Origin of the sequence: Streptomyces sp. UG1, from assembly GCF_049974585.1 — a bacterium.
Taxonomy (GTDB): domain Bacteria; phylum Actinomycetota; class Actinomycetes; order Streptomycetales; family Streptomycetaceae; genus Streptomyces.
Genome location: NZ_JBNGGG010000001.1, coordinates 393,423 through 451,093 on the forward strand (window position 1 = coordinate 393,423; position 57,671 = coordinate 451,093).

Genomic DNA, 57,671 nt, shown 5'->3' on the forward strand with positions numbered 1-57,671 from the left:
GGACGGCGTGGCCGGGGTCACCCAGGACGCGGTACGGCCGGGCGGACGCCATGTGTACCGCTTCCGGCCGGACCGTGCGGGCACCTTCTGGTACCACTCGCACCAGCAGTCCAGTACGGCGGTGGCGCGCGGCCTGTTCGGCGCGCTGATCGTGGAGGAGCCGGACGCGCGGCCACCGGGCCTGGACCGGACCGTCGTCGCGCACGCCTGGGCCGTCGACGGCGTGAAAGGGCAGGCCGGACCGCCCCGGGGCGCCGGCGGCGGCGCACTCAGCGGCCGCAACGGGCAGCTCGGCGGCCCGCTGCGCACCGCGTTCGGCGACGACACCCGGGCGCAGCGCGAGAAGGTGCCCGTCGGCACCCCGGTCCGGCTGCGTCTGGTCAACGCCGACAACTGCCCCCGTACCTACTCGCTCGCCGGAACCGCCTTCAAGGTCGTCGCGATCGACGGCAACGACGTCTTGGGCCCCACGGACGTCAGGGACCGGCGGCTGCGCGTCGCGGGCGGCGGCCGCTACGACGTCACCTTCCGCCAGCCGGCCGGGCCCGTACAGCTGACCGTGGTCGGTGACGCCAACGCCGTGGGCGCCTCGGGCGGCTTCGAGGGCTGCGGCGAGGACGGGGCGTACGGGGAGGGAAGGACGGAAACGGCGTCCCTGCTGCTCGATCCCACCGGCGCCGCGGAGCCCCCGCCCGCCGTCACCGGCCCGCTCTTCGACCCGCTCCACTACGGCGCCCGCGCGGGCACTCCGTTCGGCCCCGGGACGGCGTACGACCGGGACTTCCACCTGGTGCTCGGCAACAGCTTCGGGTTCTTCGACGGCAGCCCGATGGTGCTGTGGACGGTCAACAACGCCGTCTACCCCGACATCCCCGCCCTGCTGGTACGGGAGGGGGACCGGGTGCGCACCACGTTCGTCAACCGGAGCCTCGACGACCATCCCATGCATCTGCACGGTCACCGCATGCTCGTCCTCTCCCGCGACGGCGAGCGCGCGACCGGCAGCCCGTGGTGGACCGACACGCTGAACGTGGCGCCCGGCGAGCGGTACGAGGTCGCGTTCACGGCCGGCAACCCCGGTCTGTGGATGGATCACTGCCACAACCTCGACCACGCCCGCGACGGAATGGTGCTGCACCTGGCCTACGACGGCGTGCGCACCCCCTACGAGGCGGGCAGATCCACCGGCAACCTTCCGGAGTGACCGTCCCGGAGGTCCCGGGGCCGTCCGGTCTCCCGGGGGGCCGCTCCCACCTCCGCCAGCAGCCGCTCCCGCGCCGCGCGCACGCTCCGCCGGTCCGCCTCGGGCCCCCGGGCGCGGGGCGGCAGCGAGGTGACGACCGCGCTGCGGCCCGAACGCACGGCCTCATGCCCCCGGGCCAGCACGGCCAGGGTCTGCGCGGGGCCCGCCTCGACCAGCAGCCGGTCGTCGTCCCGCACCACCCGCTCCAGCGTCGGCCAGAACATCACCGCGGCCGTCGGCTGCACCGCCCAGAACGCGGGGCTGACCGCTTCCTCAGGGCTGAGCGGCCGCGCGGTGTAGGCGGAGTAGACGGGTACCCGCGGCGGGCACAGGCGCATTCGGCGGATCAGCGCCTCGGTCTTCGCCACGACCGGCGCCAGCGCGGGACTGTGGTACGGACTGCGCGTGGCGAGCCGCCGGCACGTCCTGCCGTCCGCCGCCAGGCGGCGCGCCACCGCGCGCAGCGGCTCCTCCGGGCCGGAGAGCACCGTGTGCCGCGGGGCGTTCACCGCGCCCACCACCACACCGTCCCGCAGGTATCCGGTCAGTTCCTCCGGTGCCGCCGCCACCGCGAGCATCCCGCCCACCGGGGTCTCACGCTGCATCAGGACGCGTTCCCACAGCAGCCGGACCGCGTCCTCCAGCCCGAACACCCCGGCGAGCACGGCGGCCGTGAACTCGCCCATGCTGTGCCCGAGATAGGCGTCCGGGCGGACGCCCCAGCTCTCGACCAGGCGTCCCAAGGCGTAGTTCACGGCGAACAGCAGGGGAGCGGAGCGCGTGTCGGCGTCCATCGGCACGGCAGGCTCGTCGGCCAGCCAGTCGGACCGTACGGCGTCGCCCTCCGCGCCCAGCAGGGCCAGGACCGTATCGACACCGTCGGTGAAGACCGGTTCGTGACCGTAGAGTCCGGCTGCCATGCGCGCGTGCTGCGCACCCGTTCCCGGGAACATGAGGACGATCGAGCGCCGGTGAAGGTCTGTCATGGCTCAAGGCTGGACGGCCCGGGTCGAGCCGGACTCCACCCGGGTGTACAGAGGCCGTTGAGGCTGCCTTGAGCGGGCGCGCGCACGCTGGGAGCCATGAGCGTTGTCGAGAAAGAGCCGACTACAGCCGCGGCTGTCGAGGACGGGCACCTGCGTGACCGTGCCGCCGAGCTCGCCGAGCTGCACGAGAGCGTGCGCCGGGGCCCGAGCGACCGGGCGACCGAGGCGCAGCACGCCAAGGGGAAGCTGACCGCGCGCGAGCGCATCGCGCTGCTCTTCGACGACGGTACGTTCACCGAGGTCGAAGAGCTGCGGCGGCACCGGGCCACCGGCTTCGGCCTGGAGGACCGCCGTCCGCACACGGACGGCGTCGTCACCGGCTGGGGACGGGTCCTGGGCCGTACCGTGTTCGCGTACGCCCACGATTTCCGGATCTTCGGCGGTGCCCTGGGGGAGGCTCACGCGGAGAAGATCCACAAGCTGATGGACCTGGCGGAGGCCGCCGGTTGTCCGGTCGTCGGCCTGTGCGACGGAGCCGGCGCCAGGATCCAGGAAGGCGTCACCGCGCTCGCCGGCTACGGCGGCATCTTCTCCCGCAACGTCCGCAACTCCGGGGTCATCCCGCAGATCAGCGTGATCCTCGGGCCGTGTGCCGGCGGCGCCGCCTACTCCCCGGCACTGACCGACTTCGTCTTCATGGTGCGGGGCATCGCGCAGATGTTCATCACCGGACCCGACGTGGTGCAGGCGGTGACCGGCGAGGTCATCTCGCACGACGCGCTCGGCGGCGCCGACACCCACGCGACGCTCTCCGGCGTGGCCCACTTCGCGTACGACGACGAGGAGTCCTGCCTCGAGGACGTCCGCCACCTGCTGTCCCTGCTGCCGTCCAACAACCGCGAGCTCGCCCCGGCCGAGCCCGCCACCGACCCGGCGGACCGCCGCACCGAGGCGCTGCTCGACCTGGTCCCGGCCGACCCCGGCCGGGCGTACGACATGCGGCCGGTGATCGCGGAGATCGTCGACGACGGCGACTTCCTCGAGATCCAGGAGGCCTGGGCGACCAACGTCGTCTGCGCCCTGGCCCGCCTGGACGGCCAGGTGGTCGGAATCGTCGCCAACCAGCCCGCCTCGTACGCGGGCGTGCTGAACATCCACGCGTCGGAGAAGGCCGCCCGCTTCGTCCAGACCTGCGACTCCTTCAACATCCCGCTCGTCACCCTTGTGGACGTCCCCGGCTTCCTGCCCGGCATCGACCAGGAGCACGGCGGCATCATCCGCCACGGCGCCAAGCTGCTCTACGCCTACTGCAACGCCACGGTGCCGCGCGTCCAGCTGATCCTGCGCAAGGCGTACGGCGGTGCCTACATCGTCATGGACTCCCGCTCCATCGGCGCCGACATCTCCCTGGCCTGGCCCAGCAACGAGATCGCCGTGATGGGGGCCGAGGGAGCCGCGAACGTCGTCTTCCGGCGGGAGATCGTGAACGCACCCGACCCGGAGGCGACCCGCGCGCGCCTGGTCAAGGAGTACCGCACGGAGCTGATGCACCCGTACTACGCGGCCGAGCGCGGTCTCGTGGACAGCGTGATCGACCCGGCCGAGACCCGGATCCGGCTCATCGGGGCCCTGGAGATGCTCCGCACCAAGCATGCCCCCCTCCCCAGCCGCAAGCACGGAAACCAACCACAGTGAGCGACACGACCGACACCACCGGCCTCCTGCGGATCACCCGCGGGACACCGGAACCCGAGGAACTGGCGGCCCTCCTGCTGGCCCTGCACGCCCTGTCCGCGGCCGCCCGGCACGACAGCACCGGACCCCAGGAGGCCCCGTCCCCGGCCCCGGGCTGGTCCGCCCGCCGTACCCCGATACGGCGGGAGCCATGGACCGACCGCCACCAGCAGTGGCCACCGCCCGCCGCATGGGATCGCGGCCGTGACATGGTGCGCCAAGCGACAGTTCGGTGAGAAGGTTCCTCGACCACGTCCTGCCGCGCCTCAGGTCCGGCAGGTGATCGCCGAAGCGATCCGGAACCCCGCAAGACCTGGCCGTGGCCACATACGCCGGCGTGCGGATTCGTTCCATGGCTGAGGACTTCGACGCTGCGTTCCGAGCCCTTCAGCGTGCCTGAACACCGTGTCGTCCGTCAGTCGGCCGAGCGGGTGCCCGACGGGTCGGCGTGTGCCGCCGACGAGGTCTCCTGCGGTTTGACCGCCTCCGGATGTGACTCGACCTCGGGCAGACACAACGCGGCCACCAGCGCGACCGCGGCCAGCGCGGTGACGCGGGCCAGATGACTGCTCAGACGTGGACCGAGGGCCTGCCCACCGGGACGGTTCGCCGCCGAACTCTTCGTCTGCCGTGCCATGTTCGACACCTCCATGTGCGGGTGGTCCTGCCGGGCCTGCCGGGCTGGAAGCCGTTCCCCCACTCTTACGTCCGCAGATGCCCGTCCACCTCAGCCGAACGGCCACGGTCGGCCACCTGAGGCCTGGCCGTTCGGTCGAGGGGTGGGAGGATGCGGGGACGCGGTGAGAGGGGCCAGAGGGGGGCGCGATGGGCCGGAGCGAGCGGGAGGCGGTGGCCAGAGGGAGGCGGCTGTACGAGGCGGCGCAGGCGGTGGTCGACGATCATGCGCGCGCCGTCGAGGCCGTACGCGCGGCCCTGGAGCCGATCCACGACGAGCTGGCCCGCCACGAACTGGACGCCATCCCGGTGGCCCGGCTGAGGGACCTCACCGAGGGCAGGCTGCGCCTGGGGGAGGTGGAGAAGGGCGGGTTCCGCACGGTCGGGCAGGTCCTGGACGCCGGGCCGTACCGACTGCGCCAACTGCCGGGAGTGGGCCGGCAGACGGCCGACCAGACCGTGGCCGCCGCCCGGCGCATCGCCGACGCCGTACGCGACACCATCGCCGTACACATCGACGTGGACCGGCCGGAGCCGCGCACCACCGCACTGGTCGCCGCGCTCAACGTCCTGGTGGAGGCGGGCCCCGAGGCGCGCCGGACCGTCGACGCGGCCGGCACCCTCACCAGGCGCCTCGGCCCGCCGCTCGACGACGCCGCACCGACGGCCGGACGGCTGCGCATGCTGCTCGCGGGCCGGGACAAGAGGGAACGGGCGCTGGCGGCCCTGGCCGAGGTCCGCACCCTGACCGACCAGGCGGACCAGGACGAACTGCCGCAGTCGCTCGCCCAGGCCTCCGTCGACCTGCTGCGCCGCCCGGAGTCCGACGTGGCCGCCCTGGTCGACTTCGAGCTCCGCTCCGCCGAGTACTACGGCCTGATCGCCGAGCTCTCGGGCCGCGCCCCCGACCCGGCGGCGGCCGAGGGGTTTCTGCCGGACGAGGTGGCCGAACGGGTCAGGACCCAGACCCTCGACGACACCCACCGCCGGGTCTCGCTGCGCGGCTACCAGGCCTTCGGCACCCGCTTCGCCCTCGCCCAGCGCCGGGTGATCCTCGGCGACGAGATGGGGCTCGGCAAGACGATCCAGGCCATCGCCGCGCTGGCGCACCTCGCCGGCGAGGGACAGAGCCACTTCCTGGTGGTCTGCCCGGCCAGCGTCCTCATCAACTGGACCCGGGAGATCGACAGACGCAGCGCGCTGCGCGTGACCCCGCTGCACGGCCCCGACCGGCAGGAGGCGTTCGCCGACTGGAAGGGGCGCGGCGGCGTCGGGGTCACCACCTTCGACGCGCTGCGCGGCTTCCCGGCGCCCGGTGGCGGCGAGCTGGGCATGCTCGTCGTCGACGAGGCGCACTTCGTGAAGAACCCGCAGACCCGCCGCTCGATGGTCGTCTCCGAGTGGGCGGAGCACTGCGAGCGCGTGCTGTTCCTGACCGGTACGCCGATGGAGAACCGGGTCGAGGAGTTCCGCAGCCTGGTGCGCATCCTCCGGCCCGACCTCGCCGACACCGTCGACGACCACGACGGCGTGGCGGGCTCCAAGGCGTTCCGCAAGGCGGTCGCACCGGTCTATCTGCGCCGCAACCAGCAGGACGTCCTCACCGAACTCCCCGCGCTCCAGCACACCGACGAGTGGGAGGAGCCCAGCGCCGCGGACGAGGAGGCCTACCGGGAGGCCGTGGCCGCCGGCAACTTCATGGCCATGCGCCGGGCCGCCTACGCCCGCCCCGAGCGGTCGGCGAAGCTGGACCGGCTGCGCGAGATCGCCGCGGAGGCCGCGGAGAACGGCCTCAAGGTCGTGGTGTTCTCGGCCTTCCGCGACGTTCTGCGGGCGGTGGGCGAGGCGCTGGCGGACGTCCCGGCCCGCAAGGCGACCACCGCGTCGGACGAGCCCCAGGACCGGGTCTTCGGCCCGATCTCCGGCAGCGTGCCGCCGGCCCGCCGACAGCAGCTCGTCGACGACTTCGCCGCCGCGCCCGGCCACGCGGTGCTGCTCGCGCAGATCGAGGCGGGCGGGGTGGGCCTCAACATGCAGGCCGCCTCCGTCGTCATCCTCTGCGAGCCCCAGCTCAAGCCGACCGTAGAACACCAGGCGGTCGCCCGCGCCCACCGCATGGGCCAGGTCCGCTCGGTCCGTGTGCACCGCCTGCTGTGCACGGGCGGCGTCGACGAACGGCTGGTGCGGCTGCTGGAGAACAAGTCCCGCCTGTTCGACGCGTACGCCCGCCGCAGCTCGGTCGCCGAGTCGACCCCGGACGCCGTCGACATCTCGGACCTCGGCCTGGCCCGCCTCATCGTCGAGGAGGAACAGGCCCGCCTCGGCATGACGCCGACCGAGCCCGCGACGGAACGGGAACGGGCGTGAGCGAGGCCGTCGCGAGCGACGACAACGCCGTGGGGGAGGGCACGCCAGGCCCCGCGACGACACCGGCACGGTCCGGTCCACCCACCCGACCGTCCCTGTTCACCCCCGTTCACCCCCGCCCCGTCGCCCGGCGACACGCCTCCGCATACGCCCGTACGAGAGGCCGCCGCCCGTCCTCGCGCCGCCACGCCAGCGCGTAACGGCTCGGCGATAGCCCGCCCACCGGCCGGGTCACCACACCCCCCAGGCTGATCAGCGGAGCGTTGCCGCCGGCCACCAGACACACCCCCAGCCCCGCGACCAGAGCCTCGTACGTCTCCTCGGTGCCGGCGATCTCCGCCCCGATCCGCGGCGGCCGCCCACCCCGCTCCTCCAGGGCCAGCCAGTAGTCACGCAACGGCCCCGCACTCGCGGGCAGCGCGAGGAAGGGCTCGTCCAGCAGCTCGGCGAAGTCGACCTCCGGCCGGGACGCGAGAGGGTGCCCCTCCGGAAGGGCGACCAGCCGCGCCTCCTCCGCGACCACCGTCCAGCCGTAACGGTCGGCCTCCGGCAGCGGCAGCCACACGAAGGCCACGTCGGCCGCACCGTCCGCGAGGCCAGCCGTGGGATCCTCCCAGCTCACCTGGCGCAGCCGCAGGACGGAGTCCGGATGGGCGGCCGTGAAGCGGGAGCGGATCGCCGGGAGCAGCCCACCACGCCCCGGACTGGTGCTCATGCCCACCACCAACGTCCCGCGCACCGCCGCCAGCGCTCCCACCCCCTCCGACCAGGCGTCCAGCACCCGCCGGGCATGCGGCAGCAGCGCCGCGCCCGCCTCGGTCAGCACCACGCCCCGCGCTTCGCGCCGGAACAGCTCCGCGCCCACCTGCCGCTCCAGCGCGCGCACCTGCTTGCTGAGCGCGGGCTGGGAGACGTACAGCCGTTCGGCCGCGCGGGTGAAGTGCAGTTCCTCGGCCACGGTCACGAAGTAGCGCAGGTCCCGTACATGAACGTCGATCGCCATAACCATCGGTTATCAGCATGGGTCTTGGACGGGCAACCGGCCCCGGCGGCAGGCTTGAGTCATGACAAAGGTGTGGCTGATCACAGGTGCGAGCAGCGGTTTCGGGCGGGCCATCGCGGAGGCGGCGCTGGCCGAAGGTGACGTGGTGGTGGGTGCGGTACGGCGACCCGAGGGGCTGGACGATCTCGTGGCCGCCCATCCCGACCAGATGGAGGCGCTGCGCCTGGACGTGTCCGAGACGGGCGCCGCCGAGGCCGCCGTACGGGATGTGATCGCCCGGCACGGACGTATCGACGTCCTGGTCAACAACGCGGGCCGCACCCATGTGGGGGCGTTCGAGGAGACCACCGAGCAGGAGCTGCGCGAGCTGTTCGAGGTGCATGTCTTCGGACCGGCCGCCCTCACCCGCGCCGTGCTGCCGCACCTGCGCGAGCGCCGCTCCGGGGCGATCGTGCAGATGAGCAGCATGGGCGGGCAGATGTCCTTCGCGGGCTTCTCGGCGTACAGCGGAACGAAGTTCGCGCTGGAGGGCCTGTCCGAGGGGCTCGCGGACGAGGTCGCCGAGTTCGGCATCAAGGTGCTGATCGTGGAGCCGGGCTCCTTCCGCACCTCACTGTTCGAGACCGGGCGCGCCGGAGCCAGCACGGACAGCGGCCTGTACCCCAAGGTGAGCCAGACCCGCGACTTCGTCTCCGGCGGCGACGGCACGCAACCGGGGGACCCGGCGAAGGCGGCGGCGCTGATCCTGGCAGCGCTGGAGGCCGACCGCACCCCGCTGCGGCTGCCGCTGGGCGACGACGGGGTTACGGCAGTGCTCGGTCACCTGGACCAGGTGCGCGAGGACGTCGCCGCGTGGGAGAAGAGCGCGCGGGCGACTGCTTTCGGCGACTGACGGTTACCTGGTGGCCGTGAACGCCGTCCAGGCGGTGGGGCTGATCTGGAGGGTGGGGCCGTCTTCCGCGTCGTTCTTGGAGTCGCGGATGTGGATGGCGTGGGGGCAGAGGGCGACCTCGACGCACTGGCCGCCCTCGCTGCCGCTGTAGCTCGACTTGAACCACTCAAGTGCGGTGCTCATTTATCTCCTAGCAGACGGTCGAGCAGGCTCTTTGCCTCGTGAGGAGACAGGGCCTGTGACCGCAGCATCGCATACTTGCGCGCCAGGATGGACACCTCATCCGGGTCAGAAACCCACTGGCTGCCGCGCTGGCCCTCGGTGTAGGCCAGATGCTGGTGGTCGGGCGTCTCCAGGAGGGTGAAGGAACCATCCACGCCAGCGTGCGAGGACGTACGCATCGGCAGGAACTGCAAGGACAGCCCCGGTAGTTCGGCGCACTCGCGCAGTCGGCGAAGCTGATCGCGGCGCACCTTGTCGCCGCCGATGCCGAGGTACAGCACCGGCTCCCACACGATGAAGCTCATCGTCGGCGGGCACTTGCGCTGCAAGATCTCCTGCCGCTCGATGCGAGCCGTGACCTTGGTCGCGATCTCGTCCTCGTCATACGCCGGTACGCGCTCCCGCATCACCGCGCGAGCGTACGGCTCGGTCTGGAGCAGGCCGGGGACGACCAGCGCGTCGTACCAGCACAGCGAGATCGCCTCCCGCTCATGCACCATGTACTGCTCCGCGTACAACGGGAACTGGTCGATCTCCGGCATGTTCTCGACCCCGGCTTCCAACATCCCCTTCGTGTCGCAGAGTTTGTCCACCGTCCTGGCGAGGTCGATCAGCAGCGGCCTCCTCCCTTGCTCGATCGACGCGATGGTCTCCTCGTCGGCGAGAACCGCCTTGGCGAGGGAAGCCTGGGTGTAGCCCGCCCCCTTGCGGGCGGCCTGCATCTGCTTGCCCAGCATCCGCATGGTCGACAGGTTCTTCTTCTGCGGCAGCTTCTTGGAGTTCATGCTGGCCTAACTCCCCACACGCACCCATAAGGACCCTGTGCCAGCCCGTACAAAATCCGAGTACGGGTGCACGCACTGACAAAAGCTAGTCACGCTGCGCGACATTCGTCCCGTGAATGACGCAACCGAACTCCCCTACCAGCGCGACCAGTTCTACGCCCGCGACCGCCGATCCATCCCGGCCGCCCGCAACTTGACCTCCTGGTCCCTCAAGTACTGGGGCCTGACCGACTGGGACCGTGCCGACGACGTACTCCTCTGCGTAAGCGAGTTGACCACCAACGCCCTCCTCCACGGCGTCCCACCCGGCCGCGGTTTCCTCCTTCGCGTCCGCTACGACGGCGACGTCCTCCGCGTCGAGGTCCACGACAGCGGAACCGGCGTACCCCGAACCCCCGACGACCCCGACGAAGGCGGCCGCGGTCTGGTCCTGGTCGGCGCGCTGGCCGACAAGTGGGGCGTGGGTGAGCGAACGCCCGGCAAAGTCGTCTGGGCCGAGTTCGCCGTGCGGGGCTCTTGTGCAATTCCTGTGGAGGCCTCAATCTTTCGGCTGACACACAGGAGCGGCAGAGTGAATTGACATGTGCCTGTCGACTCCGGGTGTCACCCCCACAAGCGCACCACCGATTGAGGAGGACCCCTCAGATGGCAGTGATGCGTCACACCCGACGAAGACTGGCGGTACTCAGCGCGGCGGCCACCGCGGCCCTCACCGCGAGCCTCGTCTCCGCACTCCCCGCCGCGGCCGCACCCGAGGGCCGTATCCAGTACGAGGGCGCGGCCAACGCCGTCGCCGACAGCTACATCGTGACCCTCAAGGCGGACCGGGCCCGCTCGGGCTCCAACGCGGCGCGGGCCGTCGTCGAGCGGCACGGCGCCGACATCGAGCGGACGTACCAGAAGGCCCTGAACGGCTACGCGGTCGAGGCGTCCGCGACCGAGGCGAAGCGGCTCGCCGCGGACCCGGCGGTCGCCTCCGTCGTGCAGAACCGCACCTTCAGTATCAACACGACCCAGACCAACCCGCCCTCCTGGGGCCTGGACCGCATCGACCAGCGCAACCTCCCGCGCGACAGCTCCTACACCTACCCGGACTCGGGCGGGCAGGGCGTGACCACGTACGTCATCGACACCGGCGTACGCATCACCCACAGCGACTTCGGCGGCCGCGCCTCCTACGGCTACGACGCCATCGACAACGACAACACCGCCCAGGACGGCCACGGCCACGGCACTCACGTGGCCGGCACGGTGGCCGGAAGCGCCTACGGCGTGGCCAAGAAGGCCAAGATCGTCGGCGTCCGCGTCCTCAACAACTCCGGCTCCGGTACGACCGCCCAGGTCGTCGCCGGCATCGACTGGGTCGCCCGGAACGCGGTCAAGCCGGCCGTCGCCAACATGTCCCTGGGCGGCGGCGCCGACTCCGCCCTCGACACGGCCGTACGCAACGCCATAGCCTCCGGCGTCACCTTCGCCGTCGCGGCCGGCAACGAGTCGACCAACGCCTCCACCAAGTCCCCCGCCCGCGTCACCGAGGCCATCACGGTGGGCGCGACGACATCGTCCGACGCCAAGGCCAGCTACTCCAACTACGGCTCGGTCCTCGACCTCTTCGCGCCGGGCTCGTCCATCACCTCGACCTGGAACTCCAGCGACTCGGCGACCAACACCATCTCCGGTACGTCGATGGCGAGCCCGCACGTCGCGGGCGCGGCCGCGCTGTATCTGGCCGACAACCCCACGTCGACCCCGGCCCAGGTCGCCTCGGCCCTGACGTCCGCCGCCACGACCGGCGTCGTCGGCAGCCCCGGCTCCGGTTCACCCAACCGCCTGCTGTACGTCGGCGGCGGCACGACGACCCCGCCCGGCCCCCGCTTCGAGAACACCGGTGACTACGCCATCGCCGACAACTCCACGGTCGAGTCCCCGGTGACGGTCTCCGGCGTCTCCGGCAACGCGCCCTCGGCCCTCGCCGTCGAGGTCCACATCGTCCACACGTACATCGGCGACCTCCAGGTCCAGCTGATCGCACCCGACGGCACGGCGTACACCCTCAAGTCGTACGGAACGGGCGGCAGTTCGGACAACATCGACACCACGTACTCCGTGAACGCCTCCTCGGAGGCCGCCAACGGCACGTGGAAACTACGCGTGAGCGACAACGCGAACCTGGACACCGGCCGAATCGACGCCTGGGCGCTCCAGTTCTAGTCCCACCCCGGTAACTCCCCTCGCCCTCGCGGCAGCTCGGCTCGCCGCGAGGGCGAGCTGCGTGGGGCTGGGCGGAGGGGGGTGGGCGCGCAGCCCGGCGCGACGGGGTGCCGCCTCTCTGTGGGACGGGTGCCGCCCATCAGCGCGACCCCACCCACCGGAGGCAAACAACGCATACCATTCGCCCAGTCGCACACCCGTTCCCCCGCCCGAACCAGGAGCCCGGCCCTCGTGTCCATACCTCCGCCACCCGGACCCACGCCGGGCCAGTACGCTCCCCCACCGCCGTACCCGTACCCGCCGTACACCCACCCCGCCCCCGTCAACGGCGTAGCCATCGCCGCCCTGGTCCTCGGCATCCTCTGCTTCGTGCCCGCCATCGGCCTGGCCCTGGGCCTGATCGCCCTGGCGCAGATCAAGAAGAGAGGCGAACGCGGCAAGGGCATGGCGATCGCCGGCTCCGTCCTGTCCTCCGTCGGCCTGGCCCTGTGGACACTCGCGCTGAGCACGGGCACCGCCTCCGACGCCTGGAACGGCTTCAAGGACGCCGCGAACGGCGAGGGCACCGCCTACGCGCTCGCCAAGGGCGACTGCTTCGACTCGCCGACCGGCAACCTGGAGGGCGAGGCGTACGACATCGACAAGGTGACCTGCGCCCGCCCGCACGACGGCGAGGTCTTCGCCGTCGTCACCCTGCCCGGCGGCGCCTTCCCGGGCGACGACGAGGTCACCAGAGCCGCCGACGAAAAGTGTTACGCGCTCAGGGGCGGCTACGCCATGGACGCCTGGGCCATCCCGGACGACGCCGACGTGTACTACTTCATCCCGTCCCGGCGGAGCTGGCGCTTCGGCGACCGCGAGATCACCTGCCTGTTCGGCAGCGCGAAGGAGAACGGCAAGCTCACCGGCTCGCTGCGCAAGGACCCGACGACCCTCGACCCCGACCAGACCGCGTTCCTCTCCGCGTCCAACGCCGTCGACGCGGCCCTCTACCAGGAGCCCGAGGAATACCCCGAGGAGGACCTCGCGGCCAACAAGGCCTGGGCGAAGGACGTCCACGCCGTGCTGGGCAAGCAGATACAACAACTGCGCGCGCACAACTGGGGACCGGAAACCAGGCAGCCGGTCGCCGACCTGATCAAGGAGATGAAGGCGGCCCACAAGGAGTGGTCACGCGCGTCCACCGCGAAGGACGTGGACACGTACTACGCGCACTACGACAACGGCTACGACTATGTGGACGGCCCCACGACCGTCACCGCCCGCAAGGCTCTGGGCCTGGACACCACCGCACCGACATACGGCGAAGAGCCCGAGAGCGGCGGCGAGAGCGGTGACACAGGTGAACTCGATGTGTGAGCGCGGCTATAGCGGGGAGAAAGTGCCTGCGTAAAGCCCTCCGCAGGCACAAGTCATCACATCGAGTGATTCTCTGGCCTTTGCTTGCAAGGCACAACTCATGGTTGCCACGCTGTTGCTGTCTGTACAACCTGATGGGAGCGGCCAGTGACTTTCGGTGAGCAGCCGGCGTATCTGCGCGTCGCGGGCGATCTCCGCAAGAAGATCGTCGACGGCTCGCTCCCCCCGCACACCCGCCTCCCGTCCCAGGCGAGGATCCGCGAGGAGTACGGCGTCTCGGACACCGTCGCGCTGGAGGCCCGCAAGGTGCTGATGGCGGAGGGCCTGGTCGAGGGCCGCTCCGGCTCCGGGACCTACGTCCGTGAGCGCCCCGTACCCCGCAGGATCTCCCGCTCCGGCTTCCGCCCGCCGAGCGGCGCCACGCCCTTCCGCCAGGAGCAGGCCAACGGCGAGACACGCGGCACCTGGGAGTCCAGCAGCGAGCAGGCCGAGGCCGGCGGCGCCATCGCCGAGCGGCTCGGCATCCGGCCCGGCGAGCGCGTGATGTGCACGCGGTACCTCTTCCGGGAGGCCGGCGAGGCGATGATGCTGTCCACCTCCTGGGAACCCCTGGCCCTCACCGGCCGCACCCCCGTGATGCTGCCCGAGGAGGGCCCGCTGGGCGGCATGGGGGTCGTCGAGCGCATGGCGGCCATCGACGTCGTCGTGGACAACGTCACGGAGGAGGTGGGCGCCCGCCCCGGCCTGGCGGAGGAACTGCTGGCGCTCGGCGGCGTGCCCGGCCATGTGGTCCTGGTCATCCAGCGCACGTACTACGCGTCGGGCCGCCCGGTGGAAACGGCGGACGTGGTGATCCCCGCGGACCGCTACCGCGTCGCTTACCACCTCCCGGTGAAGTAGCGCACTCGTAGGTGAGGTAGCGCACACCTCACGGCAGTTGCCCCCGGCAGAATCACAACTCCCGCCTCTTTCAGCGCCGTTGGAATCTGGCCGTTTTCGCAGGTCGACGCGGGCGTGCGCAGTATGCCTGTGACCGGATGCATCGACCTCTGCGCACGGCGCACTTGATGCCGTGCGCCCCCTGGGACTTGGCTGGTTGCGTACCTCTTTGTGAAAAGCCGTATTCGCTGCGTAAAGGTTAGGCGTAGGCTCGGGCATATGCGGAGTGCGGTTTCCTTAGCCAGCAGCCGGTCGTGGGCGGGAAGGAGCGGTGGGGGGCGATGAACGACAGCACGATCACTCTGCCCTGGCTCGTCGTGCGGCAGGACGACAACGGCAATCGCTACCGGGTGGGGCGCTATGCGACACGGGCCGAGGCCCAGAAGATCGCGGACAGCCTCGACGACCGGGGGCACCAGCAGCTGTACTGGGTCGAACGGATCGCGCAGAACGGGAGCGGCGCGGACAACTGACCCTCCCTGCGCTCCCGTAGGCTCCGGCGCATGACGGAACGGATCGTGGTCGGCGCCGCGTTGCTGGACTCAGGGCGCCTGCTCGCCGCGCGCCGCAGCGCGCCGGTGGAGCTGGCCGGGCGCTGGGAGCTGCCCGGGGGCAAGGTCGAGCCCGGCGAGACGCCCGACGCGGCGCTCGTGCGTGAGCTGCGGGAGGAACTCGGCGTGGACGCCGAGGTGGTCGAGCGCGTGCCGGGGGCGTGGCCGCTGAGAGCCCCGTACGTCCTGCATGTGTGGACCGCGCGGCTCGTCCCCGGAACGGGCGGGCCCAAGCCCCTCCAGGACCATGACGCGCTGCGCTGGCTGGGCCCCGGCGAGCTGTGGGACGTGGACTGGCTGGACCAGGACGTGCCGGCGGTCCGAGAGGTGGCGGCGCGGCTGCGACCGCGGGACTGATGCGAAGCGCGCCGGCGCGCACCGGCCCGCGCCTCCCCGGCGGACTCCCACCCCATACCTGCCGCACGCCGACCCCCCACCCTTCCCACACCTTCCACGCGGTACCGCCCCCCGAATATCGGGTATGTGCTCATTAACCCCGCGAAACCGGACATGGGCGAACCTGCTGGCCTGGGAAGTGATCGGCGTGATCGACACCGAAGACGACCGCGCCGACTGGAGCTTTCCCGCGGAGCCGGGTGCCGTGCGCGCGGCCCGTGCCGCCGTTCGGGGCAGGCTGTGCGACTGGGGGCTGGCCAGCCTCGCCGATATCGCGGCCCTGCTGGTCAGCGAACTGGTGACCAACTCCCTGCGGCATGCCACCGGCCCCATCGGCGTATGCCTGGTACGCCCCGCGCGCATCGGTGACGTCCTCCTCGTCGAGGTCTCCGACCCGCTCCCGGACCCGCCCCGCGAACGCGTCCCCCACCTGGAGGACGAGAGCGGCCGCGGACTCCAGCTCGTGGCGCACTCCTCGCGCCGCTGGGGGACCAGGCCGGGCCGCGACACCGGCAAGACGGTGTGGTTCGAACTCGCGGTGCCGGACTGACTCCTGTACGGCGACCCCCGCCCTGTCGAACGGATGGTTCAGGCCAGTGGCGGTTGTGCAACCGCGTGATTCGACTGCGTGTCCGCTGGTTAGAAGTCTGGGAGTGTTTCCGCAGCCGGGACCGAAAACCATCGGGAACGTGCTGTGATCGTGAACACCGTGTTGTGCGGAGCCGTAGTGCTGGATACTGCGGGCAGCCGCCGCCGGTGACCGGTGCCGGGCGCGGTGAGCTGGAGGGGACGGTTCGCGTGAGCGAGATACCAGCGAAGGCCACGGAGTCCGAGGACCCGTCGGACGGCGCGAGGACGAGGACCGCGGGGGAGCGGGCCGACGACACACAGGCCGCGCAAGTCTCACAGACCTCTCAGGACACAGGAGCCTCAGCCTCTCAGGGCGCAGAAACCCCTCAGGGCGCACAAGGCCCCATCCCGTTCGACGAGCCCCGCCCCGGCGACCCCGTCTGGCAGAGCAGCCCGCCCGGCTCCATCTACGACTACATCAAGGTCGCGTCCTTCTCCATCGGCCCCGACGGCCTGGTCGACCAGTGGAGCCTGCGCGCCGAGCAGCTCTTCGGCATCCCGGCCGAGCGCGCCGTCGGCATGGACCCCATCGAGGCGTTCGTCGACCCGGACCTGCGCGAGCACGGCCAGCGCAAGATGGCGGAGATCCTCGACGGGCGGGAGTGGACCGGCGTGGTCCCCTTCCGGACGCCGCAGGATGCCGCGGGGCGGCCCGGTCCGGAGGGGCTCGCCGAGGTGTACGTCATGCCGACGCGCACCGAGGACGGCGAGAAGGCCGCCGTGTGCATCGTCGTGGACGTGCGCACGCTGCGCCGGATGGAGACCGACCTCGCCGCCTCGCAGTCCATTTTCGGTCAATCTCCCTTCGGCTTCCTGCTGATCGACCCCGATCTGCGGGTGCGGCGCGCCAACCAGCGGTTCGCCTCGCTGTTCGGCGGCACCCCCGACGACCATCGCGGCAAGAACGTCCACGACTATCTGGCGCGACCCGAGGCCGAACGGGTCGCCGCCACCCTGCGGCGCGTCCTGGAGAGCGGCGACTCCATCACGGACATGCATGTGACCGGTTTTCTGCCGGGCTCCGACGAGCGCCGCCACTGGTCCGTCAACCTCTACCGGGTGCACAGCGGCAGCGGCCGCGTCATCGGCATCGCCTGGCTCGGAATCGACATCACCGCCCGCCGCGCGGCCGCCCGCGAGGCCGCCGCCGCCCGGCGCAATCTCGCCCTGCTGAACGAGGCCGGTGCCCGGATCGGCAACTCCCTGGACCTGGAGACCACGGCCCGCGAACTCCTCGACGTCGTCGTCCCCGGCTTCTGCGACCTGGCCACGGTCGACCTCTACCAGGGCCTGCTGGCCGGCGACGAGACCCCGCCCGGCCTCGCCGACGGCAGCGCGGAGCTGCGCCGGGTCGCCTTCGCCAGCGCGGTCTCCGACGCACCCTTCATCGGCTCCGGTCCCCCCGTCGCGGTCGGCGCCGTCCACCACTACCCCTTCAACTCGCCCGGCGCGGACGCCCTGCGCACCGCCCGGCCGCAGCATGTGCCCGGCGAGGAGGGCGGCCTCGTGCAGTCCACGCTCGCCGTGCCGATGGTCGCCCACGACACGGTCGTAGGACTGGCGCAGTTCGCCCGGACCAAGGGCAGCGAGCCGTTCGGGGAACGGGACCGGGACCTGGCGGTCGAACTCGCCGCGCGGGCGGCGGTCTGCATCGACAACGCCCGCCTCTACCGCCGCGAGCACGAGCGGGCGCTGATACTGCAACGGTCCCTGCTGCCGCCGGGGGACCCGGTCGCGTCCGGCCTCGACATCGCCTGCCGCTATCTGCCGGGCAACGCCTCGTCGGACCGGCCGAGCGAGGTGGGCGGTGACTGGTTCGACGTCATCGAACTGCCCGGTCACCGCACCGCGTTGGTCGTCGGGGACGTCATGGGCCGCGGGCTGCGCGCGGCGGTGGCGATGGGCGAACTGCGCTCCGCCGTACGCACGCTGGCGCTGCTGGACCTCGAACCGGCCGAGGTCCTCTCGGCGCTGGACGAGATCGCGCGCGGCCTCGGCGCCCCCGGCGGCGTCCAGCAGGCCACCCGCGCGGCCCGCCGGCCCCGCGAGGCGGACCTGTCCGAGGTGTACCTGGCGACGTGCGTGTACGCGGTCTACGACTCCGTCACCCGCCGCTGCACCTTCGCCAACGCCGGCCACCTCCCGCCGGTCCTGGTCGAACCCGGCGAGTCGGCGCTGATGCTCGACGTGCCGCCCGGGATGCCGCTGGGCGTCGGCGGCGAACCCTTCGAGGAGGTGGAGGTCGAACTGCCGGAGGGCGCGCTGCTGGCGCTCTACACGGATGGACTGGTCGAGTCCCGCGACCACCCCCTGGACGAGGGCCTGCAGGCCTTCGTGGGCACGCTCACGGACCCCACGCGTCCGCTGGAGGACGTCTGCGACCACGTCCTCCACACCCTCGACAGCCACCACGGCGAGGACGACATCGCGTTGCTGATGGCACGTGTCCAGGGACTGCCCGCCGAGTCGGTCGGCGACTGGACCCTGCCGCGCGAGCCGCGCAGCGTGGGCCGTGCCCGTGAGTACGCGCGCGGGCAACTGCTGTCCTGGGACCTCGAACCCCTCGTCGACACCACGGAACTCCTGGTCAGCGAACTGGTCACCAACGCACTGCGCTACGGCGAGGGCGAGATCAGACTCCGCCTGCTGCTGGACCGCACCCTGGTCTGCGAGGTCTGGGACTCCGGCCTGGTCCAGCCCCGCCGCCGCCGCGCCCGCGACACCGACGAGGGCGGCCGGGGCCTGCAACTGGTCGGCCTGCTCAGCGCGGCGTGGGGTTCGCGGCGTACGCCACGAGGGAAGACGGTGTGGTTCGAACTGCCGTTGCCCGACGGGGAGCACGGGGTGGCGGATCCGGCGGAGGCGCTGCTGAGCCTGTTCTGAAACCGGCTCAGTCGCCCGCCACCGGGTCTCCGTCTGCGCGCCGTCCCCGTGTGCGGGGCCCACCGAAGCAGGCAGGTGGGCCGCCGCCCTTCAGCCCGCCGCCCAGCAGGATGCCGCCAAGGACCGCGCCGGTGAGGCCGCTGACGTCGGGGGCGGGGGCCTCGATGGGGTGGCCGTGCACGCGGATGTCCTGCTCGGCCAGGTCGCGGGCCTCTCGGGCCAGGGTGTCGGCGGTGACGAGATCGGCGAGCCCCTGACGCGGTCCGGGCGCCGGTGACGCGAGCAGGCGCCGCGCCTCCGCCAGCCGGGTGCGGGCCTCGCCGCCCACCGCCGCCCGGTGCGTTGCGACGACGTCGTCCGCACCGGCGACGGCACCCCGCGCGCAGACCACCGCGGCGACCGGAATCACCCCGCCCCGCCCCGCGACGACCGGAGCGAGGGCCCGCACGATCCGCCGCAGCAACTCGAGGGGGTCATACGGCCGCCCCGAGACCAGCTCTTCGCGCACACCGGCCAGCACGATGTCGGCACGGACGACGCGGGCGCGCAGCTCGCCGGGTGGGATGTCGGCGTACGGCGATCCTGGCTCTTCGCGTATGTCGGCCGGGGGCGTGTCGGCGCGGTCGGATCGGGCGCGTGGCTCGCCGGGTGGGATGTTGGGGTACGGCGATTCTGGTTCTTCGCGTACGTCGGCCGGGGGCGTGTCGGCGCGGACCGGCCGTGCCCGTACCTTGCCGGGTGGGATGTCGGGGTACGGCGATCCCGGCTCTTCGCGTACGTCGGCCGGGGGCATGTCGGCGCGGACGGCCCGGGCCCGCAGCTCGCCAGGCAGGGCGTCCGCGTACGGCGATCCCGGCTTCACCAGGGATTCCCGTGCCCCGGCGATCTCCACCTCGCCGCCCGTCAGCGCGGCCGGAACCATCGCCGTGGCCCTCGCGAGGTCACCGGCGAGGCGTTCGATGCCGTCGATGAAGGTGGCGGCCTGGGCGATGGCGCCCTCGGCGGCGCGCAGCCGGGCGGCGGCCCGGTCGTTCTCGCCCAGGTCGGCCGACTGGCGGGCGTGGTTGAGGCGGGTCGTGGCGAACACCAGGCGGTCCTTGGCCTGCTCGGCGTGACCCGTGACGGCGGCGGTCGCGGAGGTGCCGTACCGCCGGCCGAGATCGGCGAGGGTCGTACCGGCGGCCCCGGCCCGCCCGGTCAGCTCCCGGAAGCGGCCCTCGGCGACGACCAGGGCCTGCCCCAGCCCGTCGCCCAGCCCCGCCTCCAGGCCCCGTACCTGATCGAACGCGGCGGCCTGTCCGTCCAGCAGCCGCCCCACCTCCTCGCACCGGCCGACGATCCCCGCCAGCGCATGCCGCCGGGCCGCGGCCTCCCGCGGAACCCCGCCCTCGTACTGCCACCGCATCCGGAACGCGACCGCCAACTCGGCCCGGGCGCTCCGCAGAGCCCGAGCGAAGGGCTCGACCCGCTCGACGTCCCCCGCCCCGAACCGCTCCGCGACGAACCCCAGCTCCTCCGCACTGACCCGCACCCAGTCGTCGGCGTCCACGAGCGCCGCCCGCGCCCGCTCGTCCAGCTCCCCGAGGGGCGGCTCGGCGACCGGCCCCGGCGCCCCACCGGGAGTCGTACGCCCCCGGGCCCGCCGTCTGCGCCGCAGGAACCCGAATCCCGCGAGCGCCACCGCCGTGACCAGAGCCGCCACCGGCATGACGAAGTCGACGACGGAGCTTGTGCCGTTCGCCGCGACCGTCATCCCGGGCAGCACCAGCCACGCCACCCCGACCAGCCCGCCCACCGGCGCCTGCACCACCCGCACCGATATCTGCGGGCGCGCGGGCCGCGCCCGGACCCGGCTCAAGGACGACGTCACATTTCGGAGCGTATGAGCATCAAAGCCGCCACGCGACCGGGATGCGCCCGGCCCGGCCGCTCGGGCCGACGCAAACCACATGCGAGCGCCCCGCCGCCGCACAGCACACGCGGGCGACCACCCCGGCCTGCGACGGCGCGCCTCCCCCGCGACATCGTCGAGGAGATCGCCGTACGGGAACCCCGGGCGGCGGCCGTCCTGAGCACAACCTCGAGCGGGCTCTCAGCTTCCCGCGGACCGCCTCCTGATCTTCGAGCCCAGCCACACCAACGGGTCGTACTTGCGATCCACGGCCCGTTCCTTCAAGGGGATCAGGGCGTTGTCCGTGATCTTGATGCCCTCGGGGCAGACCTCCGTGCAGCACTTGGTGATGTTGCAGTAGCCGAGGCCGTGTTCGTCCTGGGCGGTGCTCTTGCGGTCCAGGCCCGTGTCGGCGGCGGCGTCCAGCGGGTGCATGTCGAGTTCCGCGACCCGCATCAGGAAGCGCGGGCCCGCGAACGCCGGCTTGTTCTCCTCGTGGTCACGGACCACATGGCAGGTGTCCTGGCACAGGAAGCACTCGATGCACTTGCGGAACTCCTGCGAGCGGTCCACGTCCTCCTGCATCATGCGGTACTCGCCGAGGCCCAGGCCGGAAGGCGGTACGAAGGAGGGGACCTCACGGGCCTTCGTGTAGTTGAAGCCGACGTCCGTGACCAGGTCCCGGACGACCGGGAACGCCCGCAGCGGGGTGACGGTGATCGTCTCCTCCCGGGTGAACACCGACATCCGGGTCATGCACATCAGCCGCGGCCGCCCGTTGATCTCGGCGGAACACGAACCGCACTTGCCCGCCTTGCAGTTCCAGCGGACGGCCAGGTCAGGGGCCTGCGTGGCCTGGAGGCGGTGGATGATGTCCAGGACCACCTCGCCCTCGTTCACCTCGACCTTGAAGTCCTCCAGGCCCCCGCCCTGGACATCGCCCCGCCACACCTTGAAGCGGGCCTCGTAGCTGCTCACTGGTAGAGCTCCTCCTCGGCGAGGTACTTGACCAGCTCCTCCTTGTCGAACAGAGCCAGCAGGTCCTGGCGGACGGGTTCGGTGGTCTCCCGTACGAGATTGATCTGGCCGCGCTCCGGGTCGGTGGCCGCGAGGCCGCCCGTCGGGTCGGCGAGATGGCACAGCAGATTGATGTTGCGCCACTTGCGGTCCATCGTCGGATGGTCCTCGCGGGTGTGGCCGCCGCGCGACTCGGTGCGCTCCAGCGCCGCCCGCGCCACGCACTCGCTGACCAGCAGCATGTTGCGCAGGTCGAGCGCGAGGTGCCAGCCCGGGTTGAACTGGCGGTGGCCCTCGACGCCGGCCCTTCGCGCCCGTACCCGCAGGTCCGCGAGTTTCTCCAGCGCCCGCTCCATCTCGGCCTCCCGGCGGATGATGCCGACCAGGTCGTTCATGGCCTGCTGGAGCTCCTGGTGGAGGGTGTACGGGTTCTCCGGCGGGCGCCCGTCGTCCGCGCCCCCGGACGGTCCCTCCGCCGAGAACGGCCGCAGCGCCTCCGCGGCCGCCGTGTCGACCTGCACATCGCTGACCTCGGGGCGCTCGAAGGCCTGCGCCGCCGCGTACTCGGCGGCGTGCCAGCCCGCGCGGCGGCCGAACACCAGCAGGTCGGAGAGCGAGTTTCCGCCGAGCCGGTTGGAGCCGTGCATGCCGCCGGCCACCTCACCGGCCGCGTACAGGCCCGGCACGCCCCGCGCCGCCGCCGTGTCCGACTCGACCGCGATGCCGCCCATGACGTAGTGGCAGGTCGGGCCGACCTCCATCGCCTCCGCGGTGATGTCCACGTCCGCCAGCTCCTTGAACTGGTGGTACATGGAGGGCAGGCGACGGCGGATGACCTCCGCCGGCATCCGGGTGGACACGTCCAGGAAGACCCCGCCGTGCGGGGAGCCCCGGCCCGCCTTCACCTCGGCGTTGATCGCGCGCGCCACCTCGTCGCGCGGGAGCAGCTCAGGGGGCCGCCGGTTGTTGTCCGGGTCGTCGTACCAGCGGTCGCCCTCCTCCTCCGACTGGGCGTACTTCTCCTTGAAGACGTCGGGGATGTAGTCGAACATGAACCGCTTGCCCTCGGAGTTGCGCAGCACCCCGCCGTCGCCGCGCACCGACTCCGTGACCAGGATCCCCTTCACCGACGGCGGCCAGACCATGCCCGTCGGGTGGAACTGCACGAACTCCATGTTGAGCAGGGGCGCCCCGGCGAGCAGGGCCAGCGCGTGGCCGTCGCCCGTGTACTCCCACGAGTTCGAGGTCACCTTGAACGACTTGCCGATACCGCCCGTCGCGATGACGACGGCGGGAGCCTCCAGGACGAAGAAGCGGCCGGTCTCACGGTCGTACGCGAAGACCCCGGAGACCCGATTGCCGTCTTTGAGGACCCTGGTGACCGTGCACTCCTGGTAGACCTTCAGCCGGGACTCGTAGTCCCCGGTCTCCTTTTTGTCCTGCTGCTGCAGCGAGACGATCTTCTGCTGAAGGGTGCGGATCAGCTCCAGGCCGGTGCGGTCGCCGACGTGCGCCAGGCGCGGGTACTCGTGGCCGCCGAAGTTGCGCTGGGAGATCTTGCCGTCCTTCGTGCGGTCGAAGAGCGCGCCCCAGGTCTCCAGCTCCCACACCCGGTCCGGTGCCTCGCGCGCGTGCAGCTCGGACATCCGCCACTGGTTGAGGAACTTGCCGCCGCGCATGGTGTCGCGGAAGTGGACCTGCCAGTTGTCGTTCTCGTTGACGTTGGCCATGGCGGCCGCGATGCCGCCCTCGGCCATCACCGTGTGCGCCTTGCCGAACAGCGACTTGCAGATCACCGCCGTACGGGCGCCTCGCTCGCGCGCCTCGATCGCCGCACGGAGGCCCGCGCCCCCGGCGCCGACCACGACGACGTCCCACTCCTGCCGTTCGACCACGGACATTGTTTTCAGTCCCCACCCAATCTAGAAGAAGCGCGGATCGTCGAAGACCCCGGACGCGACGAGATAGACGTAGAAGTCGGCGAGCGCCACGCTCACCAGCGACGTCCAGGCGAGCAGCATGTGGCGGGCGTTGAGCTTCCCGACCCACTGCCACATGCGGTAGCGCACGGGGTGTTTGGAGAAGTGCTTGAGCTGGCCGCCGACGATGTGCCGGCAGGAGTGACAGGAGATGGTGTACGCCCAGATCAGCACGATGTTGACGAGGAAGACGAGGGTGCCGAGGCCCATGTGGCCCCACTCGTAGTTCTCGTCGCGGAAGGCGAGCACCGTGTCGTAGGTCAGGATCCCGGCGACCAGGAGAGCGGCGTAGAAGAAGTACCGGTGGATGTTCTGCAGGATCAGCGGGAAACGGGTCTCACCGGTGTACTTCTTGTGCGGCTCGGCCACCGCGCAGGCCGGGGGCGACATCCAGAAGCCGCGGTAGTAGGCCTTGCGGTAGTAGTAGCAGGTCAGCCGGAAGCCGAGCGGGAAGATCAGGATGATGATCGCGGGGGAGAGGCCCCACCAGCTTCCGAACAGATCCCAGTTCGGCCCGGCGCGCATGGGCTCGCAGTTCTCGGCAAGGCAGGGCGAGTAGAACGGGGAGACGTACGGCGCCGCGTAGTAGTCCGCGCCTGCGAAGGCCCGCCAGGTCGAGTACACGATGAAGGCGAGCAGACCGGCCGCGGTGGCGGCGGGGGCCAGCCACCAGCGGTCGGTCCGCAGGTGCGGGGCGGCGATCGCGGCGCGCGTACCCGTTCGTACGCCGTCGCTGTTCAGATGGGGTTCCGTACCAGTGGCCAATGGATGACTCCGGTCGGGTCAGGGGCTGGGTTCAGGGAGCGTGGCGGTCCCGGGCGCCGAGACCCTCGTCATCCGTGTCGATCCACAGAGAGTCGTCGTACGGCGTGTCGGGGATGGTGACGAGCTCCGGTTTGCGCTGCGGGGTGGGGCTCGTGGCTGTCTCGCGCAGCAGCGCGACGCTTTCGCGCAGGTGGTTGGCGTCGGTACGGACGCGGCGCATCTCGATTCCGCCGGTACCGAGCTGCTTCTCCAGGCGGCCCACGGACCGGGCCAGGTCGTCGAGGCAGCGCTGGACAGCTGTCAGGTCGTCTTGCACGGACATGACGTGACCTCACTTCCGTGGGCCCTTCGGCCCTTGGTGGCAACGTTCATGCGCCTGCGAGTGTTGCGCGTCACACCTGTCGCTGTGAAGGCATGTGCAGCGATTGGCGGATTGCACGCCTGAGACGCGCGCTCGCACGCGCTCTGTGTACGCCGGGGGAGCGAAACGAACGCGAGGGAGTGCAAGGGAAGTGCGTTACTCCGGACGGGTGGCCTTGCCCACCCCCGCCGCCGTGTCTGCTCCGCCTGGCGAACCCTTTCCTCTTCAGTGGGGGCCCGTGGATCTGATCAACTCCAAAATACCGCCAAATGTGATCAGAACGCACTAATCGTCTGCGGCGCGAGTCGCCCCCGGAGGTACCTGAGATGTCCCACATCGCCGTCGGACCCAGGCCCGGCCCTAGGGGGTGTTGTGAAGGCCCCGCACAGCACCCGCGGCGCCCGGCACGCACCCTCGCCGCACCGGCCAAAGGCCCAAGTAGCTCCGCTACGAGGGCCTTCGTCCGGCACGCCGAGGGCACGCACCGAACACCGCGGGCACCGCACGGGGCTTTCACAACACCCCCTAGCGCGGTCACGCGCTCGGTCGCCTTCCTGACCGCGGGTGTGCTCGCGGTGCCCCTGCTCGCCGGTTGCAGCGACCCCGACCCGGCCGGCAAGCCGCTCGCCGGGCAGGACATCGCCCCGGCGGGGCGGGCCGAGATCGCCGACGGCGGCACGCTGCGGTGGGCCGTGGACTCCGTACCCGAGACGCTCAACACCTTCCAGTCGGACGCCGACGCCACCACGACCCGGATCGCGCAGGCCACGCTGCCCTCGATGTTCCGGCTCGACGCCGGCGGGCGGCCGGAGCGCAACCCGGCCTACCTCGAGTCCGCCAAGATCGTCGAGACCGAGCCCAAGCAGGTCGTCCTCTACAAGCTCGACCAGCAGGCCGTCTGGAGCGACGGCCGCGAGATCGGCGCCGCCGACTTCTCCGCCCAGTGGCGGGCCCTGTCCGGAAAGGACAGCGCCTACTGGACCGCCCGCAACGCCGGCTACGACCGCATCGAGAAGATCGAGCGCGGCGACAACGACCTGGAGGTGCGGGTCACCTTCGGGCGGCCGTACGCGGACTGGCGCTCCCTCTTCACGCCGCTGTACCCGAAGGAGGTCATGGGCACGCCGGACTCGTTCAACGACGGGGCGCGGCGGGGGCTCAAGGTCAGCGCGGGGCCGTTCACCGTGAAGAAGATCGACCGCAAGGGCGATCAGGTCCTGCTGACCCGCAACCCGCGCTGGTGGGGGGAGCGGGCCAAGCTGAACGAGATCGTGCTGCGGGCCGTGCCGCGCGCCGAGCGGGCCGCCGAGCTGGCCGCCGGGAAGCTGGACCTGGCCGAGGTCGACGCCACCGCGGCCAAGCGCATCGCGCTCGCCGCCCCGCCACGTCCGAGGACGCCGTCGGCCGGCGCCTCCAGCAGCGCCTCCGGCACACCCCTGATGGGCCCGCAGCGGCGCACCCTGACCCCCGCGCAGAAGCGGGACCGGGCGCGGTTCCGGGGCTTCGAGGTACGCAAGTCGCTGGAGCCGTCGTACACACAGCTCGCCCTCAACGGCGGGGGCGGTCCGCTCGCCGACGAGCGGGTACGGCGGGCGGTGGCGCGCGCACTCGACCGCGAGGAACTGGCGAAGCTGGTGCTCTCCCCGCTGGGGCTGCCCGCCGAGCCGGTCGGCAGCCACCTCGCGCTGGCCGGGCAGGCCGCGTACGCCGACAACAGCGGCGCGATCGGCGGCCAGGACCGGAAGGAGGCACAGGCGCTGCTCGCGGATGCCGGGTGGGTGCCGGGCGGGCCGATCGAGGAGAAGAAGAAAAAGGGGGAGAAGGCGGCGGGGAGCGAGGCCGAGAAGGGCGAGAAAGAGAAGGAGAAGGGGGAGAAGGGGGAGAAGGAGGCCAAGGAGACCGAGAAGGGCAAGAAGTCCGAGGGCGGGGACGACGGGACGTACATCGTCGGAGAGGACGACAAGGGCAACGGCGACGAGGGGCGTGAGGGGCGCACGGGGGAGCAGCTCGCCCAGGAGAGCAAGCAGCAGGGCGGGGCGCCCGGCGCCTACGCTCCGCGGGGCACGGCGGCTCCGGCGGGCGGCGCGGCGATGCGGCCGCTGGCCAAGGACGGCAAGCCGCTGACGCTGCGCTTCGTGGTGCCGTCGGGTGAGGGTTCGCAGACGCTGCGCACGGTCGCGGACCGGATCGGGATCATGCTGGAGCGGGTCGGGATCCGTACCGTGATCACCAAGGTCTCGGACGAGAGCTACTTCAAGGACCACATCGCCTCCGGCCAGTACGACCTCGCGCTGTACTCCTGGCCGGCCTCGGCCTACCCCGCGACCGACGCCCGGCCCATCTACGCCAAGCCGGTCCCGGCGGCGGACGGCTCGCTGAACGTCGAGCAGAACTACACGCGGGTCGGCACCGACCAGGTCGACCAGCTCTTCGACCAGGCCGTCGCCACGCTGGACGAGTCCGAGTCCCGGTCACTGATCCGCAAGGCCGACTCCCGCATCTGGGCGGCGGCCGGCTCGCTCCCGCTGTTCCAGCGCCCCCAGCTCATCGCGGCGAGGTCGAGCGTGGCCAACGCGGGCGCCTTCGGCTTCGGCACGCCGGTGTACGAGGACATGGGCTTCCTGAAGAAGGGCCTGAAGCCGGCACCGGCCGCATCAACGAACTGAATCCCTCCCCTGACCTGCACCGACCTATCCCGCCCAGCCCCATCAGCAGCGGCCCCGTACCATGGGGTGAGGCCGTGGCGTGTCCAGCCCGGCAGGGCCCGCGTAACACAGACGTACGCGAGAGCCGTCCTCACCACTCCGGGAGTACGCCACACCATGACTGCGTTTTCGACGCGTCACGACATCCGTAACGTCGCCATCGTCGCCCACGTCGACCACGGCAAGACCACCATCGTGGACGGCATGCTGAAGCAGGCCGGTGCCTTCGCCGCCCACCAGCTCGACTCCGTCGACGACCGCATGATGGACTCGAACGACCTGGAGCGTGAGAAGGGCATCACGATCCTCGCCAAGAACACGGCGGTGAAGTACCACCCCAAGGACGGCGGGGACCCGATCACGATCAACATCATCGACACCCCCGGCCACGCCGACTTCGGCGGCGAGGTCGAGCGCGGTCTGTCGATGGTCGACGGCGTGGTGCTGCTCGTCGACGCCTCCGAGGGGCCGCTGCCGCAGACCCGGTTCGTGCTGCGCAAGGCGCTCCAGGCCCGGCTGCCGATCATCCTGTGCATCAACAAGACCGACCGGCCCGACGCCCGTATCGACGAGGTCGTCAACGAGACCTACGACCTCTTCCTCGACCTCGACGCCGATGAGGAGCAGATCGAGTTCCCGATCGTCTACGCCTGCGGCCGTGACGGCATCGCGTCGCTGACCAAGCCGGACGACGGGACGGTTCCGACCGACTCGACCAGCCTGGAGCCGTTCTTCTCGACCATCCTCGAGCACATCCCGGCCCCGACCTACGACGAGGGCGCCCCGCTCCAGGCCCATGTCACCAACCTGGACGCCGACAACTTCCTCGGCCGTATCGCACTGCTGCGCGTCCACCAGGGCGAGCTCCAGAAGGGGCAGACCGTCGCCTGGATGAAGCGCGACGGCTCGGTCACGAACGTGCGCATCTCCGAGCTGATGATGACCGAGGCGCTGACCCGCAAGCCCGCCGACAAGGCCGGCCCCGGTGACATCTGCGCCGTCGCCGGTATCCCGGACATCATGATCGGCGAGACCCTGGCCGACACCGAGAACCCCGTCCCGCTGCCCCTGATCACGGTCGACGAGCCCGCGATCTCCATGGTCATCGGCACCAACACCTCCCCGCTGGTGGGCCGCGGCGGCACCGGCAAGGGCGCCGACAACAAGGCGGCTGTCAAGGACCGCAAGGTCACCGCCCGCCAGGTGAAGGACCGCCTCGACCGCGAGCTGATCGGTAACGTCAGCCTCCGGGTGCTGGACACCGAACGCCCGGACGCCTGGGAGGTGCAGGGCCGCGGTGAGCTGGCGCTGGCCATCCTGGTCGAGCAGATGCGCCGTGAGGGCTTCGAGCTGACCATCGGCAAGCCCCAGGTCGTCACCAAGGACGTCGACGGCAAGGTCTACGAGCCCGTCGAGCGCATGACGATCGACGTCCCCGAGGAACACATGGGCGCCGTCACGCAGTTGATGGGGGTGCGCAAGGGCCGTATGGACAACATGTCCAACCACGGCTCGGGTTGGGTCCGCATGGAGTTCGTGGTCCCCTCCCGTGGTCTCATCGGGTTCCGGACCGAGTTCCTGACCCAGACCCGCGGCACCGGCATCGGGCACTCCATCCACGAGGGCCACGAGCCCTGGTTCGGTGCGCTGCAGACCCGTAACAACGGCTCGCTGGTCGCCGACCGCTCCGGTGCCGTCACCGCCTTCGCGATGACGAACCTTCAGGAGCGCGGCGTGCTGTTCGTCGAGCCGGGCACCGAGGTGTACGAGGGCATGATCGTCGGCGAGAACTCGCGCTCCGACGACATGGACGTCAACATCACCAAGGAGAAGAAGCTCACCAACATGCGGTCGTCCACGGCCGATGTGGCCGAGTCGATCGTCCCGCCGCGCAAGCTGTCGCTGGAGCAGTCCCTGGAGTTCTGCCGCGACGACGAGTGCGTCGAGGTGACCCCGGAGGCGGTCCGCATCCGCAAGGTGAGCCTGGACGCCCGCGAGCGGGCCCGCGCCGCGAGCCGCGCCAAGCACGGCTGAGCATCGGACGGTTGAGCCCGGGCTCCCCCTGCGAGGGGGAGCCCGGGCTTTTTGCAGGCCGGAGGACAAAACTAGGACTTGGCCTCTGTCACAGTGATGATCTCGGGGCACGTGGGGGTGAGCGGGGCTCGGTCCCAGTCGCCGTACTGCTCGACGACCGTGAGGCCGACTTCGCGCAGGACGGCGGACAGGGCGTCGGGGCCGAGGAAGCGGAGGGTGGTGCGGCTGACGCGGGGGCGTTGCCAGGTGTCGCTGTCGTAGGTCTCCGTGAACGTCACGCGATCCCCGCGCAGGGGCCGCTCCAGCTCGTGCCACACCCGTACGGCGCCCCCGTCCGGGCCGGTCACCTCCCGCACCCGCCCGGGAGTCCAGGTCTCCCACGCCCGCGCCCCGGGATTGCGCGTCTCGAACACGAACCGCCCAGCGGGACGCAGAGCCCGGCGCACGGCCCGCAGCGCGGCGCGCAGCTCCTCGTCGCCCACGAGCACCTGGAAGGCGTGCCCGGTCATCACCACCAGCTCGAACTCCGCGCGCCACTCCCGCGTCCGCAGATCACCGAGCACCCACTCGACACCGCTGCCGAGCCGCCGGGCCTGCACGAGCATCGCGGCGGCCGGGTCGAGGCCCACGAGCCGCCCCCGATGCCCATCGGCATGCGCACGCCGCAGCAGATGCCCCGTACCGCAGCCGACATCGAGCACGGCATCGGCATCCATCACGAACCCGAGGTAGAAGTCGTCACCCGCCCCCCAGGGGTTCAGGGTGTCGTACAACGCGGCGAGCGAGAGATCCGCGAACGAACGATCGACCACTCGCGGAAGTGTGCCACAACGCAGTCCAACGCGAGGGTGAGGCGGGTGAGTTGCTGCGGTATGGCGGGTATCACGCCTGCCGAGAAGGTGCCCCACGGGGCGATGTAGGGAAAACCCTAGAATTCGTTGTGAGAAGCCCTTGAGCGGGTCGGGTTCCATTACCCTGCCCCGGAAGCGATGGGCCCGCGCGACCGGCGATTCCGAGCCGGGGTGATGAGCGCAACACGGCCTGTGTGGACCTTGCATGGTCAGTGTGCAACCCGCAACCGCTTTTCCAAGACAGGGCGTCCGGTATACGGACGCTACCTCCCGGTAGATGTGTAACAAGTCCGTTTCGCAGCGATCTCTCACCAAACCCTTTGTCCGGATTTTGGAAGGCCTGGCCTCTATCTGTGATCGAACCGAGACCTCGAGAGTGTGGTTCGCTCCCTGGCCGATGGCAGATAGTTAGGCGCGTAGAGCTCGTATGAACGGGTTGTGCGCTGACGGGGCGCCGGCTCGCGAGCGTGGGGGCACCTGGCGGACTCGGGCACCGGCGACGGGGCCGGATGTGTCGTGTGCTCCCCTTTGCGGTGAAACCAGCGGATTTATGAGGAGGAACCCATGCGAGGTGCCATAAGCGCCATATGGGTCGCGTCGTCCTGGATGACAGATTCAGGCCTCGCGGGTGCGTTGAGTTCTGTCTCGGCGGTTGCGGGTGCAAGGTCCCGCGAACTTCCCTGACGGTCCGTTCCGTCGGCCTCGGCTCCGGTCGCGAGCCAGGGTCCCCCCCGGGGGCAGCCGTTGTTGTTCTCCTCGCGCGCTGCGAGAGAGCGTGCGCCGCGCGAAGGCCGTCGGGCACCGTGAAGTCCAGACGACCTCCAACATCTGTGAAATGGACGAATCATGACGAGTCCAATCGAGCTCGAGGGTGCTGAAACCCCTTCCCTCGTGGACAAGGAGAGCGCGCCGCAGGGCGACGCCAAGGAGTCGAAGACGCTTGAGGGACGCAGCCCCGGGCAGTTGATGTGGGGGCGCTTCAAGCGCGACCGGACCGGTGTGATCTCCGCCGTCATCGTCCTGTTCTTCTTCGCGATCGCGGCGGCGGCGCCGCTGATCTCGAAGCTGTACGGCAAGGACCCGTACACGCTCTACGGGCAGGACAATCCGGAACTACTGGACATGTTCACCATGCCGGCGAAGCCCTTTGGCGGCATCGACGGGGAGTTCTGGTTCGGTATCGAACCGGGCTTGGGCCGGGACGTCTTCACCCAGCTCCTGTACGGCATGCGGACCTCGATGTTCACGGCGCTGGCCGCGACGGTGCTGATGACCCTGCTCGGTGTGCTGATCGGACTTACGGGAGGCTACTTCGGAGGGAAGGGCGACTACTGGCTCGGCCGGATGACCGACTTCTTCATGGCTCTGCCCAACCAGCTCTTCTTCGTCGCCGCGATGCCCGTCATCACCACGGTGTTCGTCGCTCCGGACGAGGAGACGCCCACCTATGTGCGCACCTGCGCGATCATCATCGTCCTCTCCTTCCTGGGCTGGATGAGCATGGCGCGACTGATCCGGGCAGCCACCCTGTCACTGCGTGACCGGGAGTTCATCGAGGCGGCCCGGATCTCCGGGGCCTCGTCCTGGCGGATCATCCGCAAGGAACTGCTGCCCAACATCGTCACACCGGTGCTGGTGCAGGCGACACTCACGCTGCCGAGCACCATTCTGAGCATCGCCTTCCTCTCCTTCGTGGGCGTGGGGTACGTCGAACCCACCCCGGACTGGGGGCGGATGTTCGCCATCGGCGCGAACATCATCGAGCAGGACCCGTACTACATGCTCTTCCCCGGCGTGGCCATGGTGGTCTTCGTCGTGGCCTTCAACCTCCTCGGCGACTCGGTCCGGGACGCCTTCGATCCCAAGACGGGCCGCTGAGAGCCCCAGCCCCCCACGGGCACGCCGTGCGCTTGCCCAGGCCGGTTCGGTTCCCCTCGGCCCGGTTCCGGCCATCTATCAGCAGCGCTCACTACACACAGGCAGGTGGATTCCATTCCATGAGCATCTTCCGTAACCGCACCGCCAAGGCCGCGATCGTCGCGGTGGCAGCCGGCGCCCTGACCCTCACCGCCTGCGGCGGCGGCAGCAGCGACGACTCGGCGAAGGACAACAGCAAGCAGAAAGAGGACGCCAAGACGCAGTCCAAGCCGGTGCAGATCGGTGATGCCCAGGCGTCCACCGGCCCTGCCCCCGAGGTCCCCGGTGCCAAGCCGGGCGGCACCGCGATCGTGTACCAGGAGTCGGACTTCTCGCACCTGGACCCGGGCCAGATCTACGTCTCGGACGGCAAGCTGCTCAGCCGCCTCATCTTCCGTGGTCTGACGCAGTACGCCGAGGACGACCAGGGCAACCTGACCGTCGTGGGCGACCTCGCCACCGACGCGGGCAAGGTCTCCGACGGGGGCAAGACCTGGACCTACACCTTGAAGGACGACCTGAAGGACGCGAACGGCAACCCGATCAACTCGGCGGACGTCCGCCACACGATCGAGCGCCTGTACTCGACGTTCATCACCGACGGCCCGTCGTACCTGCAGCAGTGGCTGTCCGGTTCCGGCACCACCTACCGCAAGGCCTACCAGGGCCCGGACAAGGGCAAGCACCTGCCGGACAGCGTCCTGGAGACGCCGGACGACAAGACGATCGTCTTCCACTTCAAGGACGCGCAGCCCGACCTCCCGCAGATGCTGACCATGCCCGGTTACAGCGTCGTCCCGGAGGAGACGGACACCAAGGAGAAGTACGACTCCGCGCCGGTCGCCCTCGGCCCGTACAAGATCTCCGAGTTCAAGCCCGGCAAGTCGATGAAGCTCGTCAAGAACACCCAGTGGGACCCGAAGTCCGACTCGGTGCGTCACCAGTACCTCGACGGCTTCAACATCGAGATGAACCACGACGACGAGGACCAGACCAAGACCCTCCTCGCCGACCAGGGCGAGGCCAAGAACGCGATGATGTTCACGGGCCAGGTCGCCACCACGCAGCTGCAGAACGTCGTGGGCAACAAGGCTGTCATGGGCAAGCGCACGATCGAGGGCTACGCGCCCTACGTGTGGCAGCTCAACTTCAACATGGACCGCGTCAAGGACAAGAAGCTCCGTGACGCCATCACGCTGGCGATGCCGTCCGCCTCGGTCTTCAAGGCCGACGGTGGTGCCTACGGCGGTGAGGTCGCCAACTCGCTGATGTCGCCCACCACTCCGGGCTACGACGAGAAGTACGACCCGTTCAACCGGGCCAAGAAGCCCAACGGTGACATCGAGGCCGCCAAGAAGCTGATCAAGGAAGGCGGCTTCGAGGGCAAGAAGCTCGTCTACGCCTACGGCAACTCGCCGGTCCGTCAGCAGCAGGCCGTCCTGATTGCCGACGCGCTGGAGAAGATCGGCCTCGACATCCAGAAGAAGGAGATCGACTCCGCCACCTGGTACGAGCAGGTCGGCAAGGTCAACAACGGCTACGACCTGTACATGACCGGTTGGGGCCAGGACTGGCCGTCCGCGTCGACGGTCTTCCCGCCGCTGTACGACGGGACCCAGATCCAGGACGGTGCGTCGAACTACTCGCACATCAACGACGACCACGTCAACTCGGAGATCGCCCGCATCCTGAAGATCACCGACACCGACGAGGCCACCAAGGCGTGGGGCGAGCTGAACAAGTACATCACCGAGAAGGTCAACCCGGCCGCGCCGATCTACTACGTCAAGATCTTCCAGATCTTCGGTTCGAACATCGGCGGCCTCCGCTACAGCTCCGACTCGAGCTACGTGGACGTCACCCGGGTGTACCTGAAGAAGTAACCCCGGTTCGTCGGTGAACCGGTGGTGGGCGCGTGGCGGAGCGCCCACCACCGGGCCCGGATCCCCAGACCTTCCCAATCGACTGCCGCCGTCCTGAGAGCAGCTGCCTGCCATGCTTCAATTCCTCATTCGCCGGACGTTCGGCGCGGCGCTGATCCTAGTGTTGATCAGTGCGTTCACGTTCTTCATGTTCTTCGCCATCCCGCAGGACCCGGCCACGCTGGCCTGCGGCAAGAACTGCACTCCGGACGCGCTGGCGATCATCCACAAAAACCTCGGCCTCGACGAGCCCGTCCCCGTGCAGTACTGGAACTTCCTCGTCGGCATCTTCGTCGGCCGGGACTTCGCCGTCGGCCACTGCGACGCTCCCTGCTTCGGTGTCTCCTTCGCCAACAACCAGAACGTCTGGGACACGATCCTCGACCGCTTCCCGCTGACCATCTCGCTGACCGTCGGCAGTCTGCTGGTCTTCCTCACCGTCGGCCTCGGCGCCGGTCTGCTGGCCGCCAAGTACCGCGGTACCTGGATGGACAAGGCGTTCAGCTCGGGTTCGCTGGTCATCAGCTCCATGCAGATCTACTTCCTCGGCCCGCTCGTGTTGCTCGCCCTGGTCTACAGCACCGGCTGGCTCGACAAGCCGAAGTACGTGCCGATCACCGAGAGCTTCGGCGGCTGGTTCATGGGCCTGTTGATCCCCTGGGTCGTTCTGGCAACCATCTTCACCGCCAACTACACGCGTATGAGCCGCTCCTCGATGATCGAGCAGTTGCAGGAAGAGCATGTGAAGGCCGCCCGCGCCAAGGGCATGGCGGGCAATTACGTGTTCTTCCGCTACGCATGGCGGGGCTCCCTCATCCCCATCATCACCATCCTCGGCATCGACCTGTCCTCACTGCTGGCCGGTGGCATGGTGACGGAGTTCACGTTCGGTCTGGCCGGTCTCGGCCGGCTCGCGCTGGACTCCGTCGTCAACAAGGACCTGCCGATGCTGATGGGCGTCATGCTGGTCAGCGCCGCGCTCATCATCGTCTTCAACCTGATCGTGGACGCCCTGTACGCCGTCATCGACCCGCGCGTGCGTCTGTCCTAGGAGAACCACCTTGACCACTCAGACCAAGCCCGAAGAGGCCGCGGCCACCGCCGCGGAGCGAGCCTTTCTCTCGGTGCGCGACCTCAAGGTCCACTTCTCCACCGAGGACGGCGTCGTCAAGGCGGTGGACGGGCTCTCCTTCGACCTGGAACGCGGCAGGACCCTCGGCATCGTGGGCGAGTCCGGCTCCGGCAAGTCGGTGACCAACCTCGCGGTCCTCGGCCTGCACAATCGCAAGAACACCGCCATCGACGGGTCGATCACGCTGGACGGCCAGGAGCTGACCGACGCCGGCGAGAAGCAGCTCGAGACGCTGCGTGGCAAGAAGATGGCGATGATCTTCCAGGACGCGCTGACCGCGCTGTCGCCGTACTACACGATCGGCCGTCAGATCGGCGAGCCGTTCATGAAGCACACCGGGGCCTCGAAGAAGGACGCCCGGGTGCGCGCCATCGACCTGCTGGAGAAGGTCGGCATCCCGCATCCGCAGCAGCGGGTCGACGACTACCCCCACCAGTTCTCCGGCGGTATGCGGCAGCGCGCCATGATCGCGATGGCACTCGCCTGCGACCCGGACCTGCTCATCGCCGACGAGCCCACCACGGCGCTGGACGTGACGGTGCAGGCGCAGATCCTCGACCTGCTCAAGGACCTGCAGCAGGAGTTCGGCTCCGCCATCATCATGATCACCCACGACCTCGGAGTGGTCGCCAATATGGCCGACGACATCCTCGTGATGTACGCGGGCCGTGCGGTCGAGCGGGGCTCGGTGCGCGAGGTGCTCAAGTCGCCTCAGCACCCGTACACGTGGGGTCTGCTGGGGTCGATGCCGAGGCTCACCTCCGACGTCGATGAGCCGCTGGTGCCGATCCCCGGATCACCGCCCTCGCTGCTCGCTCCGCCGTCGGGATGCTCCTTTCACCCGCGGTGTGGGTTCACCGACAAGGTTTCCGGGAGCCGTTGCTCCGGTGAGCGTCCGTCGCTCGCGCAGGGGCGTGCTGCCGCCTGTCACCTGACGATGGAACAGCGGCAGCAGGTGTTCATCGAGACGATTCAGCCCCGGCTGGGCTGAGCCAAACCGGCGACTGGGGCATCACCATGAGCGACAACAACAACACGAACACGGCGGTCGCCGACTCGATCCCGCAGCAGCGGGACGGCGACACCACGCCGCTCCTGCGGGTCAGCGGCCTGAAGAAGTACTTCCCGATCAAGGGCGGATTCCCGATCCGGCGCACCGTCGGCCACGTCAAGGCCGTCGACGGCGTCGACCTGGAGGTCTTCCCGGGCGAGAGCCTCGGCCTGGTCGGCGAGTCCGGCTGCGGCAAGTCGACGACCGGTCGGCTGCTGACCCGGCTGTACGAGCCGACTCAGGGCACCATCGAGTACAAGGGGCGGGACATCAGTCACGCCAGCCGCTCGAAGATGGCGCCGATCAGGTCCGAGATCCAGATGATCTTCCAGGACCCGTACGCGTCGCTGAACCCGCGGCAGACGGTCGGCAAGATCATCTCCGGCCCGATGGAGATCAACGGGATCAACCCGCCCGGCGGCCGCGAGAAGCGCGTCCGTGAGCTTCTGGAGATCGTCGGTCTCAACCCGGAGCACTACAACCGCTTCCCGCACGAGTTCTCCGGCGGTCAGCGGCAGCGTATCGGCGTCGCGCGCGCCGTCGCGCTGGAGCCGAAGCTCATCGTCGCCGACGAGCCGGTCTCGGCCCTCGACGTGTCGATCCAGGCCCAGGTGGTGAACCTGCTGCAGGAGGTGCAGCGGGAGATGGGCATCGCCTTCGTCTTCATCGCCCATGACCTGGCGATCGTGCGGCACTTCTCGCAGCGTGTCGCGGTGATGTACCTCGGGAAGGTCGTGGAGATCGCGGACCGTGACTCGCTCTACAACCGGCCCCGTCACCCGTACACGCACGCCCTGCTGTCGGCGGTGCCGGATGCGGACATCGACGCGGCCAAGCGGGAGCGTATCCGTCTCGAGGGTGACGTGCCGTCGCCGATCATGCCGCCGTCCGGCTGCCGGTTCCGCACGCGCTGCTGGAAGGCACAGGACAAGTGCGCGACGCAGGAGCCGCCGCTGGTCCGCATCGACGGCAATCTGCCGGGGCACCTGACGGCGTGCCACTTCCCGGAGGCGCCCACGACCGCGGACAGGGGCGAGGACGTGGTGCTGGACAAGGGCTTGAAGGCTCTGGAGGGCGAAGCCGCCGACGACGCGGCGGTCTCTGAGGGCTGACCGGCGGGGTCTGCCCGCACGGGTCGGACCGAGTCATGCCGGGCCACCGTGGGACCGGGGCGGGAGCCGATTCTGCCGCCCCGGTCCGCTCACTTCCGGGATACTCGTAGACATGCGCGGACGCCCCAGCCACGACCCCAGCACTCCTCGCATGTCGAGACACGACTGGTGGGGCATCGTGCTTGAGGCGCCCGATCCACAGGCGCTGGCACGCTTCTATGCGGAGCTGCTGGGCTGGGAGATCGCCAAGGAGGACCCGGACGGGGCGGCCATCGCGCCGACTGAGGGCGTGGCCTACATCGCCTTCCAGCTCTCGGAGGGGTATGTTCCCCCGGTCTGGCCCGCCCGGGAAGGCGCTCAACGGATCACGATGCACCTCGACTTCGAAGTCGTCGATCTGCAGGCGGCCGTGGCGCACGCGCTCGAACTCGGCGCACGAGAAACCGAGCACCAGCCGCAGGACAACGTCCGAGTGATGCTCGACCCGGCCGGTCATCCCTTCTGCCTCTACTTGGACGGCAGTGCCTGATACCGCTCCCGCTGCCCACCTCACGAACTCGGACGACTTCGAGGCGAAGCCGGTGGCCGTGGGTCCGCGGTGGTCCGCGCCCAGTGACAGGCCACCTGCGCCTGCGCGCCCCCGCCGAGCACCTCGGGGTCCTCGTTCCTGCAGGCGTCGGCCACTCCGGCCCGGTCCGCCTCCCCGCTCGCCAGCACCTGGCAGCGGGCGTGGAAACGGCAACCGGAGGGAACGCGGGTCGGGTCCGGAGGTTCGCCGGTCAGGACCACCGGATCGCCCGGTGCCTCCGGCAGGACCGACAACAGCGCCTGGGTGTACGGATGCCGGGGCGCCGTGAGCACCTGCTCCACCTCTCCCGTCTCCACGATCCTGCCCAGATACATCACCGCCACCCGGTCCGCGATGTTCCATGCCAGTCCCAGGTCGTGCGTCACCACCAGCGCCGACAGGCCGAGGTCGGTGCGCAGCCGCAGCAACAGGGCGAGGATCTCGCCGCGTACGGACGCGTCAAGGGACGCCACCGGCTCGTCGGCGACGAGGAGTTCGGGCGCGAGGACCAGTGCACCGGCGATCACCACACGTTGACGCTGGCCGCCGGACAGTTCGTGCGGGTAGCGCAGGAAGAAGCGTTCCGGGGGCCGCAGCCCCGCCCGGGACAGGGCCTGAGCCACCGCCGTACGCTCGTCGCCGTCGTGGCCGTGAATCCGCAGGCCCTCCGCCACCGCGTCGTACACCGTGTGCCGTGGGTTGAGCGATCCCGTCGGGTCTTGAAGGACCAGCTGGACGCGCCGCCGGTACGCCTTCAGAGCCCGGGAGGTGTAGCGCAGTTGCTCGCCGTCGAAGACGACTCGCCCTCGCGTCGGCGGCACCAGGCCGAGCAGGGCGCGCGCCAGCGTCGTCTTGCCGCAGCCCGACTCGCCCACAAGAGCCACGATCTCTCCGGCGCCGATGTCGAGTTCGACTCCGTCCACCGCGCGGGCGGGCGGGGCGCCCTGTCGGCCCGGGTAGGTGATGTGCACGCCCTGTGCGCTCAGGAGAGTCATGTTCCGCTCCTCGCGTCCGGTGTCGCCGGCACATGGACGCAGGCCGCCCACCGGTCCTGGTCGGCCTCACGCAACTCCTGGTCGTCCACCGCGCAGGACTCCAGAGCCACCGGACAGCGCGGGTGGAACGTGCACCCGGAGGGCACGGCGGACGGGTCCGGCGGATCGCCCGGCAGGCCGCGCGGCGCGAACCGTGACGCCGGGTCGCCGATCCTCGGGAACGCTTCCGACAGCGCCTTGCCGTAGGGGTGGCGGGCGTCCTCGTAGACCTCGCGGGCCGGGCCCTCCTCGATCACCCGGCCCGCGTACATCACCGCCAGCCGGTCGCAGGTGTCGGCGAGGACCGCCAGGTCGTGACTGATCGCGATCAGGCCCAAGTCCTGTTCGGCCACGAGCTGTTCGATCAGGCGGAGGATCTGTGCCTGGATCATCACGTCCAGGGCGGTGGTCGGCTCGTCGGCGATCACCAGACGCGGATCGCAGGCGAGCGCCATGGCGATCATGACGCGCTGGCGCTGGCCGCCGGAGAGTTCGTGCGGATACGCCGAGGCCCGTGCCGCCGGGAGTCCCACATGCTCCAGAAGTTCGCCGGCTTTCCTCTTCGCGCCCGCCCGCGTCGCCTTCCTGTGCAGCAGGATCGGCTCGGCGATCTGGTCGCCGACGCGGTGGACGGCGTTGAGCGAGTGCATCGCCCCCTGGAAGACGATGGAGGCCCCGGCCCAGCGCACCGCCCGTACCCGGCCCCACCTCATGGTGAGGACGTCCTCGCCGTCCAGCAGGACCTCCCCGCCGATCTGCGTCCCGGCCGGCAGCAGCCGTAGCAGGGCGAGGGCGAGGGTGGACTTGCCGCAGCCCGACTCGCCCGCGACACCGAGCTTCTGCCCGGCCGCAAGGGTCAGGTCGACGCCCCGTACGGCGGCCGCCCCGCCCGGGTAGGTCACCTCCAGGTTCCGGACCTCCAGCAGCGTCAACGGGCCACCCCCAGCCTGGGGTTGAGGACGGACTCCACCGCACGTCCGCACAGCGTGAACGTCAGTGCCACCACTGCGATCGCGATGCCCGGCGGTACCAGGTACCACCAGTGTCCGGAGCTGACCGCCCCCGCCTCCCGGGCGTCCTGGAGCAGCCCGCCCCACGACACGACCGTCGGATCGCCCAGCCCCAGGAAGGCGAGCGTCGCCTCGGCGAGGATGGAGGACGAGATCATCAGGGTCGTCTGGGCGAGCACCAGCGGCATCACATTGGGCAGGACATGACGGCTCATGATGTGCCAGTGCCCGCCGCCGAGCGCCGTCGCCCGTTCGATGTACGGCCGTGACTCCACCGCCAGCGTCTGTGCCCGCACCAGCCGTGCCGTGGTCGGCCAGGAGGTCACGCCGATCGCCAGCACGACCGTGCCCAGCGAGCGGGACATCACGGTGGCCAGGGCGATGGCGAGGACCAGGGTCGGCATCACCAGGAACCAGTCGGTGATCCGCATCAGCACGGTGGCGTACGGCCCCTTGAAGTGCCCCGCGGTGATCCCCACCAGTGTGCCGATCGCCACCGACAACGCGGCCGCGAGCAGCCCGACCAGCAGTGACACCCGCGAGCCCCAGACCAGCAGACCCAGCAGATCCCGCCCGAACCGGTCGGTGCCCAGCGGGAACTCACCGCTCGGCTTCTCCAGCGGCTGGCCCGGCGCCCCGGTCACACTGGACACGTCGGAGCCGACCGTGACCGGGGCGGCCAGCGCGACCAGCGCGAACAGGGCGAGCGCGATCAGACCCACCGTCCCCGCGCGGTGGGTGCGGTACTGCTTCCAGAAGCGTGCGGCGGACCGGCGCCGCCGCTGCCATGCGAGCGCGCGCGGACCGGCCGCCTGCGTCTCGGTCTCGGTCGTCATCGGCCTACCCGGGGGTCGAGCAGCGGGTAGACCAGGTCGGCCAGGGTGTTCATGACGATCACCGCCGCTGCGAAGAAGAGGAACAGGCCCTGTACCAGTGGCAGATCGGGGACGCTGAGCGCCTGGTAGAACAGTCCGCCGAGCCCCGGCCAGGAGAACACCGTCTCGACCAGGATCACGCCCGCGACCGTCCGGCCCAGATTGACGAACACCAGTGTCACCGTCGGCAGCAGCGCGTTCGGCACGGCATGCCGGCGTCGGACCAGGTCGTCCCTGAGGCCCTTGGCTCGGGCGGTCATCAGATAGTCGCTGCCCATCTCGTCCAGCAGCGCGGAGCGGGCCACCAGCAGGGTCTGGCCGTACTCGACCGCGACCAGGGTGACGACGGGCAGGATCAGATGGTGGGCGACATCGAGGACGTACGTGAAGCCCTCCTCACCGCCCGACTCCATGCCGCCGGTCGGGAATAGCCCGGGAATCGGGCCCATCCCCACCGAGAACACGATGATCAGCAGCAGGCCCAGCCAGAAGGACGGGATCGAGTAGAGGGTCAGTGCCAGACCGGTGTTCAGCCGGTCGCCGAGGCCGCCGTGACGCCAGGCCGAGCGAGTGCCGAGGACGATGCCGAGCAGGGTGTACAGAACGAAGGCGGTGCCGGTGAGCAGCAGCGTGTTGGGCAGCGCCTCGGAGATCTTGTCGATGACGGGCGCCCGGAACTGGTACGACGTTCCGAGGTCTCCGGTGAGCACCTTGCCGCAGTAGTCGGTGAACTGCTCCCACAGCGGTAGGTCGAGCCCGAACTCCTTGCGGTAGGCGGCCAGTTGCTCGGCGGAGACGGGGCGGCCGCCCGTCATCGTCTTCACGGGATCGCCGGGAATCAGCCGGAACAGGAAGAACCCGGTGACGAGGACGGCGAGCAGGGAGACGACAGCGCCGCCCACCTTGCCGGCGCCGTAGCGCAGATAGCGTGTGGTGGTGGGCGCCCGCTGTCCCCGGACCGCGGGCGCGGCGGCCTTGACGGCCGTGGTGGATGGAGCGTCGGCGGTCATCGGCGGCTACTCGCGGTCCTCGGCGGTCGCCCGACGGCGCAGCGCGAAGAACGCCCCCGCGCCGACGAGGACGACGGCACCGGCGACGACCCCGATGACGACGCCCGTCGAGCCGGAGTCCGAGGAGGAGCCGTCGGAGTCCGCCGGGGTCGCCGACCACCAGCTCCAGTAGCCGTCCTGTCCGTAGATGTTGCCGGCCTTCGCGGGCATCGTCGTGATCGACTCGATCTGGTCCGTTCGGTAGGCCTCGACCGCGTTCGGATACGCCATGACGTTCATGTACCCGAGGTCGTACAGCCGTGACTGCATCTGCTTGACGATGTCCGCCCGCTTGGCCGGGTCGTACTCGGCGAGCTGCTTCGCGTACAGGTCGTCGTACTGCTTGTCGCAGATGAAGTTGTCGGTCGCACCCGTGTCCTTCGGAGTCGCGGGCAGTGCCGCGCAGGTGTGGATCGACAGCACGAAGTCCGGGTCGGGGTTGACGGACCATCCGTCGAAGGCGAGGTCGTAGGTGCCCGCGAGCCAGGGGTCGGTGACGTTGTCCACACAGTTGAGGGTCACGCCGATGCCCAGCTCGCCCCACCACTCCTGCAGGTACTGACCGATCGCCTTGTCGTTCGGGTCGGTTGCATGGCACAGCACGCGGTAGTCGATGGGCTTGCCGTCCTTGCCGAGACGCTTGCCGTCGCCGCTCTTCCTGTAGCCCGCCTCGTCGAGGAGCCGGGCGGCCTGGGCGGGGTCATGGGCGAGTTCCTGCCCGTCCGCCGGCTTCCAGAAGTACGTGGAGAAGCGCGGCGGGATGTAGCCCTCGCCCCGCACCGCGTGCCCCTGGAACACCTTGTCGATGATGGTCTTGCGGTCGACCGCCATGAACAGGGCGTGCCGCACCCGTTCGTCCAGCAGGGAGGAATGGCCGTCACCGAACTTCTGGCCGTTTTTGGCCTGTGCTCCCGGGTTGGTGGCAAGGGCGTAGAAGCGGCGGCCGGGCGCGTCGTTGACGTGGATGTTCTTCTCGCCCTTGAGGGAGGCGGCCTGGGCGGGCGTCAGGGAGGGTGACCCGGCCACGAAGGAGACCTCGCCCTTGCGCAGGGCGGCGACCGCGGCGTCCTGGTCCTTGTAGTAGCGGAAGACCAGCTCGTCGAACTTCGGCGCCCCACGCCAGAAGTCCTTGTTGGCCTTGAGACGGACGTAGCTGTCGGGCTTGTAGTCGGTGAGGATGAACGGCCCGTTCCCGACGATGGGGAAGTCCTTGTCGTTGTTGAATTTCGAGAAGTCGCCGACCTTCTCCCAGACGTGCTTCGGGACGATGGGCACGTCCAGCGCCGTCATCGTGGCCTGCGGCTTCTTCAGCTCTATGACCAGCTCGGTAGGGTTCGGGGTCGTCACCTTCTTGAAGTTGCCGACGAAGCTGCCGTTGGCGGTGGCCGCGCCTTCGTCGGTCATCATCTTGTTGAACGTCCACGCCGCGTCCTCGGCGGTCACCCGCTCCCCGTCCGTCCACTTCGAGCCGGAGCGGATGGTGTACGTCCAGGTCAGCTTGTCCGGCGACGACTCCCACTTGGTGGCCAGGGCCGGGACGGCGTGGGCGTCCCCCGGGTCGTAGTTGGTGAGGTACTCGTACATCAGCCGGTGGACGCTGGTGCTGAGGAGCCGCTGCGCCAGGAACGGGCTCAGTGAGTCGACGCTCTGTGCGACCGCCACCGTGAGGACCTTGTCGCCGTCCGCCGCAACCGCCTGATGCGGTACCAGGCCGGCCGGCAGTGTCAGGGCGACGGCTCCGGCGGCGGCGAGAAGCCGCCGTGCTCTGCTGTGCTGCTCATGAGTTCTCATGTTCGTGACCTCGCGTCATCGCTTGCACAGGGACGGCTCGTTGGGCTGTCAGCGCTTTTCTGCACGGGTGAACAGCGCATGAAACACCATGTGGCCTGCGGAAACAACGAAGTGATGAGATTGAGACAGCCAGTGGTCCACACCGGTGAAGCGTCCCTGGTGGCGGCCTGGCAGTCGGCCTTCGGACGGTTACGGCCGAACGGACCAACGGCGCCTCGGATGGATGCCGTGCGCATGCGCGTCCTCGCGCCTGTGCCGATATTTGCTGCCAAGGCGCGGCGAACCCGGGCGGCGCGGTCAGGAGGAGGCACCCATGCGTGCAGCGACGCACGTCCGACGGGCCGCATGCGCGATGGCGGTCGCGCTCGCGGCGAGCGCCTGTGGAGGCGGGGGTGACGGCGCCGGCGCGGGCGGTGCGGTGCTGAGCGCCTCGTGGACCGATCCGCAGAACCCGCTGGAGCCGGCCAACACCAACGAGGTGCAGGGCGGCAAGGTGCTGAACATGATCTTCCGGGGACTGAAGCAGTACGACCCGAGGACCGGCGAGGCCGAGGACGTGCTCGCCGAGAAGATCGAGACCACCGACTCGCAGAACTACACGATCACCGTGAAGGACGGCTGGACCTTCAGCAACGGTGAGAAGGTGACCGCCAGATCCTTCGTGGACGCCTGGAACTACGGGGCGAGTCTGAAGAACAACCAGAAGAACGCCTACTTCTTCGGCTACATCGACGGCTACGACGAGGTCCACCCGGCGAAGGGCGAGCAGCGAGCCGAGACGATGTCCGGGCTGAAGGTCACCGGCGAGCGGACCTTCACCGTCCGGCTCAGCCAGAAGTTCTCCAGCTTCCCCGACACCCTCGGCTACAACGCCTTCGTCCCGCTGCCCCGCGCGTTCTTCGACGACCACGCCGCCTGGCTGGCCAAGCCCGTCGGCAACGGCCCCTACACGGTTCAGTCGTACACCAGGGGCTCCGAGATGCGGCTGGCGCGGTGGGACGCCTACCCGGGCGAGGACGCGGCCCGCAACGACGGCGTCACCCTCAAGGTCTACACGGACAACAACACGGCCTACACCGACCTGATGGCCGGCAACCTCGACCTCGTCGACGACGTGCCGGCCCAGCAGTTGAAGAATGTCCGGGCCGACCTCGGCGACCGGTATCTGAACACCCCGGCCGGCATCATCCAGACGCTGGCGTTCCCCTTCTACGACAAGGAGTGGAACCGGCCGGGCTCCGACAAGGTCCGCAAGGGGCTGTCCCGGGCGATCGACCGCAAGCAGATCACCGAGACCATCTTCCAGCGGACCCGCACCCCGGCCACCGACTGGACCTCACCCGTGCTCGGCGCCGAGGGCGGCTACCAGGAGGGGCTGTGCGGCCAGTGGTGCGACTACGACCCCGCCGCCGCGCGCAAGCTGATCGAGGAGGGCGGCGGGCTGCCCGGCGGCCAGGTCAAGATCACGTACAACGCGGACACCGGCTCCCACAAGCTGTGGGTGGACGCCGTCTGCAACTCCATCAACAACGCCCTGGACAACGACCGGGCCTGCGTCGGCAACCCGATCGGCACCTTCGCCGACTTCCGGGCCAAGTCCACCACCCAGAAGCTCTCCGGTCCCTTCCGGGCGGGCTGGCAGATGGACTACCCGCTGCCGCAGAACTTCCTCCAGCCGCTCTACTACACGAACGCCTCCTCCAACGACGGCAAGTGGTCCAACGAGGAGTTCGACAGGCTCGTCGACCGGGCCAACGCCGAGACCGACGTCGCCAAGGCCGTCGAGACCTTCCAGAAGGCCGAGAAGGTCGTCCGGGACCATATGGCGGCCATCCCGCTCTGGTACCAGAACGGCAGCGCCGGCTGGTCGCAGCGGCTGTCGAACGTGACCCTCAACCCGTTCAGCGTCCCGGTCTACGAGCAGATCAAGGTCGGCTGAGCCCGCCATGGGGCAGTACGTCGTCCGGCGCCTGCTGCAGATGGTCCCGGTGTTCATCGGGTCCACACTGCTGATCTTCCTCATGGTCAACGTGATGGGCGACCCCGTCGCCGGCCTGTGCGGCGACCGGCAGTGCGACCCGGCGACGGCGGCCCAACTGCGCAGGGAGTTCGGCCTCGACAAGCCCGTGTGGCAGCAGTACCTGACCTACATGGGGAACGTCTTCACCGGGGACTTCGGTACGGCGTTCAACGGCCAGGAAGTCACCGAGCTGATGGCGACGGCCTTCCCGGTCACCATCCGGCTCACCATCGTGGCGATCGTCTTCGAGATCCTCATCGGGATCACCCTGGGCGTCGTCACCGGACTGCGCCGCGGCCGCCCCGTCGACACCGGCGTCCTCCTCGCCACCCTCGTCGTGATCTCCGTCCCCACCTTCGTCACCGGCCTGCTGCTCCAGTTGCTGCTGGGCGTCGAATGGGGCTGGATCAGACCTTCCGTCTCCCCGGCGGCCCCCTTCGGCGAGCTGATCGTCCCGGGCCTCGTCCTCGCCTCGGTCTCCCTCGCGTACGTCACCCGCCTGACCCGCACCTCCATCGCGGAGAACCGGCGCTCCGACTACGTCCGTACGGCCGTCGCCAAGGGCCTGCCCAGACGCCGGGTCATCACCCGGCATCTCCTCCGCAACTCCCTCATCCCCGTCGTCACCTTCATCGGCGCCGACATCGGCTTCCTCATGGGCGGCGCGATCGTCACCGAGCGGATCTTCAACATCCACGGCGTCGGCTTCCAGCTCTACCAGGGCATCCTGCGCCAGAACACCCAGACCGTCGTCGGCTTCGTGACCGTCCTGGTCCTCGTCTTCCTCCTGTGCAACCTCGTCGTCGACCTCCTGTACGCCGTACTCGACCCGAGGATCCGCTATGCCTGACCAGCCGTTCCCGCCCGAGGGGGCGACCCCGGGGGCCGGCCCGGTCGGTGCGGCGGGCGTGGCCGCGACCGAGGTGGCGGCGCCGGAGCACCGTCCGCCCGCCGCGCCCGGGGGATCTCCGAGTGCGGGGCCGGCCGACGGCTCGGCCACCGCCCCCGAACGGGCCCGCAGCCTGTGGTCCGACGCCTGGCGGGACCTGCGCCGCAACCCGGTCTTCATCGTCTCGTCCTTGATCATCCTCTTTCTGCTCGTGATCGCCCTGTGGCCCTCGGCGATCGCCTCCGGCAACCCCCTCGAGTGCGACCTCGCCAAGGCCCAGCAGGGCGCCGGGCCCGGCCATCCCTTCGGCTACGACGGACAGGGCTGCGACGTCTACACCCGCACCGTCCACGGCGCTCGTACGTCCGTCACCGTCGGCGTCTGCGCCACGCTCGGGGTCGCCCTCCTCGGCTCGGTGCTGGGCGCGCTGGCCGGGTTCTTCGGGGGCCTGTGGGACGCGCTGCTGTCCCGGATCACCGACATCTTCTTCGCGATCCCGGTCGTCCTGGGCGGCCTGGTCCTGCTGTCGGTGGTGACGAGCAACAGCGTCTGGCCGGTCATCGGCTTCATCGTGCTGCTCGGCTGGCCCCAGATCTCCCGCATCGCCCGCGGCGCGGTCATCACCGCCCAACAGAACGACTACGTCCAGGCCGCCCGAGCCCTGGGCGCCTCCCACTCCCGTGTCCTGCTGCGCCACATCGCCCCGAACGCGGTGGCCCCCGTGATCGTGGTGGCGACCATCGCGCTGGGCACGTACATCGCCCTGGAGGCGACGCTGTCGTACCTCGGCGTGGGCCTCAAACCCCCGAGCGTCTCCTGGGGCATCGACATCTCGGCGGCCTCCCCCTACGTCCGCAACGCCCCCCACGCCCTCCTGTGGCCGTCCGGCGCCCTGGCCATCACCGTCCTGGCCTTCATCATGCTGGGCGACGCGGTACGGGACGCCCTCGACCCGAAGCTGAGGTGAGGGGCGTCATGGCATCGGTGGTGCGAGATGTGCGGGGCGGTTCCCTGGTCCGAGCGGTGGCCGTCGGCTGCCTCGGGGGTCGCGGTGGTTCTCTGGCCCGAGTGGTCGCCCTCGGCCGCTCCGGCGATCACGGACCCGGCCTTCAACCGCTCCGCGACGCCGGACGCCACGCTCCCGATCCGGAATCGAGGTGAGCCGCCGCATGCTGCTGGAAGTGCGGGACCTGCATGTGCAGTTCGAGACCCGGGACGGCGTCGCCCGGGCCGTCAACGGCGTCGACTACGGCGTGGACGCGGGGGAGACGCTCGCCGTGCTCGGGGAGTCGGGGTCCGGGAAGTCGGTGACCGCGCAGGCGGTGATGGGGATTCTCGATCAGCCGCCGGGGCGGATCACCGGCGGCGAGATCCGCTTCCAGGGGCGGGACCTGCTGGGGCTGAAGGAGGAGGAGCGGCGCAAGATCCGTGGCGCCGAGATGGCGATGATCTTCCAGGACGCGCTGTCGTCCCTCAACCCCGTGCTGAGCGTCGGCGACCAGCTCGGCGAGATGTTCATCGTCCACCGGGGCATGTCGAAGAAGGACGCGCGGGCGAAGGCCGTGGAGCTGATGGACCGCGTGCGCATCCCGGCCGCCGAGGAGCGCGTCAAGCAGTACCCCCACCAGTTCTCCGGCGGTATGCGCCAGCGCATCATGATCGCGATGGCCCTCGCCCTCGAACCGGCGCTCGTCATCGCCGACGAGCCGACCACCGCACTCGACGTCACCGTCCAGGCCCAGGTGATGGACCTGCTCGCCGAGCTGCGGCGCGAGTACCGCATGGGCCTCGTCCTGATCACCCACGACCTCGGCGTGGTCGCGGACGTCGCCGACCGGATCGCGGTGATGTACGCGGGCCGGATCGTCGAGTCGGCGCCGGTCCACGACATCTACAAGGCACCCGCCCACCCGTACACCCGGGGCCTGCTCGACTCCATCCCCCGGCTCGACCAGAAGGGCCGGGAGCTCTACGCCATCAAGGGCCTGCCCCCCAACCTCATGGACATCCCACCCGGCTGCGCCTTCCACCCCCGCTGCCCCCTGGCCCGGGACGTCTGCCGCACCGACGAGCCCCCGCTCCACGAGGTCTCCGAACAACGCGGCAGCGCCTGTCACTTCTGGAGGGAGTGCCTGCATGGCTGACATGCCTGAGCCGATCCTCGAAGTGCGCGGACTCGTCAAGCACTACCCGCTCACCCAGGGCATCCTCTTCAGAAAACAGATCGGCGCCGTGAAGGCCGTCGACGGCGTCGACTTCGAACTCGGCTCCGGAGAAACCCTCGGCATCGTCGGCGAATCCGGCTGCGGCAAGTCCACGGTCGCCAGGATGCTGGTCAACCTGGAGAGACCGACGGCCGGGGAGATCCGCTACAAGGGCGAGGACATCACCAGGCTCTCCGGCCGCGCCCTGAAGGCCGTACGCCGCAACATCCAGATGGTCTTCCAGGACCCGTACACCTCCCTCAACCCCCGGATGACGGTGGGCGACATCATCGGGGAGCCCTACGACATCCACCCCGAGGTCGCCCCGAAGGGCGACCGGCGGCGCCGGGTGCGCGAGCTGCTGGACGTGGTCGGCCTCAACCCCGAGTACATCAACCGCTATCCGCACCAGTTCTCCGGCGGCCAGCGCCAACGCATCGGCATCGCGAGGGGGCTGGCGCTGCGCCCCGAGATCATCGTCGCCGACGAGCCCGTCTCCGCGCTCGACGTCTCCGTCCAGGCCCAGGTCATCAACCTGATGGACCGTCTCCAGAACGAGTTCGGGCTCTCCTACGTCTTCATCGCCCACGACCTGTCCATCGTCCGGCACATCTCCGACCGGGTCGGGGTGATGTACCTCGGCCGGATCGTGGAGGTCGGCAGGGACGCCGAGATCTACGACCACCCCACGCACCCCTACACCCAGGCCCTGCTCTCCGCGGTCCCCGTCCCCGACCCGGAGGCCCGTGAACACCGCGAGCGCATCATCCTGGCCGGCGACGTCCCGTCCCCGACGCACGTCCCCTCCGGCTGCCGCTTCCGCACCCGCTGCTGGAAGGCCGAGGAGCGCTGCGCCCGGGAGGTGCCGCCGCTCGCGGTGCCGGCGGAGTTCCGGGGGCCGGGCGGGCCGGCGGCGCACGATTCGGCGTGTCACTTCGCGCAGGAGATGGATGTGGTTCCCGTAGAGGCAGGGCCATAGCCGTACAAACGCCCACCAACTGCGTTAACACACAGGCAACTCAGCCGACCCGATCCCGATATACGGACGCGCGAGTCTGAACAGCGTACGGCCGTGCGGGTGCCGTAAACGGACCGGGGTGCGCCATGTCACCCCGGTCCGTTGCTGTTCTTTGCGCCTAAACCGGCGCCGCTCTCGCGGACCTGGCTGGTGCTTCGTCGTGGTTCCTCAATTAATGGTTGCGGTGCTCTGTGGAGTGTTTCCCTCAGGCCGGCCCGAGAGCGCGCCGGATGAAGTCGAGCTGGAGCAGCAACAGGTTCTCCGCGACCTCCTCCTGCGGGGTCATGTGGGTCACCCCGGACAGCGGCAGCACCTCGTGCGGGCGGCCGGCGGCGAGCAGGGCCGAGGACAGCCGCAGGGAGTGGGCGACGACCACGTTGTCGTCCGCCAGCCCGTGGACGATCATCATCGGGCGGTGCGGCTCGGCCGGGTCCACCAGGCCCGCGTCGTCGATCAGCGAGTTGCGCCGGTAGACCTCCGGCTGTTCCCCGGGGTGTCCGACGTAGCGCTCCTGGTAGTGGGTGTCGTACAACCGCAGATCGGTGACGGGGGCGCCGACCACGGCCGCGTGGAAGACGTCCGGACGGCGCAGCACCGCGAGCCCCGCCAGATAGCCGCCGAAGGACCAGCCGCGGATCGCGACCCGGGTCAGATCGAGCGGGAACCGCTCGGCGAGCGACTGCAGGGCGTCGACCTGGTCCTGCACCACGACCGCCGCGATGTCGTCCTTGATCGCCTTCTCCCAGGCCGGCGACCGCCCCGGCGTGCCCCGCCCGTCCGCGACGACCACCGCGAACCCCTGGTCGGCGAACCACTGCGAGGTGAGGAAGGCGTTGTGCGCGGCGACCACCCGTGAGCTGTGCGGACCTCCGTAGGGGTCGAGCAAAACCGGGAGCGGGGTGTCACCGGCGTAGTCCCGAGGCATAAGCACGGCGCACGGGACGCGGCGTGCGCCCCCCTCGGTGAGGGTCACGCGCGGGGTCAGACCGGGATCTTCGGCACAGGATCGGACGGTCGCCATCCGCTTCCCGTCGCGCAGCACCTGGACCTGAGCACCGGGCCGGTCGAGGGCGTGGGACACCAGCACCGTCACGCTCCCGGAGCGCACCGCCGAGTGCACCCCGGGCTCCTGCGACACCCGCTCCACGCCCAGCTCGTTCACCCGGTACACATGCACTTCGCCGATCTCCGCGGCGGTCGCGGCCTCGCCCGCCGACGCCGAGATCAGCACGTCGTCCGCGGAGACGTCCAGCACCGCGCGGACATGCAACTGCGGTCCCGTCAGCGGACGTTCGCCCACCGTGAGCACCCGCGCGCCGCCCTCGTCGGCGATGCGCACGAGGTTCCCCGACGGGCTCCAGCAGGGCACCCCAGGGAAAAGATCCAGCCATTGTGGATCTTCGTCGGCATGCACCATCCGGGTCGACCCGGTCGCCGGGTCCACCGCCAGGAAGAGCTGGCTGCGCTGGTCGCGCGCCTGTACGAGCAGCAGCGGCGCACCCGCCTCTGACCAGTGCACTCGCGCCAGATACGGGTAGCGGGCCCGGTCCCAGGAGATTTCCGTGCGCGCCCCGTCGAGACCGATCACGAACAGCCGTACGTCCGCGTTCGCCGTCCCCGCCGCCGGATACGGCACCCGCCGAGGCTCGCGCTCCGGACGCGCAGGATCGGAGATCCACCACCGGCTCACCGGCGTGTCGTCCGCCCGCGCCACCAGCAGCCGGTCCGACTCCGGACCCCACCAAAAGCCCCGGTGGCGGCCCATCTCCTCGGCCGCGATGAACTCGGCCAGGCCGTACGTCACCCCGTCCGACTCCGGCTCGGCGAGCGCACGGTCGCCCTCGCCCTCGGCGCCCACCACCCTCAGGGCACCCTGCGCGACGTACGCGATGTGCCGTCCGTCGGGGGAGGGGCGCGGGTCGATCACCGGCCCGGGGACCGGGAGTTCACGTGCCGTACCGGCCCGCAGCTCGGCCGTGAAAAGCCGCCCTGACAAGGCGAAAGACGCCAACTCGACGGCCGTGTCGGTGGCGTGGGCGACGATGCCGGCGCCGGCCTCACGGCTGCGCTCGCGCCGCGCCCGCTCCTCGGGTGAGAGGTCTTCCGAGGCGCCGCCCAGCAGGGCGCGCGGGTCGGCGGCCACGCGCTCCTCGCCGCCCTCCGTGTCGAGCACCCACAGCGAACTCGCCGGGTCGGTGCCGGAGGTGGAGCGCAGGAACGCGACACGGCTGCCGTCGGGCGCAACCGCGAACGCGCGCGGCGCGCCGAAGGTGAACCTCTGGGTGCGGGCGTGCCGTCGGGGGAAGGACACAGGCTCGGTCGTCATGCCTCGACCATATTGGCCAGTGCGCCCCCTTGTGCGGCTGTGCGCCGATCGATGCGCACGTACGGATAGTTATGATCACTGGCGCATAGTGGGTATGAACCTGCTGGCTGCTGCATGGATTTATCTGCCCCCACAATCCACCCCCGCGCCCGGGATTCTTGGAGGTGAGCCGCCGTGGCACTCTCGATTTCGGCGGTGGTGCTGCTGGCGATCATCGTCTTCCTGCTGATCAAGAAATCAGGACTGAAGGCCGGTCATGCGGTGGTCTGCATGCTGCTCGGCTTCTACCTGGCGTCCTCGACCGTCGCGCCCACCATCAGTGAGCTGACGACGAACATCGCAGGCATGATCGGCAGCATCAAGTTCTGAGCCTCCTGGTCTCCTCGTAGGGTGGAGGCCATGACGGAACAGCCTGCTCGACGTCTCCTCCTGGTGCACGCGCACCCGGACGACGAGTCGATCAACAACGGCGCGACCATGGCCAGGTACGCGGCCGAGGGCGCTCGGGTGACCCTGGTCACCTGCACCCTCGGCGAGCACGGCGAGGTCATCCCCCCGCAGCTCCAGCACCTGACCGGCGCCGCCCTGGGCGCACACCGCCTGGCCGAGCTCACCGCCGCGATGCGCGAACTCGGCGTCGAGGACTTCCGTCTCCTCGGCGGCAGGGGCCGCTACGAGGACTCCGGGATGATGGGCATCGCCGACAACGACGACCCCGCGTCCCTGTGGCAGGCGGACGTCGACGACGCGGCCCGCGCTCTCGTCGAGGTGATCCTGGAGGTACGCCCCCAGGTCCTGGTCACCTACGACCCCGACGGCGGATACGGCCACCCGGACCACATCCAGGCCCACCGCATCGCCATGCGCGCGGCCGAGCTGGCCGCCGGCGCCGGGTGGGAGATCCCCAAGATCTACTGGAACCGTGTCCCGCGCACGGCCGCCGAGCAGGCCTTCGCCCGGCTTCAGGTGGATCTGCCCACCCTGCCCTTCGGCAAGGCCGCCACCGTCGCCGACGTGCCGGGCGTCGTCGAGGACGAGCGGATCACCACCGTGATCGACGGCACCGCGCACGGCGCCGCCAAGGCCGCCGCGATGCGCGCGCACGCCACCCAGATCGACGTGGCCGAGCCGTACTTCGCGCTCTCCAACGAACTCGCGCAGCCCCTGTTCACCACCGAGTACTACGAGTTGGTGCACGGGCGGCAGACGGGGCGCCCGGAGTCCGACCTGTTCGCCGGTCTCGCCCCCCAGGAGGCGTCATGAGCTCGATGCTCGCCCAGCCACTGAAGCGGCCCTCCGCGCTGCGCGTCCTCGCCTACATCGGCCTCTTCGTGCTCGGCGCGGTGGTCGGCGTGGCCGGGGCGCTGGTGCAGGCGGCCTGGTTCCCGGGCGGGCTGCTGCTCGCGCTCGCCGGCGAGGCCGGGCTGCTGCTGGGCGCCGGACGGGCGGCGGGCAGCCGGGGCGGGGCCGTGGCGCCGGCCGGCGGCTGGATGATCTCCGTCGTCCTGCTCACCTTCAGGCGCCCCGAGGGCGACCTCGTCTTCGGCGTGGGAGCCTCCTCCTATCTCTTCCTGCTCGGCGGTATGGCGCTCGCTGTGATCTGCGCCACCCTCGTGCCATTGCGGCAACCGGGTGGCGACGGCGTCCGACTTGGCAAGTGACGTACCACTTCTCCGCACCGCACTCGTGCGAGTCCCGTGTGGGTTTCCCAGGCGGTCGTGGGATACGGGCCAGAAGTGGCCAGTATGGTGGTGCGCGCCGCCGAGTCGCCCCCAGCAATGAGGTCGAAACGGGCGGTGGAGCCAACCGGGAGAACCTGCCTTGAGTCGTGAAACTGACACTCCGTCCTCCGGGCCCAACGGGCGCGGCGGAGCCGCATACCCCTCGGGCACGCCGCCGTACGGGACCCCCATGGCTTCCGACAGCGGTGCGGACGCGGGCCGTTCGGGCGCGCAGCCGGAGGAACGCAAGACCGAGACCACGCTGACGACCCGGATCCGGATCAACATCCCCGGATCGCGGCCCATTCCGCCGGTCGTCGTGCGCAAGCCCGTCGCCGAGGCGGAGAACACCGCCGGCGAGAGCGCGGAGCCCGAGGCCCCGGCGCCGTCCGGCGTCACGTCCACGGCCACGGGCAGCGTCGAGCCTCCGGCCGAGCCCACGGCGCAGGCGGAGGAGAAGACGAGCGACTGGTTCGCTCCGCGCAAGTCCGCGGCGGGCAAGGGCGGTCAGGGCAGCGGTGCCACCAACGGGGCCGGTCTGCCCGGCGGTTCGGGTCCCGGCGCGGGGGCCAACGGCGCCGGTGCGCCCGGTGGTGCGCGTCCGGGTGCCGGTGCCAATGGCGCTGGTGTGCCCGGTGGTGGGCGTCCGGGTGGCGGTGGCGGGCGGCCCGGCGGTGTCGTCGGCTCCATGAGCGTGCCCGGCGGGTCCCGTCCGGGCGGTACCAACGGCACGGGCCTCCCCGGCGCGACCGGCGGCCCTGTGGCCCCGGGACACGGCGGCGGCACCGGTTCCTTCGACGTCACCGAGGCCCTGGCGGCGGGCCCGCTGGGCGGCGCCAACGGCACACGCCCCGGCGGCGAGGCCCGCCGCGACGACCTGCCGTACTTCTCGGAGAACGGGAACGGGAGCGGGAGCGGCGGCCCGAGCGGTCCTGGTGGCTACGGCGCCCAGGGTGGCCAGGGGAGTTCGAACGGTTCGGGCGGCTACGGCGCCCAAGGCGGCCCGGGCGGCTTCGACCCGTCCGCCGACTTCAACGCCCCGGGGGACTTCGACGACTCCAGCGACTTCGGCGGCCCGGGCGACTTCGGCGGCTCCAGCGACTTCAACGGCCCGAGCGGCCGTGGCGGGCGAGGCGGCGCACAGGGTCCCGCCGGCCCGACGACCGGTCCGGTCACCGGCGACGGCCCGGCCGTACCGCCGGTCGCGGGCGGCGGTACGGCCGGGCTCGGCGGTGCGCATGGATCCGGGGGCCCTGGCGGTCCCGGTAGGCCCGGCGGCTCTGGTGGTCCCGGCGGTCCCGGTGGTCCGAGCGGATCCGGTGTGCCTGGCGGATCCGGCGGCCCTGGTGTGCCTGGCGGCCCCGGTGGGCTCGGTGGCTCCGGTGCGCCTGGCGGTACTGCCGGATCCGGTGGCCCCGGCGGTCCCGGTGCGCCCGGTATCAACGTCGGCCCGGCGCGGTCCGGCCGCTCGGGCGGTCCGGGCAACGGCCCGAACGGTCCGGCAGGTCCGGGTGCCCCCGGCAACGGCCCGAACGGCCCCGTCGGCCCCGGTGGTCCCGGCGCCTCCGGCGGTCCCGGTTCCGCGTTCCACACCCCGGGCCACGGCCCCGGCGGTGGCATGAGCGACGACACCGCGATCCTCACGCCGCAGAAGCCGGCCCCCGAGCCCGGCAACCCGAACTACGGCGGCGTCGCCGACAACGTCTCCAGCCACACCGTCACCAGCGGCATCCCGGTGGTGCCCTCCGGGGCCCAGAGCGGCCCCTTCGGGCCGGGCGGCGGCAGCGATACGCCCGGGCCGCACACGCCCCCGAACCTGCCCGAGCCGTCCACGTCGAACGCCTCGTCCTCCCGCCCGCCGAAGAAGAAGGGCCGCAGCAAGCTGGCGCTGGTCGGCGGCGGCGTGGTCGTCCTCGCGGGCGGCCTCTACGGCGCCGGCCTGCTGATGAACCACACCGACGTGCCCAAGGGCACCACCGTGCTCGGCGTCGACATCGGCGGCGGCACCCGCGACGACGCGGTCCAGAAGCTCAACGACGCCTTCGACGAGCGGGTCACCAAGCCGCTGAAGCTGTCGGTCGGCGGCAAGACCGTGTCGCTGGCGCCGGACAAGGCCGGGCTGCAGTTCGACATGCAGCAGACGGTCAGCACGGCCGCGAGCAGCGACTACAACCCCGTCTCGGTCATCGGCTCGCTCTTTGGCAACCACCGGGTCGTCGACCCGGTCATGCCCACCGACGAGGAGAAGCTGCACGCCGCCCTGGAGGACGTCTCCGGCGGCTCCGGCGCGGTGACCGACGGCACGGTCAAGTTCGAGGCCGGCAAGGCCGTCGCCGTCTACGGCAAGGCGGGCAAGGGCATCGACGTCACCAAGTCCACGGACGCGGTCGAGGAGGCGTTCCGCACCCAGGTCGAGACCGGCGCGAGCGACCCGGTGACCGTCCCGACGACGACTCAGCAGCCGACGGTCTCGAACGCCGAGGTCGACCGGTTCATGAAGGAGTTCGCCCAGCCGGCGATGTCGGCCCCGGTGACGATTCAGGCGGAGGGGGTGAGCCCCGTCCTCATGAGCCCGGAGAAGTCCCTGTGGAAGTTCCTCGGGGCCAAGGCGGTCAACGGCAAGCTCGTCGACTCGCCCGACCTCGCCGCGCTGAAGGAGCTCTACGGCGGCGCCTTCGACGGCGTGCTCATCACCCGCGGCAACGGCGAGAAGACGGCCGTCACCCCGCAGGACGTCTACGGCGCCCTGCGCGAGGCCCTGCAGAGCAAGACCAACCGCACGGCGGTCATCGACACCAACCCCAGCTAGCGGTCGGTCACTGACGACGAGAGGGGGCACCCGGCGAGACCGGGTGCCCCCTCAGCCCTTCCGAGGCGTGGCTGACGGGCGGCCGGCCATGACATCTGTCATCCGGCGATCAGGATCACCGACACTGCCGGGGCCCGGGCCCGCGCGGCCACCCTGGAACGCATGACAACGACAGCGGTCGACTTCGACCAGGTGAGCAAGAACTTCGGGAGCGTACGGGCGGTCGACGGCCTGACGCTCGCGCTGTACCCGGGGCAGACCGTGGCCCTGCTGGGCCCGAACGGGGCGGGCAAGTCCACCACGCTCGATCTGCTGCTCGGCCTCAAGCGGCCCGACGGCGGCACGGTCGCGGTCTTCGGCACCCGGCCCGCGCGAGGCCATCGTCGCCGGCCGGGTCGGCGCCATGCTGCAGAGCGGCGGCCTGTTGGACGAGGTCACCGTCGCCGAACTGGTCCGCCTCGCCTGCGATCTGCACCCGAGGCCCCACGCGGTCCCCGACGTCCTCGCCCGCGCCGGCATCTCCCAGATCGCCGACCGCAAGGTCGACAAGCTCTCCGGTGGCCAGGTCCAGCGTGTCCGCTTCGCCCTCGCCACCGCCGGCGACAGCGACCTGATCGTCCTGGACGAGCCGACCGCCGGCATGGACGTCACCACCCGCCAGGCCTTCTGGGCCACCATGCGCGACCAGGCCGACCAGGGCCGCACGGTCCTGTTCGTCACGCACTACCTGGAGGAGGCCGACGC

Annotated in this window: 47 protein-coding genes and 1 pseudogene (2 of these 48 cut by a window edge); 31 read left to right on the top strand and 17 right to left on the bottom strand. The window is 70.4% G+C overall.

What is annotated here, in order from left to right:
• Positions 1–1,204, top strand: the 3' portion of a protein-coding gene (locus ACP4J3_RS01895) for a multicopper oxidase family protein (RefSeq protein ID WP_426529594.1). Its footprint begins 998 nt before the window's first position; only the last 1,204 of its 2,202 coding nucleotides appear in the window; its start codon lies off the left edge, out of view; its stop codon occupies positions 1,202–1,204.
• Here the strand turns inward: ACP4J3_RS01895 and ACP4J3_RS01900 are convergent.
• Positions 1,165–2,229: an acyltransferase domain-containing protein gene (locus ACP4J3_RS01900; protein ID WP_426529596.1), complete on the bottom strand. Its 1,065-nt coding sequence runs from the start codon at positions 2,227–2,229 to the stop codon at positions 1,165–1,167. The two genes, ACP4J3_RS01895 and ACP4J3_RS01900, sit on opposite strands and share 40 nt — an antisense overlap.
• Positions 2,230–2,325: 96 nt before the next feature.
• On the opposite strand from ACP4J3_RS01900, the gene ACP4J3_RS01905 reads away from it, so the two are divergent.
• Positions 2,326–3,924 (top strand): acyl-CoA carboxylase subunit beta, encoded by a 1,599-nt coding sequence (locus tag ACP4J3_RS01905; RefSeq protein WP_426529598.1) that lies wholly within the window; start codon positions 2,326–2,328, stop codon positions 3,922–3,924.
• Positions 3,921–4,199: an acyl-CoA carboxylase epsilon subunit gene (locus tag ACP4J3_RS01910; RefSeq protein WP_426529600.1), complete on the top strand. Its 279-nt coding sequence runs from the start codon at positions 3,921–3,923 to the stop codon at positions 4,197–4,199. Before ACP4J3_RS01905 ends, ACP4J3_RS01910 begins: the two co-directional genes overlap by 4 nt.
• 179 nt (positions 4,200–4,378) lie before the next feature.
• On the opposite strand, the gene ACP4J3_RS01915 is transcribed toward ACP4J3_RS01910, so the two are convergent.
• The gene (locus tag ACP4J3_RS01915; RefSeq protein WP_426529602.1) at positions 4,379–4,600 is read right to left on the bottom strand and encodes a hypothetical protein; all 222 of its coding nucleotides are present in this window, start codon (positions 4,598–4,600) and stop codon (positions 4,379–4,381) included.
• A 188-nt stretch (positions 4,601–4,788) separates the two neighbouring features.
• Here ACP4J3_RS01915 and ACP4J3_RS01920 point away from each other — a divergent pair, with 188 nt between their 5' ends.
• On the top strand, positions 4,789–7,005 hold the full coding sequence (locus ACP4J3_RS01920) for a DEAD/DEAH box helicase (RefSeq protein ID WP_426529604.1): 2,217 nt from the start codon (positions 4,789–4,791) through the stop codon (positions 7,003–7,005).
• A 109-nt stretch (positions 7,006–7,114) separates the two neighbouring features.
• Here ACP4J3_RS01920 and ACP4J3_RS01925 read toward each other — a convergent pair whose 3' ends face one another.
• Positions 7,115–8,014, bottom strand: coding sequence for a LysR family transcriptional regulator (locus tag ACP4J3_RS01925; RefSeq protein ID WP_426529606.1), 900 nt, complete (start codon positions 8,012–8,014; stop codon positions 7,115–7,117).
• A 55-nt stretch (positions 8,015–8,069) separates the two neighbouring features.
• Here ACP4J3_RS01925 and ACP4J3_RS01930 point away from each other — a divergent pair, with 55 nt between their 5' ends.
• Positions 8,070–8,900 (top strand): oxidoreductase, encoded by an 831-nt coding sequence (locus tag ACP4J3_RS01930; protein WP_426529608.1) that lies wholly within the window; start codon positions 8,070–8,072, stop codon positions 8,898–8,900.
• 3 nt (positions 8,901–8,903) lie between these two features.
• Here ACP4J3_RS01930 and ACP4J3_RS01935 read toward each other — a convergent pair whose 3' ends face one another.
• Together ACP4J3_RS01935 and ACP4J3_RS01940 are read right to left on the bottom strand one after the other, a co-directional pair.
• Entirely contained in the window at positions 8,904–9,083 is a 180-nt protein-coding gene (locus tag ACP4J3_RS01935; protein ID WP_426529610.1) for a DUF397 domain-containing protein, read from the bottom strand.
• Positions 9,080–9,907, bottom strand: coding sequence for a helix-turn-helix domain-containing protein (locus ACP4J3_RS01940; protein WP_426529612.1), 828 nt, complete (start codon positions 9,905–9,907; stop codon positions 9,080–9,082). Before ACP4J3_RS01940 ends, ACP4J3_RS01935 begins: the two co-directional genes overlap by 4 nt.
• A gap of 112 nt (positions 9,908–10,019) precedes the next feature.
• Between ACP4J3_RS01940 and ACP4J3_RS01945 the strand changes: the two genes are divergently transcribed.
• The 8 genes from ACP4J3_RS01945 to ACP4J3_RS01980 all read left to right on the top strand — a co-directional run bounded on the left by ACP4J3_RS01945 (position 10,020) and on the right by ACP4J3_RS01980 (position 18,876).
• Complete coding sequence (locus ACP4J3_RS01945) at positions 10,020–10,487, top strand: ATP-binding protein (protein ID WP_426529614.1); 468 nt, start codon at positions 10,020–10,022, stop codon at positions 10,485–10,487.
• 65 nt (positions 10,488–10,552) lie between these two features.
• A complete protein-coding gene (locus ACP4J3_RS01950; protein WP_426529616.1) occupies positions 10,553–12,118 on the top strand; it encodes a S8 family peptidase in 1,566 nt (521 codons plus the stop codon).
• A 231-nt stretch (positions 12,119–12,349) separates the two neighbouring features.
• Entirely contained in the window at positions 12,350–13,477 is a 1,128-nt protein-coding gene (locus ACP4J3_RS01955; protein WP_426529618.1) for a DUF4190 domain-containing protein, read from the top strand.
• Between the two features lie 147 nt (positions 13,478–13,624).
• Complete coding sequence (locus ACP4J3_RS01960; RefSeq protein ID WP_426529620.1) at positions 13,625–14,377, top strand: GntR family transcriptional regulator; 753 nt, start codon at positions 13,625–13,627, stop codon at positions 14,375–14,377.
• Positions 14,378–14,697: 320 nt separating this feature from the next.
• A complete protein-coding gene (locus ACP4J3_RS01965) occupies positions 14,698–14,889 on the top strand; it encodes an SPOR domain-containing protein (protein WP_426529622.1) in 192 nt (63 codons plus the stop codon).
• A gap of 30 nt (positions 14,890–14,919) precedes the next feature.
• Positions 14,920–15,324 carry a (deoxy)nucleoside triphosphate pyrophosphohydrolase gene (locus ACP4J3_RS01970; RefSeq protein ID WP_426529624.1) on the top strand — a complete coding sequence of 135 codons (405 nt, stop codon included), beginning with the start codon at positions 14,920–14,922 and terminating at the stop codon, positions 15,322–15,324.
• 124 nt (positions 15,325–15,448) lie between these two features.
• On the top strand, positions 15,449–15,913 hold the full coding sequence (locus tag ACP4J3_RS01975; protein ID WP_426529626.1) for an ATP-binding protein: 465 nt from the start codon (positions 15,449–15,451) through the stop codon (positions 15,911–15,913).
• Positions 15,914–16,161: 248 nt separating this feature from the next.
• A complete protein-coding gene (locus ACP4J3_RS01980) occupies positions 16,162–18,876 on the top strand; it encodes a SpoIIE family protein phosphatase (protein ID WP_426529628.1) in 2,715 nt (904 codons plus the stop codon).
• Positions 18,877–18,883: 7 nt separating this feature from the next.
• Here the strand turns inward: ACP4J3_RS01980 and ACP4J3_RS01985 are convergent, their stop codons facing one another.
• From ACP4J3_RS01985 to ACP4J3_RS02005, 5 genes are all read right to left on the bottom strand, one after another.
• Positions 18,884–20,746 (bottom strand): hypothetical protein, encoded by a 1,863-nt coding sequence (locus ACP4J3_RS01985; protein ID WP_426529630.1) that lies wholly within the window; start codon positions 20,744–20,746, stop codon positions 18,884–18,886.
• Between the two features lie 222 nt (positions 20,747–20,968).
• Positions 20,969–21,745: a succinate dehydrogenase/fumarate reductase iron-sulfur subunit gene (locus tag ACP4J3_RS01990; RefSeq protein WP_426529632.1), complete on the bottom strand. Its 777-nt coding sequence runs from the start codon at positions 21,743–21,745 to the stop codon at positions 20,969–20,971.
• On the bottom strand, positions 21,742–23,685 hold the full coding sequence (locus ACP4J3_RS01995; protein ID WP_426529634.1) for a fumarate reductase/succinate dehydrogenase flavoprotein subunit: 1,944 nt from the start codon (positions 23,683–23,685) through the stop codon (positions 21,742–21,744). Before ACP4J3_RS01995 ends, ACP4J3_RS01990 begins: the two co-directional genes overlap by 4 nt.
• Positions 23,686–23,706: 21 nt before the next feature.
• Positions 23,707–24,528, bottom strand: coding sequence for a hypothetical protein (locus ACP4J3_RS02000; protein WP_426529636.1), 822 nt, complete (start codon positions 24,526–24,528; stop codon positions 23,707–23,709).
• Positions 24,529–24,559: 31 nt separating this feature from the next.
• Positions 24,560–24,850, bottom strand: a complete 291-nt coding sequence (locus ACP4J3_RS02005) for a hypothetical protein (RefSeq protein ID WP_426529638.1) — start codon at positions 24,848–24,850, stop codon at positions 24,560–24,562.
• Between the two features lie 365 nt (positions 24,851–25,215).
• Between ACP4J3_RS02005 and ACP4J3_RS02010 the strand changes: the two genes are divergently transcribed.
• Both ACP4J3_RS02010 and typA read left to right on the top strand, forming a co-directional pair.
• The gene (locus tag ACP4J3_RS02010) at positions 25,216–27,555 is read left to right on the top strand and encodes an ABC transporter family substrate-binding protein (RefSeq protein ID WP_426529640.1); all 2,340 of its coding nucleotides are present in this window, start codon (positions 25,216–25,218) and stop codon (positions 27,553–27,555) included.
• A 156-nt stretch (positions 27,556–27,711) separates the two neighbouring features.
• The gene (typA, locus tag ACP4J3_RS02015) at positions 27,712–29,628 is read left to right on the top strand and encodes a translational GTPase TypA (protein WP_426529642.1); all 1,917 of its coding nucleotides are present in this window, start codon (positions 27,712–27,714) and stop codon (positions 29,626–29,628) included.
• A 71-nt stretch (positions 29,629–29,699) separates the two neighbouring features.
• Here typA and ACP4J3_RS02020 read toward each other — a convergent pair whose 3' ends face one another.
• On the bottom strand, positions 29,700–30,440 hold the full coding sequence (locus ACP4J3_RS02020) for a class I SAM-dependent methyltransferase (protein WP_426529644.1): 741 nt from the start codon (positions 30,438–30,440) through the stop codon (positions 29,700–29,702).
• An 885-nt stretch (positions 30,441–31,325) separates the two neighbouring features.
• On the opposite strand from ACP4J3_RS02020, the gene ACP4J3_RS02025 reads away from it, so the two are divergent.
• The 6 genes from ACP4J3_RS02025 to ACP4J3_RS02050 all read left to right on the top strand — a co-directional run bounded on the left by ACP4J3_RS02025 (position 31,326) and on the right by ACP4J3_RS02050 (position 38,142).
• Positions 31,326–32,357 (top strand): ABC transporter permease, encoded by a 1,032-nt coding sequence (locus ACP4J3_RS02025; protein ID WP_426529646.1) that lies wholly within the window; start codon positions 31,326–31,328, stop codon positions 32,355–32,357.
• A gap of 119 nt (positions 32,358–32,476) precedes the next feature.
• Positions 32,477–34,279, top strand: a complete 1,803-nt coding sequence (locus ACP4J3_RS02030) for an ABC transporter substrate-binding protein (RefSeq protein ID WP_426529648.1) — start codon at positions 32,477–32,479, stop codon at positions 34,277–34,279.
• Positions 34,280–34,391: 112 nt separating this feature from the next.
• The gene (locus ACP4J3_RS02035) at positions 34,392–35,369 is read left to right on the top strand and encodes an ABC transporter permease (RefSeq protein ID WP_426529650.1); all 978 of its coding nucleotides are present in this window, start codon (positions 34,392–34,394) and stop codon (positions 35,367–35,369) included.
• Positions 35,370–35,379: 10 nt separating this feature from the next.
• A complete protein-coding gene (locus ACP4J3_RS02040) occupies positions 35,380–36,441 on the top strand; it encodes an ABC transporter ATP-binding protein (protein ID WP_426529652.1) in 1,062 nt (353 codons plus the stop codon).
• 26 nt (positions 36,442–36,467) lie between these two features.
• Positions 36,468–37,613 (top strand): ABC transporter ATP-binding protein, encoded by a 1,146-nt coding sequence (locus ACP4J3_RS02045; protein WP_426529654.1) that lies wholly within the window; start codon positions 36,468–36,470, stop codon positions 37,611–37,613.
• A 151-nt stretch (positions 37,614–37,764) separates the two neighbouring features.
• Positions 37,765–38,142, top strand: a complete 378-nt coding sequence (locus ACP4J3_RS02050; RefSeq protein WP_426529656.1) for a VOC family protein — start codon at positions 37,765–37,767, stop codon at positions 38,140–38,142.
• Between the two features lie 20 nt (positions 38,143–38,162).
• Here the strand turns inward: ACP4J3_RS02050 and ACP4J3_RS02055 are convergent, their stop codons facing one another.
• From ACP4J3_RS02055 to ACP4J3_RS02075, 5 genes are read right to left on the bottom strand one after another with little or no spacing between them, the layout of a single operon-like run.
• The gene (locus ACP4J3_RS02055; protein WP_426529658.1) at positions 38,163–39,176 is read right to left on the bottom strand and encodes an ABC transporter ATP-binding protein; all 1,014 of its coding nucleotides are present in this window, start codon (positions 39,174–39,176) and stop codon (positions 38,163–38,165) included.
• Positions 39,173–40,147 carry an ABC transporter ATP-binding protein gene (locus ACP4J3_RS02060; protein WP_426529660.1) on the bottom strand — a complete coding sequence of 325 codons (975 nt, stop codon included), beginning with the start codon at positions 40,145–40,147 and terminating at the stop codon, positions 39,173–39,175. The genes ACP4J3_RS02055 and ACP4J3_RS02060 overlap by 4 nt, the downstream gene beginning before the upstream one ends.
• A complete protein-coding gene (locus tag ACP4J3_RS02065; RefSeq protein ID WP_426529662.1) occupies positions 40,144–41,061 on the bottom strand; it encodes an ABC transporter permease in 918 nt (305 codons plus the stop codon). Before ACP4J3_RS02065 ends, ACP4J3_RS02060 begins: the two co-directional genes overlap by 4 nt.
• Entirely contained in the window at positions 41,058–42,110 is a 1,053-nt protein-coding gene (locus ACP4J3_RS02070; protein WP_426529664.1) for an ABC transporter permease, read from the bottom strand. The genes ACP4J3_RS02065 and ACP4J3_RS02070 overlap by 4 nt, the downstream gene beginning before the upstream one ends.
• Before the next feature lie 6 nt (positions 42,111–42,116).
• The gene (locus tag ACP4J3_RS02075; protein ID WP_426529666.1) at positions 42,117–43,940 is read right to left on the bottom strand and encodes an ABC transporter substrate-binding protein; all 1,824 of its coding nucleotides are present in this window, start codon (positions 43,938–43,940) and stop codon (positions 42,117–42,119) included.
• A gap of 313 nt (positions 43,941–44,253) precedes the next feature.
• On the opposite strand from ACP4J3_RS02075, the gene ACP4J3_RS02080 reads away from it, so the two are divergent.
• From ACP4J3_RS02080 to ACP4J3_RS02100, 5 genes are all read left to right on the top strand, one after another.
• A complete protein-coding gene (locus ACP4J3_RS02080; protein WP_426529668.1) occupies positions 44,254–45,879 on the top strand; it encodes a peptide ABC transporter substrate-binding protein in 1,626 nt (541 codons plus the stop codon).
• A gap of 7 nt (positions 45,880–45,886) precedes the next feature.
• Positions 45,887–46,810 (top strand): ABC transporter permease, encoded by a 924-nt coding sequence (locus ACP4J3_RS02085; protein ID WP_426529671.1) that lies wholly within the window; start codon positions 45,887–45,889, stop codon positions 46,808–46,810.
• On the top strand, positions 46,803–47,816 hold the full coding sequence (locus ACP4J3_RS02090) for an ABC transporter permease (RefSeq protein ID WP_426529673.1): 1,014 nt from the start codon (positions 46,803–46,805) through the stop codon (positions 47,814–47,816). The genes ACP4J3_RS02085 and ACP4J3_RS02090 overlap by 8 nt, the downstream gene beginning before the upstream one ends.
• Positions 47,817–48,018: 202 nt before the next feature.
• Positions 48,019–48,993 (top strand): ABC transporter ATP-binding protein, encoded by a 975-nt coding sequence (locus ACP4J3_RS02095; protein ID WP_426529675.1) that lies wholly within the window; start codon positions 48,019–48,021, stop codon positions 48,991–48,993.
• A complete protein-coding gene (locus tag ACP4J3_RS02100) occupies positions 48,986–50,032 on the top strand; it encodes an ABC transporter ATP-binding protein (RefSeq protein ID WP_426529677.1) in 1,047 nt (348 codons plus the stop codon). The genes ACP4J3_RS02095 and ACP4J3_RS02100 overlap by 8 nt, the downstream gene beginning before the upstream one ends.
• Before the next feature lie 244 nt (positions 50,033–50,276).
• On the opposite strand, the gene ACP4J3_RS02105 is transcribed toward ACP4J3_RS02100, so the two are convergent.
• Positions 50,277–52,397: a prolyl oligopeptidase family serine peptidase gene (locus ACP4J3_RS02105; protein ID WP_426529679.1), complete on the bottom strand. Its 2,121-nt coding sequence runs from the start codon at positions 52,395–52,397 to the stop codon at positions 50,277–50,279.
• 174 nt (positions 52,398–52,571) lie between these two features.
• On the opposite strand from ACP4J3_RS02105, the gene ACP4J3_RS02110 reads away from it, so the two are divergent.
• The 5 genes and pseudogenes from ACP4J3_RS02110 to ACP4J3_RS02130 all read left to right on the top strand — a co-directional run.
• Complete coding sequence (locus ACP4J3_RS02110; RefSeq protein ID WP_019755516.1) at positions 52,572–52,766, top strand: hypothetical protein; 195 nt, start codon at positions 52,572–52,574, stop codon at positions 52,764–52,766.
• 30 nt (positions 52,767–52,796) lie between these two features.
• Positions 52,797–53,660 carry an N-acetyl-1-D-myo-inositol-2-amino-2-deoxy-alpha-D-glucopyranoside deacetylase gene (mshB, locus tag ACP4J3_RS02115; RefSeq protein WP_426529682.1) on the top strand — a complete coding sequence of 288 codons (864 nt, stop codon included), beginning with the start codon at positions 52,797–52,799 and terminating at the stop codon, positions 53,658–53,660.
• Positions 53,657–54,058, top strand: coding sequence for a DUF6113 family protein (locus ACP4J3_RS02120; RefSeq protein WP_426529684.1), 402 nt, complete (start codon positions 53,657–53,659; stop codon positions 54,056–54,058). Before mshB ends, ACP4J3_RS02120 begins: the two co-directional genes overlap by 4 nt.
• A gap of 160 nt (positions 54,059–54,218) precedes the next feature.
• Entirely contained in the window at positions 54,219–56,927 is a 2,709-nt protein-coding gene (locus tag ACP4J3_RS02125) for a hypothetical protein (RefSeq protein WP_426529686.1), read from the top strand.
• Between the two features lie 162 nt (positions 56,928–57,089).
• A pseudogene (locus ACP4J3_RS02130) lies at positions 57,090–57,671 on the top strand (ABC transporter ATP-binding protein); its annotated part runs 232 nt beyond the window's last position; the annotation flags it as partial.

What these genes read in the sequence shown, in the direction of transcription:
- ACP4J3_RS02090 (WP_426529673.1), top strand. Translation starts at nt 46,803, where the DNA reads ATGCCTGACCAGCCGTTCCCGCCCGAGGGGGCGACCCCGGGGGCCGGC.
- ACP4J3_RS02095 (WP_426529675.1), top strand. Translation starts at nt 48,019, where the DNA reads ATGCTGCTGGAAGTGCGGGACCTGCATGTGCAGTTCGAGACCCGGGAC.
- ACP4J3_RS02045 (WP_426529654.1), top strand. Translation starts at nt 36,468, where the DNA reads ATGAGCGACAACAACAACACGAACACGGCGGTCGCCGACTCGATCCCG.
- ACP4J3_RS01970 (WP_426529624.1), top strand. Translation starts at nt 14,920, where the DNA reads ATGACGGAACGGATCGTGGTCGGCGCCGCGTTGCTGGACTCAGGGCGC.
- ACP4J3_RS01900 (WP_426529596.1), bottom strand. Translation starts at nt 2,229, where the DNA reads ATGACAGACCTTCACCGGCGCTCGATCGTCCTCATGTTCCCGGGAACG.
- ACP4J3_RS01950 (WP_426529616.1), top strand. Translation starts at nt 10,553, where the DNA reads ATGGCAGTGATGCGTCACACCCGACGAAGACTGGCGGTACTCAGCGCG.
- ACP4J3_RS01995 (WP_426529634.1), bottom strand. Translation starts at nt 23,685, where the DNA reads ATGTCCGTGGTCGAACGGCAGGAGTGGGACGTCGTCGTGGTCGGCGCC.
- typA (WP_426529642.1), top strand. Translation starts at nt 27,712, where the DNA reads ATGACTGCGTTTTCGACGCGTCACGACATCCGTAACGTCGCCATCGTC.
- ACP4J3_RS02035 (WP_426529650.1), top strand. Translation starts at nt 34,392, where the DNA reads ATGCTTCAATTCCTCATTCGCCGGACGTTCGGCGCGGCGCTGATCCTA.
- ACP4J3_RS02065 (WP_426529662.1), bottom strand. Translation starts at nt 41,061, where the DNA reads ATGACGACCGAGACCGAGACGCAGGCGGCCGGTCCGCGCGCGCTCGCA.
- ACP4J3_RS01915 (WP_426529602.1), bottom strand. Translation starts at nt 4,600, where the DNA reads ATGGCACGGCAGACGAAGAGTTCGGCGGCGAACCGTCCCGGTGGGCAG.
- mshB (WP_426529682.1), top strand. Translation starts at nt 52,797, where the DNA reads ATGACGGAACAGCCTGCTCGACGTCTCCTCCTGGTGCACGCGCACCCG.
- ACP4J3_RS02120 (WP_426529684.1), top strand. Translation starts at nt 53,657, where the DNA reads ATGAGCTCGATGCTCGCCCAGCCACTGAAGCGGCCCTCCGCGCTGCGC.
- ACP4J3_RS01905 (WP_426529598.1), top strand. Translation starts at nt 2,326, where the DNA reads ATGAGCGTTGTCGAGAAAGAGCCGACTACAGCCGCGGCTGTCGAGGAC.
- ACP4J3_RS02080 (WP_426529668.1), top strand. Translation starts at nt 44,254, where the DNA reads ATGCGTGCAGCGACGCACGTCCGACGGGCCGCATGCGCGATGGCGGTC.
- ACP4J3_RS02075 (WP_426529666.1), bottom strand. Translation starts at nt 43,940, where the DNA reads ATGAGAACTCATGAGCAGCACAGCAGAGCACGGCGGCTTCTCGCCGCC.
- ACP4J3_RS01940 (WP_426529612.1), bottom strand. Translation starts at nt 9,907, where the DNA reads ATGAACTCCAAGAAGCTGCCGCAGAAGAAGAACCTGTCGACCATGCGG.
- ACP4J3_RS02070 (WP_426529664.1), bottom strand. Translation starts at nt 42,110, where the DNA reads ATGACCGCCGACGCTCCATCCACCACGGCCGTCAAGGCCGCCGCGCCC.
- ACP4J3_RS01920 (WP_426529604.1), top strand. Translation starts at nt 4,789, where the DNA reads ATGGGCCGGAGCGAGCGGGAGGCGGTGGCCAGAGGGAGGCGGCTGTAC.
- ACP4J3_RS02085 (WP_426529671.1), top strand. Translation starts at nt 45,887, where the DNA reads ATGGGGCAGTACGTCGTCCGGCGCCTGCTGCAGATGGTCCCGGTGTTC.
- ACP4J3_RS02030 (WP_426529648.1), top strand. Translation starts at nt 32,477, where the DNA reads ATGAGCATCTTCCGTAACCGCACCGCCAAGGCCGCGATCGTCGCGGTG.
- ACP4J3_RS02005 (WP_426529638.1), bottom strand. Translation starts at nt 24,850, where the DNA reads ATGTCCGTGCAAGACGACCTGACAGCTGTCCAGCGCTGCCTCGACGAC.
- ACP4J3_RS02050 (WP_426529656.1), top strand. Translation starts at nt 37,765, where the DNA reads ATGTCGAGACACGACTGGTGGGGCATCGTGCTTGAGGCGCCCGATCCA.
- ACP4J3_RS01965 (WP_426529622.1), top strand. Translation starts at nt 14,698, where the DNA reads ATGAACGACAGCACGATCACTCTGCCCTGGCTCGTCGTGCGGCAGGAC.
- ACP4J3_RS01935 (WP_426529610.1), bottom strand. Translation starts at nt 9,083, where the DNA reads ATGAGCACCGCACTTGAGTGGTTCAAGTCGAGCTACAGCGGCAGCGAG.
- ACP4J3_RS01925 (WP_426529606.1), bottom strand. Translation starts at nt 8,014, where the DNA reads ATGGTTATGGCGATCGACGTTCATGTACGGGACCTGCGCTACTTCGTG.
- ACP4J3_RS01930 (WP_426529608.1), top strand. Translation starts at nt 8,070, where the DNA reads ATGACAAAGGTGTGGCTGATCACAGGTGCGAGCAGCGGTTTCGGGCGG.
- ACP4J3_RS02105 (WP_426529679.1), bottom strand. Translation starts at nt 52,397, where the DNA reads ATGACGACCGAGCCTGTGTCCTTCCCCCGACGGCACGCCCGCACCCAG.
- ACP4J3_RS02055 (WP_426529658.1), bottom strand. Translation starts at nt 39,176, where the DNA reads ATGACTCTCCTGAGCGCACAGGGCGTGCACATCACCTACCCGGGCCGA.
- ACP4J3_RS02010 (WP_426529640.1), top strand. Translation starts at nt 25,216, where the DNA reads ATGTCCCACATCGCCGTCGGACCCAGGCCCGGCCCTAGGGGGTGTTGT.
- ACP4J3_RS01975 (WP_426529626.1), top strand. Translation starts at nt 15,449, where the DNA reads ATGTGCTCATTAACCCCGCGAAACCGGACATGGGCGAACCTGCTGGCC.
- ACP4J3_RS02100 (WP_426529677.1), top strand. Translation starts at nt 48,986, where the DNA reads ATGGCTGACATGCCTGAGCCGATCCTCGAAGTGCGCGGACTCGTCAAG.
- ACP4J3_RS02025 (WP_426529646.1), top strand. Translation starts at nt 31,326, where the DNA reads ATGACGAGTCCAATCGAGCTCGAGGGTGCTGAAACCCCTTCCCTCGTG.